The 54,751-nt window shown below is 63.3% G+C and carries 60 protein-coding genes (1 of these 60 only partly in view); 27 read left to right on the forward strand and 33 right to left on the reverse strand.

Annotated features, from left to right (window positions below; translation table 11 throughout):
- Positions 1–138: 138 nt before the first annotated feature.
- The 6 genes from PF66_RS01510 to PF66_RS01535 all read right to left on the reverse strand — a co-directional run bounded on the left by PF66_RS01510 (position 139) and on the right by PF66_RS01535 (position 8,802).
- On the reverse strand, positions 139–2,688 hold the full coding sequence (locus PF66_RS01510; protein ID WP_054061725.1) for a LuxR C-terminal-related transcriptional regulator: 2,550 nt from the start codon (positions 2,686–2,688) through the stop codon (positions 139–141).
- Positions 2,689–2,964: 276 nt separating this feature from the next.
- Positions 2,965–4,332 carry a DUF1329 domain-containing protein gene (locus PF66_RS01515; protein WP_054060572.1) on the reverse strand — a complete coding sequence of 456 codons (1,368 nt, stop codon included), beginning with the start codon at positions 4,330–4,332 and terminating at the stop codon, positions 2,965–2,967.
- 24 nt (positions 4,333–4,356) lie between these two features.
- Positions 4,357–6,141, reverse strand: coding sequence for a DUF1302 domain-containing protein (locus PF66_RS01520; RefSeq protein WP_081006078.1), 1,785 nt, complete (start codon positions 6,139–6,141; stop codon positions 4,357–4,359).
- A gap of 538 nt (positions 6,142–6,679) precedes the next feature.
- Positions 6,680–7,591: an SDR family oxidoreductase gene (locus PF66_RS01525; RefSeq protein ID WP_054061726.1), complete on the reverse strand. Its 912-nt coding sequence runs from the start codon at positions 7,589–7,591 to the stop codon at positions 6,680–6,682.
- Positions 7,592–7,739: 148 nt separating this feature from the next.
- Entirely contained in the window at positions 7,740–8,426 is a 687-nt protein-coding gene (locus PF66_RS01530) for an LrgB family protein (RefSeq protein ID WP_054061727.1), read from the reverse strand.
- On the reverse strand, positions 8,416–8,802 hold the full coding sequence (locus PF66_RS01535; protein ID WP_054060568.1) for a CidA/LrgA family protein: 387 nt from the start codon (positions 8,800–8,802) through the stop codon (positions 8,416–8,418). The genes PF66_RS01530 and PF66_RS01535 overlap by 11 nt, the downstream gene beginning before the upstream one ends.
- Positions 8,803–8,900: 98 nt before the next feature.
- Here PF66_RS01535 and PF66_RS01540 point away from each other — a divergent pair, with 98 nt between their 5' ends.
- The gene (locus PF66_RS01540) at positions 8,901–9,797 is read left to right on the forward strand and encodes a LysR family transcriptional regulator (RefSeq protein WP_054060567.1); all 897 of its coding nucleotides are present in this window, start codon (positions 8,901–8,903) and stop codon (positions 9,795–9,797) included.
- On the opposite strand, the gene PF66_RS01545 is transcribed toward PF66_RS01540, so the two are convergent.
- On the reverse strand, positions 9,778–10,233 hold the full coding sequence (locus PF66_RS01545) for a flavodoxin (protein ID WP_054061728.1): 456 nt from the start codon (positions 10,231–10,233) through the stop codon (positions 9,778–9,780). The two genes, PF66_RS01540 and PF66_RS01545, sit on opposite strands and share 20 nt — an antisense overlap.
- 154 nt (positions 10,234–10,387) lie before the next feature.
- On the opposite strand from PF66_RS01545, the gene PF66_RS01550 reads away from it, so the two are divergent.
- Positions 10,388–10,852: a PAS domain-containing protein gene (locus PF66_RS01550; RefSeq protein ID WP_054061729.1), complete on the forward strand. Its 465-nt coding sequence runs from the start codon at positions 10,388–10,390 to the stop codon at positions 10,850–10,852.
- A 67-nt stretch (positions 10,853–10,919) separates the two neighbouring features.
- The gene (locus PF66_RS01555; RefSeq protein ID WP_054061730.1) at positions 10,920–11,525 is read left to right on the forward strand and encodes a hypothetical protein; all 606 of its coding nucleotides are present in this window, start codon (positions 10,920–10,922) and stop codon (positions 11,523–11,525) included.
- Positions 11,526–11,544: 19 nt separating this feature from the next.
- Here PF66_RS01555 and PF66_RS01560 read toward each other — a convergent pair whose 3' ends face one another.
- The gene (locus PF66_RS01560; protein WP_054061731.1) at positions 11,545–12,504 is read right to left on the reverse strand and encodes a MerR family transcriptional regulator; all 960 of its coding nucleotides are present in this window, start codon (positions 12,502–12,504) and stop codon (positions 11,545–11,547) included.
- A gap of 211 nt (positions 12,505–12,715) precedes the next feature.
- Here PF66_RS01560 and PF66_RS01565 point away from each other — a divergent pair, with 211 nt between their 5' ends.
- From PF66_RS01565 to PF66_RS01590, 6 genes are all read left to right on the forward strand, one after another.
- Complete coding sequence (locus tag PF66_RS01565; RefSeq protein WP_054061732.1) at positions 12,716–13,285, forward strand: antibiotic biosynthesis monooxygenase; 570 nt, start codon at positions 12,716–12,718, stop codon at positions 13,283–13,285.
- Positions 13,286–13,377: 92 nt separating this feature from the next.
- Positions 13,378–14,088 (forward strand): dihydromonapterin reductase, encoded by a 711-nt coding sequence (folM, locus tag PF66_RS01570; RefSeq protein ID WP_054057309.1) that lies wholly within the window; start codon positions 13,378–13,380, stop codon positions 14,086–14,088.
- A gap of 23 nt (positions 14,089–14,111) precedes the next feature.
- Positions 14,112–14,672 carry a GTP cyclohydrolase I FolE gene (folE, locus tag PF66_RS01575; RefSeq protein WP_054057310.1) on the forward strand — a complete coding sequence of 187 codons (561 nt, stop codon included), beginning with the start codon at positions 14,112–14,114 and terminating at the stop codon, positions 14,670–14,672.
- Positions 14,673–15,044 (forward strand): dihydroneopterin triphosphate 2'-epimerase, encoded by a 372-nt coding sequence (folX, locus tag PF66_RS01580; RefSeq protein WP_054057311.1) that lies wholly within the window; start codon positions 14,673–14,675, stop codon positions 15,042–15,044.
- 77 nt (positions 15,045–15,121) lie between these two features.
- Positions 15,122–15,418 carry a DUF1244 domain-containing protein gene (locus PF66_RS01585; RefSeq protein WP_054057312.1) on the forward strand — a complete coding sequence of 99 codons (297 nt, stop codon included), beginning with the start codon at positions 15,122–15,124 and terminating at the stop codon, positions 15,416–15,418.
- On the forward strand, positions 15,411–15,749 hold the full coding sequence (locus PF66_RS01590; RefSeq protein WP_010445219.1) for a HopJ type III effector protein: 339 nt from the start codon (positions 15,411–15,413) through the stop codon (positions 15,747–15,749). The genes PF66_RS01585 and PF66_RS01590 overlap by 8 nt, the downstream gene beginning before the upstream one ends.
- A gap of 169 nt (positions 15,750–15,918) precedes the next feature.
- Here PF66_RS01590 and trxB read toward each other — a convergent pair whose 3' ends face one another.
- Positions 15,919–16,881, reverse strand: coding sequence for a thioredoxin-disulfide reductase (gene trxB, locus PF66_RS01595; protein WP_054057313.1), 963 nt, complete (start codon positions 16,879–16,881; stop codon positions 15,919–15,921).
- A 302-nt stretch (positions 16,882–17,183) separates the two neighbouring features.
- Between trxB and cysZ the strand changes: the two genes are divergently transcribed.
- Entirely contained in the window at positions 17,184–17,939 is a 756-nt protein-coding gene (gene cysZ / locus PF66_RS01600; protein ID WP_054057314.1) for a sulfate transporter CysZ, read from the forward strand.
- Between the two features lie 50 nt (positions 17,940–17,989).
- On the opposite strand, the gene PF66_RS01605 is transcribed toward cysZ, so the two are convergent.
- On the reverse strand, positions 17,990–18,568 hold the full coding sequence (locus tag PF66_RS01605) for a hypothetical protein (protein WP_054061733.1): 579 nt from the start codon (positions 18,566–18,568) through the stop codon (positions 17,990–17,992).
- 147 nt (positions 18,569–18,715) lie between these two features.
- Between PF66_RS01605 and PF66_RS01610 the strand changes: the two genes are divergently transcribed.
- Entirely contained in the window at positions 18,716–19,894 is a 1,179-nt protein-coding gene (locus PF66_RS01610; RefSeq protein ID WP_054061734.1) for a glycosyltransferase family 4 protein, read from the forward strand.
- A gap of 3 nt (positions 19,895–19,897) precedes the next feature.
- On the opposite strand, the gene PF66_RS01615 is transcribed toward PF66_RS01610, so the two are convergent.
- The 3 genes from PF66_RS01615 to PF66_RS01625 all read right to left on the reverse strand — a co-directional run bounded on the left by PF66_RS01615 (position 19,898) and on the right by PF66_RS01625 (position 22,360).
- Positions 19,898–21,001, reverse strand: coding sequence for an NADH:flavin oxidoreductase (locus PF66_RS01615; protein ID WP_054061735.1), 1,104 nt, complete (start codon positions 20,999–21,001; stop codon positions 19,898–19,900).
- Positions 21,002–21,255: 254 nt separating this feature from the next.
- Entirely contained in the window at positions 21,256–21,738 is a 483-nt protein-coding gene (locus PF66_RS01620; protein ID WP_054057318.1) for a glutathione peroxidase, read from the reverse strand.
- Between the two features lie 136 nt (positions 21,739–21,874).
- A complete protein-coding gene (locus PF66_RS01625) occupies positions 21,875–22,360 on the reverse strand; it encodes an FKBP-type peptidyl-prolyl cis-trans isomerase (RefSeq protein ID WP_054057319.1) in 486 nt (161 codons plus the stop codon).
- On the opposite strand from PF66_RS01625, the gene PF66_RS31750 reads away from it, so the two are divergent.
- The 4 genes from PF66_RS31750 (at position 22,329) to PF66_RS01640 (ending at position 26,522) form a co-directional block, all read left to right on the forward strand.
- Positions 22,329–22,667, forward strand: coding sequence for a DUF3565 domain-containing protein (locus PF66_RS31750; RefSeq protein WP_081005897.1), 339 nt, complete (start codon positions 22,329–22,331; stop codon positions 22,665–22,667). The two genes, PF66_RS01625 and PF66_RS31750, sit on opposite strands and share 32 nt — an antisense overlap.
- A 56-nt stretch (positions 22,668–22,723) precedes the next feature.
- Positions 22,724–24,823, forward strand: a complete 2,100-nt coding sequence (gene pta, locus PF66_RS01630; protein ID WP_054061736.1) for a phosphate acetyltransferase — start codon at positions 22,724–22,726, stop codon at positions 24,821–24,823.
- Positions 24,824–24,924: 101 nt separating this feature from the next.
- Positions 24,925–25,830, forward strand: coding sequence for an acyltransferase (locus PF66_RS01635; RefSeq protein WP_054061737.1), 906 nt, complete (start codon positions 24,925–24,927; stop codon positions 25,828–25,830).
- Positions 25,831–26,063: 233 nt separating this feature from the next.
- Entirely contained in the window at positions 26,064–26,522 is a 459-nt protein-coding gene (locus PF66_RS01640; protein WP_054061738.1) for an REP-associated tyrosine transposase, read from the forward strand.
- A 298-nt stretch (positions 26,523–26,820) separates the two neighbouring features.
- Here the strand turns inward: PF66_RS01640 and cysN are convergent, their stop codons facing one another.
- The 3 genes from cysN to PF66_RS01655 form a co-directional block, all read right to left on the reverse strand.
- The gene (cysN, locus tag PF66_RS01645) at positions 26,821–28,719 is read right to left on the reverse strand and encodes a sulfate adenylyltransferase subunit CysN (RefSeq protein ID WP_054058981.1); all 1,899 of its coding nucleotides are present in this window, start codon (positions 28,717–28,719) and stop codon (positions 26,821–26,823) included.
- A gap of 13 nt (positions 28,720–28,732) precedes the next feature.
- Positions 28,733–29,650, reverse strand: coding sequence for a sulfate adenylyltransferase subunit CysD (gene cysD / locus PF66_RS01650; RefSeq protein ID WP_017904285.1), 918 nt, complete (start codon positions 29,648–29,650; stop codon positions 28,733–28,735).
- A 167-nt stretch (positions 29,651–29,817) separates the two neighbouring features.
- The gene (locus PF66_RS01655; RefSeq protein WP_054061739.1) at positions 29,818–30,576 is read right to left on the reverse strand and encodes a Nif3-like dinuclear metal center hexameric protein; all 759 of its coding nucleotides are present in this window, start codon (positions 30,574–30,576) and stop codon (positions 29,818–29,820) included.
- A 101-nt stretch (positions 30,577–30,677) separates the two neighbouring features.
- Between PF66_RS01655 and algW the strand changes: the two genes are divergently transcribed.
- The gene (algW, locus tag PF66_RS01660; protein WP_054061740.1) at positions 30,678–31,835 is read left to right on the forward strand and encodes a Do family serine endopeptidase AlgW; all 1,158 of its coding nucleotides are present in this window, start codon (positions 30,678–30,680) and stop codon (positions 31,833–31,835) included.
- Between the two features lie 172 nt (positions 31,836–32,007).
- Here the strand turns inward: algW and hisC are convergent, their stop codons facing one another.
- From hisC to PF66_RS01710, 10 genes are all read right to left on the reverse strand, one after another.
- Positions 32,008–33,060, reverse strand: coding sequence for a histidinol-phosphate transaminase (hisC, locus tag PF66_RS01665; protein ID WP_054061741.1), 1,053 nt, complete (start codon positions 33,058–33,060; stop codon positions 32,008–32,010).
- A 12-nt stretch (positions 33,061–33,072) separates the two neighbouring features.
- Positions 33,073–34,395: a histidinol dehydrogenase gene (hisD, locus tag PF66_RS01670; protein ID WP_054058977.1), complete on the reverse strand. Its 1,323-nt coding sequence runs from the start codon at positions 34,393–34,395 to the stop codon at positions 33,073–33,075.
- A 175-nt stretch (positions 34,396–34,570) separates the two neighbouring features.
- Positions 34,571–35,206, reverse strand: coding sequence for an ATP phosphoribosyltransferase (hisG, locus tag PF66_RS01675; RefSeq protein ID WP_054058976.1), 636 nt, complete (start codon positions 35,204–35,206; stop codon positions 34,571–34,573).
- A 166-nt stretch (positions 35,207–35,372) separates the two neighbouring features.
- Positions 35,373–36,638, reverse strand: a complete 1,266-nt coding sequence (murA, locus tag PF66_RS01680) for a UDP-N-acetylglucosamine 1-carboxyvinyltransferase (RefSeq protein WP_054061742.1) — start codon at positions 36,636–36,638, stop codon at positions 35,373–35,375.
- 24 nt (positions 36,639–36,662) lie between these two features.
- Positions 36,663–36,902, reverse strand: a complete 240-nt coding sequence (locus PF66_RS01685) for a BolA family protein (protein ID WP_017904292.1) — start codon at positions 36,900–36,902, stop codon at positions 36,663–36,665.
- Positions 36,903–37,017: 115 nt separating this feature from the next.
- Entirely contained in the window at positions 37,018–37,323 is a 306-nt protein-coding gene (locus tag PF66_RS01690; protein ID WP_054061743.1) for an STAS domain-containing protein, read from the reverse strand.
- Entirely contained in the window at positions 37,316–37,975 is a 660-nt protein-coding gene (locus PF66_RS01695; protein ID WP_054058973.1) for an MlaC/ttg2D family ABC transporter substrate-binding protein, read from the reverse strand. The genes PF66_RS01690 and PF66_RS01695 overlap by 8 nt, the downstream gene beginning before the upstream one ends.
- 11 nt (positions 37,976–37,986) lie before the next feature.
- Complete coding sequence (gene mlaD, locus PF66_RS01700; protein WP_017904295.1) at positions 37,987–38,454, reverse strand: outer membrane lipid asymmetry maintenance protein MlaD; 468 nt, start codon at positions 38,452–38,454, stop codon at positions 37,987–37,989.
- Positions 38,454–39,251 (reverse strand): lipid asymmetry maintenance ABC transporter permease subunit MlaE, encoded by a 798-nt coding sequence (gene mlaE / locus PF66_RS01705; RefSeq protein ID WP_017904296.1) that lies wholly within the window; start codon positions 39,249–39,251, stop codon positions 38,454–38,456. Before mlaE ends, mlaD begins: the two co-directional genes overlap by 1 nt.
- A complete protein-coding gene (locus PF66_RS01710; RefSeq protein ID WP_017904297.1) occupies positions 39,251–40,060 on the reverse strand; it encodes an ATP-binding cassette domain-containing protein in 810 nt (269 codons plus the stop codon). The genes mlaE and PF66_RS01710 overlap by 1 nt, the downstream gene beginning before the upstream one ends.
- A 290-nt stretch (positions 40,061–40,350) precedes the next feature.
- Between PF66_RS01710 and PF66_RS01715 the strand changes: the two genes are divergently transcribed.
- The 10 genes from PF66_RS01715 (at position 40,351) to PF66_RS01760 (ending at position 47,387) form a co-directional block, all read left to right on the forward strand.
- Entirely contained in the window at positions 40,351–41,325 is a 975-nt protein-coding gene (locus PF66_RS01715) for a KpsF/GutQ family sugar-phosphate isomerase (RefSeq protein ID WP_054058972.1), read from the forward strand.
- Positions 41,326–41,850, forward strand: coding sequence for a KdsC family phosphatase (locus PF66_RS01720; RefSeq protein ID WP_054058971.1), 525 nt, complete (start codon positions 41,326–41,328; stop codon positions 41,848–41,850).
- An 8-nt stretch (positions 41,851–41,858) separates the two neighbouring features.
- On the forward strand, positions 41,859–42,431 hold the full coding sequence (lptC, locus tag PF66_RS01725) for an LPS export ABC transporter periplasmic protein LptC (RefSeq protein WP_054058970.1): 573 nt from the start codon (positions 41,859–41,861) through the stop codon (positions 42,429–42,431).
- Positions 42,418–42,963, forward strand: coding sequence for a lipopolysaccharide transport periplasmic protein LptA (gene lptA, locus PF66_RS01730; RefSeq protein WP_054058969.1), 546 nt, complete (start codon positions 42,418–42,420; stop codon positions 42,961–42,963). Before lptC ends, lptA begins: the two co-directional genes overlap by 14 nt.
- The gene (lptB, locus tag PF66_RS01735; RefSeq protein ID WP_054058968.1) at positions 42,963–43,688 is read left to right on the forward strand and encodes an LPS export ABC transporter ATP-binding protein; all 726 of its coding nucleotides are present in this window, start codon (positions 42,963–42,965) and stop codon (positions 43,686–43,688) included. Before lptA ends, lptB begins: the two co-directional genes overlap by 1 nt.
- A 194-nt stretch (positions 43,689–43,882) precedes the next feature.
- Positions 43,883–45,379, forward strand: a complete 1,497-nt coding sequence (locus tag PF66_RS01740) for an RNA polymerase factor sigma-54 (RefSeq protein ID WP_054058967.1) — start codon at positions 43,883–43,885, stop codon at positions 45,377–45,379.
- A 79-nt stretch (positions 45,380–45,458) separates the two neighbouring features.
- Positions 45,459–45,764 (forward strand): ribosome hibernation-promoting factor, HPF/YfiA family, encoded by a 306-nt coding sequence (gene hpf, locus PF66_RS01745; RefSeq protein ID WP_040064265.1) that lies wholly within the window; start codon positions 45,459–45,461, stop codon positions 45,762–45,764.
- Between the two features lie 9 nt (positions 45,765–45,773).
- The gene (ptsN, locus tag PF66_RS01750) at positions 45,774–46,238 is read left to right on the forward strand and encodes a PTS IIA-like nitrogen regulatory protein PtsN (protein WP_029532608.1); all 465 of its coding nucleotides are present in this window, start codon (positions 45,774–45,776) and stop codon (positions 46,236–46,238) included.
- Between the two features lie 2 nt (positions 46,239–46,240).
- On the forward strand, positions 46,241–47,098 hold the full coding sequence (rapZ, locus tag PF66_RS01755; RefSeq protein WP_017904305.1) for an RNase adapter RapZ: 858 nt from the start codon (positions 46,241–46,243) through the stop codon (positions 47,096–47,098).
- A gap of 16 nt (positions 47,099–47,114) precedes the next feature.
- Positions 47,115–47,387: an HPr family phosphocarrier protein gene (locus PF66_RS01760; RefSeq protein ID WP_054058966.1), complete on the forward strand. Its 273-nt coding sequence runs from the start codon at positions 47,115–47,117 to the stop codon at positions 47,385–47,387.
- A gap of 238 nt (positions 47,388–47,625) precedes the next feature.
- Here the strand turns inward: PF66_RS01760 and PF66_RS01765 are convergent, their stop codons facing one another.
- The 5 genes from PF66_RS01765 to pmbA form a co-directional block, all read right to left on the reverse strand.
- The gene (locus tag PF66_RS01765; protein WP_054058965.1) at positions 47,626–48,237 is read right to left on the reverse strand and encodes a superoxide dismutase; all 612 of its coding nucleotides are present in this window, start codon (positions 48,235–48,237) and stop codon (positions 47,626–47,628) included.
- Position 48,238: 1 nt separating this feature from the next.
- A complete protein-coding gene (locus PF66_RS01770) occupies positions 48,239–48,679 on the reverse strand; it encodes a hypothetical protein (protein ID WP_054061744.1) in 441 nt (146 codons plus the stop codon).
- 26 nt (positions 48,680–48,705) lie between these two features.
- A complete protein-coding gene (locus PF66_RS01775; protein WP_054058963.1) occupies positions 48,706–50,082 on the reverse strand; it encodes a class II fumarate hydratase in 1,377 nt (458 codons plus the stop codon).
- The gene (locus PF66_RS01780; protein ID WP_054058962.1) at positions 50,075–50,470 is read right to left on the reverse strand and encodes a hypothetical protein; all 396 of its coding nucleotides are present in this window, start codon (positions 50,468–50,470) and stop codon (positions 50,075–50,077) included. The genes PF66_RS01775 and PF66_RS01780 overlap by 8 nt, the downstream gene beginning before the upstream one ends.
- Positions 50,471–50,647: 177 nt before the next feature.
- Positions 50,648–51,994, reverse strand: a complete 1,347-nt coding sequence (pmbA, locus tag PF66_RS01785; RefSeq protein WP_054061745.1) for a metalloprotease PmbA — start codon at positions 51,992–51,994, stop codon at positions 50,648–50,650.
- A 122-nt stretch (positions 51,995–52,116) separates the two neighbouring features.
- On the opposite strand from pmbA, the gene yjgA reads away from it, so the two are divergent.
- Positions 52,117–52,638, forward strand: a complete 522-nt coding sequence (gene yjgA, locus PF66_RS01790) for a ribosome biogenesis factor YjgA (RefSeq protein WP_054058960.1) — start codon at positions 52,117–52,119, stop codon at positions 52,636–52,638.
- Positions 52,639–52,687: 49 nt separating this feature from the next.
- Here yjgA and tldD read toward each other — a convergent pair whose 3' ends face one another.
- Positions 52,688–54,130, reverse strand: coding sequence for a metalloprotease TldD (tldD, locus tag PF66_RS01795; protein WP_054061746.1), 1,443 nt, complete (start codon positions 54,128–54,130; stop codon positions 52,688–52,690).
- Positions 54,131–54,150: 20 nt separating this feature from the next.
- A protein-coding gene (locus PF66_RS01800; protein WP_054058958.1) for a carbon-nitrogen hydrolase family protein crosses the window boundary here: on the reverse strand, positions 54,151–54,751 show its 3' portion. Its footprint extends 245 nt past the window's final position; the window shows 601 of its 846 coding nt (coding positions 246–846); the start codon falls outside the window, past its right edge — the gene reads right to left on this strand; the stop codon is at positions 54,151–54,153.

Consider the following 54,751-nt stretch of genomic DNA (forward strand, 5'->3'; position numbering starts at 1 on the left):
TGGGAATGCAGTGACTGTGGGAGCCGGATTTATCCGCGAATAGGCCCTTGGGACTGCCAAAGGCTTCGCGGATAAATCCGGCTCCCACAGGCTAGCGCTTGCGCAGCTGAGCCCAACGCCCACGACATCAGCCTTGTCCTAGCCCATCAGGCCCAGCGCCTTGGCCTTGGCCACCGCCTGGGTGCGGCGCTCGACACCGAGCTTGCTGTGGATCCTGCGGGCATGGGTCTTCACCGTGTGCAGCGAGATGAACAACTGGTCGGCAATCTGCAGGTTGGAACTGCCCTGGGCGATCAGCCTGAGCACTTCCAGTTCGCGCTGGCTCAACGGGTTGTCGCCGCTGGCCACCAGTTCCTCCTCGCCCCCCAGCGCCGCCAGCAGGCCCGGTTGACGCAGGCGCAGTTCGCGCAGCGCCTGTTGCAGATTGCAGCGACCGACCAGTGCCAGGCCCTCGCCGAGATGAGTCCGGGCCAGGCTTACCTGCCCCTGAAGGAACGCCACCTCCGCAAGGGCCAGGCGAATCTCCGTCTCGATGCCCTGCATGCCCCGGTGCTGGGCCTGCTCCAGTTGCCGGGCCAGCGACTCCAGCGCCGCACAAGGCTTGTGCTGGTAGACCTGGGCCAGCACCAGCAGATACTCGAGCCGTGGAATCAGCTCCAGGGTGGCCGGCGGCGCCTGTACCGCGTTCGGCCCGCGATAGTGGCGCAGCACCCGGGTCAGCGCTTCATCCGCCAGTTCGGGACGTCCCTGCTGTAACCAGAAATGGCTGCTGATCATCAGCAGCACCGCCCGGTATACCGTGTCGGGAATATGCCGCTGCTGCATCAGCCGCTCGGCATCGCGCAAGCGTACGAAGGCCTGGGGATAATTACCCTGGTTGGCGTCCAGCAATGCCAGCCCGAGGAAGCCGTAGAGCCCCCGTTTATCGTGGCAACGCAGGCATTCATCGAGCCCGGTCCGGAAGTATTCGGCGGCCTGCTGGTCATGGCCCTGGCGCAGGGCCAGACGCCCCTGGCGCAGGGCCACACGCCCGCGCAACGGACCGGTCACGTAATGCTTGGCCAGCAGCAGCGCCTGGATGTTCTCCAACAGCGCCTCGCTGCGCTGCAAGGCCCCGCGCTGCTCCAGCAATTGCGCGTGATCGAGTTCCAGCAACGCCTCGAACAGCAGCGAGCCTTGCGCCCGGGCCAGGCACAGGGCCTCCCGGCTCAAGGCATGGGCCTGCTCCAGTTCACCATTGAGCAGGGCCTGCTGGGTCAAGCCCGACAGGCAGAACAGCCGCGCCGGCCAGGCCGCCGGCGGCAGGTCCTGGAGTGCTTCGAGAAAATGCTCGCGGGCCGCTGCCGCCCGTCCCTGCAGGTGCAACAGCCAACCCTGCTGCGCCTGCCAACGCGCAACCAACTGCCGTTGGGCCGCCGCCGACGGTTGTGGAGCGAAGCGGGCCATCTGCTCGATGCTCCGCGCCGCCTCGTCGAAACGTCCGGCGAACAGCAGCGCGGTGGTGATCAGGCCAAGCAGATGCGGGGTACCGAACAACAGCTCGTCCGGGCGCTGCTCGTGCAGGCGCAACAGCAACGGGACGTTCTGGCCCTCGAACAGGTAGTCGAAACTGAAGTTGTGCAGCAGGCTCGCCGCGACTTCCAGCTCTTCGGCCGCCAGGGCCTGCTCCACCGCCGCCTGCCAGTCACCCCGGGCGCTGAACCACTGGCAGGCCCGCCGATGCCAGGAGCGTGCGGCCGGCCACGGCTCGTCACGCAGCAGCAGGGTCAGCGGGGCGAATATCCGCAGCCATTCGCCGGATTCCTCCCAGGGTTCGACGAAGCACCCCAGCTCCTGCAGGGTGCGCATCCACTGGGCCCCCTCGCCCACACCGAACAGGTGCTCGCACAGGTCGGCGTTGAACCGCGGCAAATGGGCCAGTACCCGCCAGGCCTCGGCCAGTTCGGGCGCCAGCACGTCGAACAGTTCGTGTTGCAGGTAATCGAGCAGGGTCGCCGAGCGCCGCGAACCGGCATCCGGGTCGTTGGCGATCCAGGCCGGCGCCTCCAGCAACGCCACCCGCACGCCGGCACACCAGCCGCCGGTGTACTGGCTGATACGCTCGATGCACTGGGGGGACACCTGGCTCGTCGGGTTGACCACCAGGCGTTCGATCTCGCTGCGCTCGAAAGCCAGTTGCGCGGCCCCGACCTCATGGAGTTCGCCTTCCAGCAACAGTCGTGGCCAGTTGCAGTGGGGCCGGCGCCGTCCACCCAGCCACCAGCTCAACATCGGGCTGCTGACCGCCAGCAGGCGGTCGAGCAACTGATCCAATGCCGGGTCGGGCAGGCGGCAATAGTCGTCGAGGAAAATCCAGGTCGGTGTGCTCCAGCGGGCCAGCCGGGCCAATAGGCTCGACTCGTCACATGGGCCGTCCAGGCCCAGGGCTTCGGCCAGGGCGCTGCAGAAGGCCTCGGTCGCCAGGTTCGCCCCGGCCAGAGGCAGCCAGCACACCCCGCAATCGGCGGGCGCCTGCAGCAGGCATTCGGCAAGCAGCGCGCTCTTGCCGCTGCCGGCGGGGGCGCAAAGCAGACGGACCCGGGCCTGGGACTCGATCAGGGGAATACTCAGGCGTGGGCGCGACAGATGACGGGAGGACAGGCGAGGCAGGAACCCGGGACGATCCAGACGCGGGGTCATGGCGGTCATGGCGGCAGCCTTTCTTGGTTTTATCCGCTTACCCTATTCCTGTTCGGGCACCGGCATGAACAAGTATTCAGGAGGCTGATCGGACCTCATAAAAAAGGCTTCAGGAGAGAAAGGTTGTGGGAGCCGGCCTCAGTGGGAGCAGGATTTATCCGCGAACCCAACCACGCGTTTATCCAGGATAAGCGCGTGATCGTTCTTCGCGGGTACATCCAGCTCCCGCAGGCATGTGTGCTGCCATGGACTCCACAGCGGCCACGAGTTCCGTGGCGACTGTTATCAGCGCACGCCGCTGGCCCGCAGCGCCGCCGGGGTGTAGTCCGCAGCCTTGCCGACGAAGCCGAACTGGAAGCTGTGCTTCTCCTCGTTCTTCATGCCCAGGGCGATGTAGCGACCGGCAATCAGGTCATACAGGGTTTCGACGGTGTAGGCCGGCACCTGGTGATCGTAGTAGAACTGCGCATGCCCTTCGGCCACCCGCCACAGCTGGCCACGACCGTCGTAGTGGTCCACCAGCGCGACCTGCCAGCTGTCCTCGTCGATGTACATGTGACGCTTGGCGTAGATGTGCCGCTCGCTCGGCTTGACCGTGCCCTCGATTTCCCAGACCCGGTGCAGCTCGTAGCGGGTCAGGTCCTGGTTGATATGCCCGGCCTTGATCACATCGGTGTACTTGAGGCTGGGCGAGTCCAGCTTGTAACTGTTGTAGGGAATGTACATCTCCTTCTTGCCGATCAGTTTCCAGTCGTAACGATCCGGCGCGCCGGAGAACATGTCGAAGTTGTCCGAGGTACGCAGGCCATCGGCGGCGGTACCCGGCCCGTCATAGGCGACCTGCGGGGCCCGGCGCACACGGCGTTGGCCGGCGTTGTAGACCCAGGCCAGGCGCGGCTCCTTCACCTGGTCGAGGGTTTCGTGCACCAGCAGCACGTTACCCGCCAGACGCGCCGGCGCGGTGACTTCCTGCTTGAAGAAGGTCAGCACGTTGGCGCCCTTGTCCGGCGCCAGATCAGGAATCTCCGAGGGCACCGCAGCCTCTTCCTCGAAAGTGATCGGGGTGAAGGAACCGTCGGTCTGCGGCGTCGCCTGGGTGATGGTGCGGCGCAGGTTGCCACCGTGGTAGCGGGTGATGTGGTTCCACAGGACCTCCACGCCGTTCTTCGGAATCGGGAAGGCGTAGTAGCGATTGCCGGTGAAGTTGGCCAGGCCGTTGCCGTCGTTGATCGCGGTGACGTTGAGGGCACTGCGCTTGGCCGACTCGAGCACCGCCGGTGGCAGGGCCACGGTGCGATGGCTGGGGTAGACCGGAATCTTGTAGGTCTGTGGATAACGCTTGAACATCGCCAACTGGCCATCGGAGAGTTTGGCCTTGTACTGCTCGGCGTTGGCCGCCGTGATCACGAACAGCGGTTTTTCATTGGCGAACGGGTCGGCGAGGAAGCCCTTGCTGTCCACCGCGCCAGCGTTTTTCGGAATACCGCCGGTGTAGGCCGGAATCGAACCATCGGCGTTGCCGGCCTTTTCCGCGCCGATCGGAGTCAGAGTGGTGCCGAGCTTGGCCGCTTCCTCCGGGGAAACCGCCGCCATCACGTTGGCCGCCAGCAGGCTCAGGGCCAGGGCGCCGCATTGCAGAATCATCTTGCGCATGAAGTAGTCCTTATTCAGCCTTGATCAGAAGTTCGCGCCGACGCTGAGCGCCAGGAAATCGCGGTCAATCAGGGTGTTGTAGCGGCCACCGAAAAAGTCGGTGTAGCTCAGGCTCGCGGTGTAGGTGTTGCGGTAGTCGGCATCCACGCCGATGCTGACCGCCTTGGCGCCCTCGTTGAACAGGCCGTTGGGGCCGTAGCCCTTGACGTCGTGGGACCAGGACAGGTTGGGCTTGAGGTTGATCCCGGCAATCACGTTGCTGTAGTCGAGGATCGCCCGGGCACGGTAGCCCCAGGAAGTGGCGGTGACGTAACCGCCGGTATCACCCTGGAAGCCGTAGGCGCCATAGACCGAGTCACGCCCGTAGCGCAGCTTGTCCTTGGACTCCAGGCCGCCGACGTAGGTGATCCCGGCCTCGCCCACCAGGGTCAGGCGATCGGCACCCAGAACCTGGTCGAAGAACTGCGTGAGGGTAGTCTGCGCCTGAGAGATTTCCTTGCGGCGATAGCCGGTGTTGTCGGAGCCGGCCGTGGTGCGGATCGGCGAGGCGGCACCACCGGCAATCGGGTTGACCAGGGCCAGGGTCAGGTCGGTGGTGTTGAGTTGCACCGGCGCATTGGGCCGGTAGCTGATCTCGCCGCTCCAGGCGGTGCCGGTGGGCAAGGTGGTGGAGAAACTTGCGCCGTAGAGACGGATATCCTCCGGGTACTCCAGGTAGTACTGGCCGCGCCCCAGCATGATGCTCTGGGCCAGGCCAGTGCGGAAGGCGGCAGGCACCAGCGGCAGAATGCTGCCCAGGGAGTTGATGGTGGCCTGGCCCGCCGTGGTGGTACCGACGGTCGGGGTCCGGCTGTGGTAATTCATGAAATAGAGGCCGTACTCGGTGTCATTGCCCAGCCAGCGCAGGGCTACGCCGAACTGGCCGCCATCACGGGCTTCGCGATCCTTGCTGCGTTGCACCACCACGCCTTCGGAGGTGACCTCGAAGCCCTGGCCAAAGGCCGCGGCTACCGGCTGCAGCGGCGCGATGGCCGGGCTGCCGACGGTGTAGTTGTTGTTGCAGCCGTGGGCCACCACGTCGTTGCCGAAGAAGGTGCCGCAGTTATCGACAACCGTGTTCTGCCAGTTCAGTTGGTAGAAGCCCTCGACGGTCAGCGAATCGGTCAGGCTCTGGGAGGCGAAGAACATGTTGACCGGAATCAGCCCCTCCTTGATTTCGGCGCCGGGCCGGCGGAAGGCCGAAACGTCGATGGGGTTGATGCTGTTGATCGAGTTGCCGATGAAGGTGCTTTCGCCCCAACTGACCACCTGCTTGCCCAGGCGCACGGTGCCCGGCAGGTCGGCGATCGAATAGTTGTGGTAGACGAAGGCATCGAGCAGTTCGATGCCGGAAGAACGGGCGCCCTCGTCGCGATGATGGTCGCTGATGTCCTTGAACTCACGGTCGTCGTCGGCCAGTTCGAAGTCGTACCAGTACTTGCCACGGACGAATACACCGGTATCGCCGTACTTCAGTTCCAGATCGTGGATACCCTTGAAGATCTTCGAGAAGGTCTCGCCCTTCTTGAAATTCAGCCGTCCGTCATCACCGGTGGACGCCTGGCCGGTACCGCCGTTGGAGACCCCGACCAGCGACTTGTCGGCATCACGCATACCCCAGCTCGCACCGACCGACAGGGACGAGTCGAACTTGCCCTCGATCTCCCCGATATTGAACGAAACCGCATTGGCCTGGGCGCTCGCCCCCAGAGCCACGGCTACCGCCAGCGCCTGCGGCGTGAAGATGGCGCGCATTGTTGTTTTTGTCATGCGTCTTCCCCGGTGAGTGACAGAAGGCTTCACCCTACCCAGCGCCAGCGGGAGCGATAAGCGCACCAAGGAGGTATTTTCGTTGTACCTCCAAAGGATGAATGGCCGCACCGGCGCGGGCTTGCAGGGGACCATCGAAGGGCTGGATGGCACGCCATAGGGGGAATGGATGAGGCTCGCCGACACAAGGTGCGACCTCGGCGCAGTCATTCGCGACTGTTACGCCCGCTGCAACAGTGATTGTCATGAAGCGCACTGTTTCAGGGCGCGACAATTCCCTATCCTGGCCTGGTTTTCAGGGGAATCCCTCGGAGGGTCAAAGCTTCGGGAGAGGTTCGGGCATCGAGTCATCGACTCTGCGCTGAAGGCGGTTGCGGCCAGTGCGGCCGCCCCGGTTTCGACATCGGCTCGCCGGCGAACCGATGGTCACCTGCTTCACTGACGTTGATTTATCGCTCCTTGATCAAACGTCTTTCCTTGGCCGCTGTGATTACAGCGGCCTTTTTTATGGCCGGCGTTCGCTCACCGGCGACGCCTGTCAGCCGCTGTATTTTTGCAGGTTCGCCATCATCTGTTGCAGGGACTCGGGGGTATCCGCGGGGTGCACGGCATTGTCGAAGTCGCAGATCTTCTGCCAGTTGGCCGCGACCTCGTCCACGCCGAAACCGTTGTGCGGATCGAAACCGACGCCCAGGCTGCGCTCCCAGCGGGTCTTGCCGATCCAGCCGCCACCGACCTCGAACAGGCCGGCGGTTTCCTCGCACTGCTCGCTGCCGAGGAACACCACCAGCGGGCTGATCAGTTCCGGCTTGAGCAGTTCGAACACCTGCGGCGGAATCAGCCCCTCGGTCATGCGGGTACCGCCGGTGGGCGCGATGGCATTGACCAGGATGTTGTTCTTGCGCCCCTCGATCGCCAGGGTGCGGGTCAGGCCATACAGCCCGAGTTTGGCCATGCCATAGTTGGACTGGCCGAAGTTGCCGTAGATGCCGGAGGTGGAGGCCGTGAAGATCACCCGGCCGTAGTTCTGCTCGCGCAGATGCGGCCAGGCGGCGCGGGTGACCTTGTAGGCACCCTCGACATGCACCCGGTAGACCAGGTCCCAGTCGGCGTCCTCCATCTTGAGGAAGGTCTTGTCGCGCAGGATGCCGGCGTTGTTCACCACCACGTCGACCCGACCGAAGGCATCCAGGGCGTTCTGCACGATCTTGTCGCCGTCGGTTACCGAATCGTGATTGGCCACGGCGGTGCCGCCAGCCTCGCGGATTTCCGCTACTACCCGGTCCGCTGCCGAGGCGCTGGCGCCCTCGCCGTGAGTCGAGCCACCCAGATCGTTGACCACCACCCGCGCACCGTGGCGGGCGAACAGCAACGCGTGGGCCCGCCCCAGGCCACCGCCGGCACCGGTGACGATCACCACTTTATCTTCGAAGCGCACAGACTCACTCATGACAGCTCTCCAGCCAGGGGCAATGGGATATAGAGCCTGAGTGTCGGACACGTGGCATCCGGTCACAATAAATACGGCTGGGGGTGAATGGTGCGCGATAAGGCAGAGGGATAGTCCGCGCCTCCCCGCTGGCATCAGCCCGGCCGATTCAGATCAGCATAGCCAGCAGTGGCGCGCAAAACAGGTTGAGCAGGCCGGTCAGGACCATCACCAGGCCGGCGACCGTACCCTCCTCGCCTCCGGCTTCACGGGCCCGGCTGACCCCGGCACCGTGCGCGCCGACGCCGAACAGCGCACCACGCGCCAGGCTGCTGCGCAATGGCAGCCACTTGAGCAGGACGCCACCGACCATAGCGCCGAACACCCCGGTGACCAGCACGAACACCGCCGTCAGGTCGGGTACACCGCCCAGATCACGGGCCAGCGGCATGGCGAAGGGCGTGGTGATCGAGCGCGGCACCAGCGACAGGGCCAGGGCACTGTCCAGCGACAGGGCACGGGCCAGCCCGTAGGAACTGCCGATGGAGGCCACGCTGCCGGCCAGCATGCCCAGCAACAGCGCCGGCCAATGGCGAACGAGCAGGCCACGCTGCTGCCAGATCGGCACCGCGAAGGCGACGGTGGCAGGCCCCAGTACCAGGACCAGCCAATGGGTGTCGCGCGAGTATTCGGCATAGGCGGTGTGCAACGGAACGGCGACCGCCAGCAGGATGATCGGCACCAGGATCAGCGGCGACAACAGGTAACGCCCCGTGCGTCGGTAGCTCCAGCGGCTGAAGGCATAGGCGCCCAGGGTCAACGCCAGCCAGAACAGCGACATCCACTCAAGCTTCACGGCGGCTGCTCCAGCGGCAGACCCATTCGACAGTGAATGCGGTCGAAAGCATCACCAGCAGGGTGCTGCACATGATCACCAGCAGGATCCGCCAACCGTCCTGGCGCAGCATGGCGCCATAGTCCAGCAGGCTCATCAGCGCCGGGATGAAGAACAGCAGCATCTCCGCCATCAGCCAGCCGGCGCCCAGTTGCAGCGCGGCCGGCTTGACCCGCCCCGAGGCGAACAGCAGCAACAGCAGCGCCAGCCCGATCACCCCGCCGGGAATCGGCCAGCCGGTCCAGGCCGCCACCTGACCGCCGAGCAGATAGAGGCCGCACAACACCGACAGTTCGGCGAGCAGACGCGCGGTTTTTTTCAGCAGTGATCTGTTCATCGGATTCAGGCCCTCCCATGGCGAAAATTCTAGAGCCGGGCCTTTCATCCCAAAAGCGAATTGTTAGACTGACTTCCATTCCAAATTGGAATTGGCCCATGGAATTCAAGCAACTGCGCAGTTTTGTCGAAGTGGTTCACCAGGGCGGCTTCACCCAGGCCGCCAAGACCCTGCACATCAGCCAGTCGGCGGTGAGCAAGCAGGTCGCCCAGTTGGAACACAGCCTCGGGGTCATGCTGCTGGACCGCCAGGGCCCACAGGTGCTGCCGACCGCTGCCGGCCGGGTGGTATTGCAACGGGCCGAGGAAATGTTGCGCCTGCGCAACGGGCTGCTGCACGAACTCGATGACCTGAGCCAACTGGCCCGGGGCGAGTTGCGCCTGGGGCTGCCGCAACTGGGCGGCGATACCTTGTTCGCCGGATTGTTCGCCGAGTATCGGCGACGCTATCCGAATATCGCCATCCAACTGCTCGAGGGCGGCAGCCTGAACATCGAACCGGCGGTGCTGAGTGGCGAGCTGGAGCTGGGTGCCGGTCTCACGCCAAGCAACCCGGCGTTCGACTGCCAGGCGTTCTGCGACGAGCCCCTGGATGTGCTGCTGGCAATCGACCATCCACTGGCCGAGGAAGGCTCGATTCGCCTGGAGCAACTGGCCGACACGCCCTTTCTGCTGTATCAGCGCAGTTTCGTGCTCAACCACCGGCTGATCCAGGCCTGCGAGCGGCTGGGGTTCACCCCCAGGGAAAGCGGGCGCAGCGGCCAGGCGGACTTCCTCGCGGCACTGGTGGCCGCCGGGCAAGGCGTGGCGCTGATGCCCAGCGTGGTCGCACGCTCGCTGGTGCGGCCCGGCGTGGTCCGCCTGAGCCTCAGTTCGCCCACCGACCTGCGCTGGGATATCGCCTTCATCTGGCGCCGTGGCGCCTATCTGTCACAAGCCGCGCAGGCCTGGCTGGCGCTGCTGCGCGAGCGGCCGGTCAACCTTTCAGTGCGCTGATGAACTCGGCCAGCCAGGGCTCGGCGTCGGTTTCAGGGGTGACCGTTTCGCTGGAGTCCAGGCGCAGCATCGGCTGGACCTCACGCAGGCCGAGTTCGGCGAACAGTTCGCGAAATTGTTCGCCGCCACCGCAGAAGGTGTCGCCATAACTCGAATCGCCGAGGGCGATCACCGCACCCGGCAGGCCGCGCCAGGCCGCTGGCAACTGATCGCGAATGGCGTAGTAGAGCGGCTGGATATTGTCCGGCAGCTCGCCCATGCCGGTCGTGGCGGTCACCGCCAGAAAGGCCTCGGGGGCGAACGCCTGGACGTCGGCCAGGCTCGCACGCGGGTCATGCCAGGCCTCGAGGCCGGCCTTGTCGAGGATCCGCTGGGCGTGACGGGCTACTTCTTCGGCGGTGCCGTAGACCGAGCCGGAAAGAATGGCGACTTTCATCAATCTCATCCTGGAGCTGTGTAAAGCCGGGGATATTACCAGATGAGAAATATTCCCACTGAAATTCCCTCCACACGTCCCGGCCGGCATTGACCCGCCGGGACATTCTCTTAAACTTGAATGGCGTGCCAATGGACTGTGGATTTCTCCGACAATGATCAATTCGAAATTGCTGCAACTTGTCATCGATGCCTCCAACGAAGGTATCGTGGTTGCGGAGCAGGAAGGCGAAGACAACATCCTGATCTACGCCAACCCCGCCTTCGAACGCCTTACCGGATACAGCAAGGAGGAAATTCTCTACCAGGACTGCCGTTTCCTGCAGTCCGGCGATCGCGACCAGCCGGCCCTGGCGCTGATTCGCGAAGCGTTGCGCACACGCCAGCCGTGCCGCCATATCATTCGCAACTATCGCAAGGATGGAACGCATTTCTGGAACGAACTGTCGATTTCGCCGGTGTTCAACGAAAGCGACCAACTGACCTATTTCGTCGGTGTGCAGAAGGATGTCACGGCCCAGGTGAAGGCCCAGCAACGGGCTGCCCAACTGGAGGCGCAACTGGCCGAGGTAAAGGCCCAACTCGAAGCCCTCCGGGCGACCAGTGGCGTCAACCAATGATGCAATCCGTTGTCTTATGCAGCGTCAGCCGCCTCAACCAGACCGCCTTGTTTTCTCGAGCCCGATCATGCCCCGCACTGCCCTTCTGACTCAGGACGAGTTGGATTTCATCCGGAACATGCAGCACAACCCGCAGCTCAACAAGCGCGACAATTCGTCGAGCCTGCTGGTCAACGGCGTGTCGCAGATCCGCGACCTGCTGACGAGGCTGGCGGCCCATGAGCAGGTCACCCTCCAGGCCAATTTCGAAAACCAGAAGATGAGTTTTCCGCTGCACCTGGTCGAGGACGAGTTCCATGCCCAGCACCTGCGCCTGGGCGTGCCGAGCATCTTCGAGGACGGTCCGCGGGTCCGGCCGTGGCGCCTGGCCCTGGCAACCCCGGTGTACCTGGAGAACGTCCGCGGCGAGCCTGGAGCACTGGCGGTCCGCGAGATTTCGTTCAAGGGGGTATTGCTGGAATTGCGCAATGGTCTCAAGCCGCCCCGGCAGTTCAACCAGTGGTTCAGCCCGTCAGGCTATGAACGTATCGCCCTGCAGGGACGTTTCGAGCGCGAAACCGAACAGGGCCTGTACGCCTACCGACTCAACCAGAGCAACCCGGACGAAATCCAGCGATTGCGCCAGTACATCCTGCAACAGCACCGCCTGGCGCACCCGGAATTTCACGCCTGAAGGCCTGCACGGCCGATCATCAGGTATCGAGCTTGCCGGCCAGCAACTGCTGAAGGCGCTGGCGCATCGACTGGCCGTCGTGCCCCAGGCAACCGATGCTGGTGCCTTCCAGCGTATCCTGCAGCAGATCCGAGGCATCGCCGGCCAGCATCACCGGGCACTCCACCGCCAGCGCCAGGCGGTTCAACCGCCGGGGCATGTCCGAGGCCGGTGAGCGGTTGGAGTACAACACCAGCGCCCGAGGCCGGGCCTTTTCACAGATCAGCGGCAACTCGTCGAACGGCTGCCCGATGGCCAGTACGCTGATCGGCCATTCGCCATTGCCCAGCAGCAGGCCAGCGACCAGCAGTTCCAGTTCGCGGCAATCGCCCGGCAAGGCGGCGAGAACGATCCGTTCGCCGGCGCCTCCCCTGACCGATTGCAACCGCTGCAACACCCGGCCACGCAGGAAGCTGTCGAGAAACAGCCATTCGCTGGTCTGGCCGTAGGCGTCACACTGGGCACGCAACTCCTGCCAGAGCGGCATCAGGATATTCTGGAAGACCACCGTCAGCGGATAGCTGGAAAAAATCTGCCCGTACAGGCGCTCCAACGCCAGTTCGTCAAATCGGCTGATGGCGCCGCCCAGTTGCAGTTGGCAGTTTTGCCAGTCCTCGAGCGGCAACGGCAACAACCGTTCAGTCTCGGGCACCCGCACCGCCGCCTGCTTCGCCAGCAGCTTGCCCACCTTGCTGACAGCCACCCCACGCTCGATCCAGCCGAGAATGCTGCGCACCGTCTCGATATCGCTCATGGCATAGAGACGATGCCCACTTTCGGTGCGTGTCGGCTGGATCAGGCCATAGCGCCGCTCCCAGGCACGCAGGGTCACCGGGTTCACACCGGTCAGGCGCGAAACCTCGCGGATGGGAAACAGCTCTTCCTGCTTCAGAGCCGGCAACGGCAGCTCGATCGCGTCACGTTCGCTGATGACAGACATGTTTTTCACATCAATGTGTAAAATTTTCCAGATATTCTAGCCTATACCGCACCCGTTTCTTCAAACATGAAACACTACGTTTAATACAACTTGTGCTTTTCCCGCAACAGGGAATGATTCTTGCACTACCTCCAGATGCAGCCCAACACCCCGGCGCTGCATTTCGCAGTGGTCCTACCCGGACAGCCTGCCCGTCTTGTGGAGATACATGATGTCTACCTCACCCGTCACCATGATGGTGGCCCGTCGCGTCGCCGACGGCCGTTATCACGACATGCTCGCCTGGCTCCAGGAAGGCGAACAATTGGCTACCGACTTTCCCGGCTACCTGGGTTCCGGTGTACTCGCGCCACCTCCCGGCGACAACGAATTCCAGATGATTTTCCGCTTCAGCGACGCCGACACCCTGCACGCCTGGGAGCACTCCGCCTCGCGCAAGGCCTGGCTGGAACGCGGCGGCGACCTGTTCGCACGGCCTTCCGAACATCGTGTCAGCGGCCTGGAAGGCTGGTTCGGCAACACCAACCAGCGCCCGCCACGCTGGAAGCAGAGCGTGGCGATCTGGCTGGCGTTCTTTCCGGTGTCGCTGCTGTTCAACTTCGTGCTGGGGCCCCTGCTGGCCGAGCTGGAACTGGTGCCGCGGATTCTCGTCAGCACCCTGATGCTGACACCGATGATGGTGTACTGCTTCATTCCCCTGTCGACCCGACTGCTCGCCGGCTGGCTGCACGGCACCCCGCCGCGGACGCTGCCGGGCACGGCGCCCACCCGCAGCCGCTGAGGCTGGCGCGGGCTCGCGGCATGGTTGTGGAAGGCGTGTGGCTGGTATAGTTTGACTCCAGTCACCCCTTCACAGCCTGCCGCGAGCCTTCGATGCCATCGTCCTCCGCCCCGATCCTGATCACTGGCGCCAGCCAGCGCGTCGGCCTGCATTGCGCAGAGCGGCTGTTGGCCGACGGCTGCCCGGTGATCGTCAGCTACCGCAGCGAGCGCCCGGGCCTGCAGAGCCTGCGGGAACAGGGCGCGATCACGCTGTTCGCCGACTTCGCCAGCGAAGCCGGCATCCTGGCCTTCATCGACAGCCTCAAGCAGCACGCCGACAGCCTGCGGGCGATCGTCCACAATGCTTCGGCGTGGCTGGCCGAGACCCCGGGAGACGAAAGCGAAGCCTTCACCCGGATGTTCGGCATCCACATGCTCGCGCCGTACCTGATCAACCTGCATTGCGCCGAGCTGCTGCGCCGTTCGCCACAGGCCGACATCATTCATATCAGCGATGACGTGACCCGCAAGGGCAGCAGCAAGCACATCGCCTACTGCGCCAGCAAGGCCGGGCTCGACAGCCTGACGCTGTCCTTCGCGGCCAAATACGCCCCGCGGATCAAGGTCAACGGCATCGCACCGGCCCTGCTGATGTTCAACCCCGACGACGACGCGGCGTACCGCGCCAAGACCCTGGCCAAGTCGGCCATGGGCATCGAGCCCGGTGCCGAGGTGATCTACCAGAGCCTGCGCTATCTGCTGGACAATCCCTATGTCACCGGCACAACCTTGACCGTCAATGGCGGCCGGCACCTCAAGTAGGCCGCCCGCGAGGAAACCACGCAATGAGCGCATCACTGCCCGAGCATTACCGCGAGATCCTCCTCGGCCTGGGTGAAGACCCGGATCGCGAGGGTCTGCTGGATACCCCGAAACGGGCGGCCAAGGCCATGCAGTACCTGTGTCACGGCTATGCCGAAACCCTCGACGAGGTGGTCAACGGGGCGCTGTTCGCCTCGGACAACGACGAGATGGTGATCGTCAAGGACATCGAGCTGTACTCGTTGTGCGAACATCACCTGCTGCCGTTCATCGGCAAGGCCCACGTCGCCTACATACCGACCGGCAAGGTGCTGGGGTTGTCGAAGATCGCCCGGATCGTCGACATGTTCGCCCGGCGCCTGCAGATCCAGGAGAACCTGACCCGGGAAATCGCCGAGGCGATCCGGCAGGTAACCAGCGCTGCCGGGGTCGCGGTGGTGATCGAGGCGCAGCACATGTGCATGATGATGCGCGGCGTGGAAAAACAGAATTCGACCATGAACACCTCGGTGATGCTCGGCGCCTTCCGCGACTCGAACACCACCCGCATGGAGTTCCTGCAACTGATCGGACGGAGCAAGTAAATGCCACAACTTCAACCGGGAATGGCCCGGATCCGGGTCAAGGACCTGCGCCTGCGCACCTTCATCGGGATCAATGAGGAAGAGATCCTCAACAAGCAGGATGTGCTGATCAACCTGACCATCCTGTACGCCGCCCAGGAGGCGGTGCGTGACAACGATATCGATCATGCGCTGAATTACCGCACCATCACCAAGTCGATCATCCAGCACGTGGAGGGCAACCGCTTTGCCCTGCTCGAACGCATGACCCAGGAACTGCTGGACCTGGTGATGAGCAACCAGGCGGTGCTCTACGCCGAGGTCGAAGTCGACAAGCCGCACGCCCTGCGGTTCGCCGAGTCGGTATCGATCACCCTGGCGGCAAACCGCTGAAAACCTGAGCTGCCTGGCGCTAGCGGCGCCAGGCTCATATCATCGCGCCCTACGTTCCCCCAAGCACAGAGCCCATCATGACCGAGCAAGAACGCCTCGAACTCGAAGCCGCCGCCTTTCGCCGGCTGGTCGCCCACCTGGACAACCGCAAGGACGTGCAGAACATCGACCTGATGAACCTCGCCGGGTTCTGCCGCAACTGCCTGTCCAAGTGGTACAAGGCCGAAGCCGACGAGCGCCGGATCGAGCTGAGCCTCGACGAGGCCCGTGAAGTGGTCTACGGCATGCCTTACGCCGAGTGGAAAGCCCAATACCAGAAAGAAGCCAGTGCCGAACAACAGGCGGCATTCGCCAAAGGAAAACCCCATGACTGATCTGAACACCCTGCGCGCCAGCCTAGAGAGCGGCGAGCACGTCTTTGCCGACACCCTGGCCTTCATCGCCGCCGGCTACGACTACCAGCCACAGGCCTTCAACAATGGTGGCGTGGAAAATGCCGCCGGGCAGAACGAAGGCTCGTGCAAGACCCTCGGCCTGGCCCTGCTCGAAGGCCTGAGCGACCAGCAGGCGCTGCTGGCGTTTGGCGAGCATTACCGTTCGGTCCTGGCGACCCCTGAAGGCAGCGATCACGGCAACATCCGTGCGCTGATCAAGCACGGCCTGGCCGGCGTGAAGTTCACCGCGCAGCCGCTGACCCGGCGCTGAGGCTTTCGCGGATAAATCCCACAATGGTCCCGTCAGGCACCTATGTGGTGTGCGACAGATGGCCCCTGTGGGAGCCGGATTTATCCGCGAACAAGTGCCACAGAACAGCATCGCCTGGCACAGATACAAAAAAACCGGCCAAGGGCCGGTTTTTTCATTTCAGGTTCACTCAGAACGATGCGTTCTGCAGACCGTCCAGGTAACGCTCGGTGTCCAGTGCCGCCATGCAGCCGGCGCCGGCCGAGGTGATCGCCTGGCGGTAGACGTGGTCAGCCACGTCGCCCGCCGCGAAGATACCCTCGACGCTGGTCGCGGTCGCATTGCCTTCACGGCCGCCCTGCACCACCAGGTAGCCATCCTTCAGTTCCAGCTGGCCTTCGAACAGCGAAGTGTTCGGGGTGTGGCCGATCGCGATGAACACGCCGTCGACCTTGATCTCGTCGAAGCTGCCATCGTTGTTCTTCAGGCGGGCACCGGTCACGCCCATGTTGTCGCCAAGCACTTCGTCCAGGGTGGCGTTCAGCTTGAGGATGATCTTGCCTTCGGCGACACGGGCGTGCAGCTTGTCGATCAGGATCTTCTCGGCGCGGAAGGTGTCGCGACGGTGGATCAGGGTCACGGTGCTGGCGATGTTGGCCAGGTACAGCGCCTCTTCCACGGCGGTGTTGCCACCACCGACCACGGCGACCGGCTTGTTGCGGTAGAAGAAACCGTCGCAGGTCGCGCAGGCCGAAACGCCCTTGCCCATGAAGGCCTCTTCCGAAGGCAGGCCCAGGTAGCGGGCGCTGGCGCCGGTGGCGATGATCAGGGCGTCGCAGGTGAAGGTGCCGCTATCGCCGACCAGGGTGTAGGGCTTCTTGGCGAAGTCCACCGCGTTGATGTGGTCGAAGACGATTTCGGTTTCGAAACGCTCGGCGTGTTCGCGCATGCGCTCCATCAGCGCCGGGCCGGTCAGGCCGTGCACGTCACCGGGCCAGTTGTCGACTTCGGTGGTGGTGGTCAGTTGGCCGCCGGCCTGCATGCCGGTGATCAGTAGCGGCTTGAGGTTGGCCCGAGCCGCATAGACCGCAGCACTGTAACCGGCAGGGCCGGAACCGAGAATAATCACTCGCGAATGACGTACTTCAGACATGACTCACTCCTGTCGACCGCCCGTATGGCACCGGGACGGAACGCCGGCGAACCGGCTGGAATAAAAAAGGACTGCGAAAGCGCTTGGGGAAGGCTTGTAGCACACAGTCCTGAAAAATAATGTTGTGCAGCGTAACGAGGGGGCAAAGATTAAGGAAATACGCAATAACAATCCAGCTCATAGCAGGTCTCTATCCATAGGGACGTTCTGCCCGATCCCTTTGTTACCTTAAATGTCGACGCTTTCACCGCCTGTGCAAAGCCGGTAAGGTCGGCGCGTTTTCACCTGCTTCGGAGCCCGTTATGCCCGCACCCGTGATGTCCGGCCCACACTACCTGCGCGAGGGCCTCAAACTGGTCCTGAGCCCGGGGCTGCGCCTGTTTGTCCTGCTGCCGCTGCTGGTCAACCTGGTGCTGTTCGTCGGGCTGATCTATTTCGCCGGCCATGAGTTCAGCCTCTGGGTCGATCACCTGATGCCGACCCTGCCCGGCTGGCTGAGCTTTCTCAACTACATCCTCTGGCCGCTGTTCGTAGTGCTGGTGATCCTGATGGTGTTCTTCACCTTCACGATGCTGGCCAACATCATCGCCTCGCCGTTCAACGGTTTTCTTGCGGAAAAGGTCGAGGTGGTGGTGCGCGGCAATGACAACTTCCCAGCCTTCAGCTGGGGCGAACTGCTGGCGATGGTGCCACGGACCCTGGCCCGGGAAATGCGCAAGCTGGGCTATTTCCTGCCACGGGCCATCGGGCTGTTCATCCTGTCGTTCATCCCGGTGGTGAATATCGTCGCCGCCCCGCTGTGGTTGCTGTTCGGGGTCTGGATGATGGCGATCCAGTACATCGATTATCCGGCGGACAACCACAAGATGAGCTGGCAGGACATGCTCGCCTGGCTGCGCAGCAAGCGCTGGCAGAGCATGAGCTTCGGTGGCAGCGTCTACCTGGCGCTGCTGATTCCGGTGGTCAACCTGCTGATGATGCCGGCGGCGATTGCCGGGGCAACGCTGTTCTGGGTACGGGAACGCGGGGATGAGGCACTGGCGCCGGTTGCACGCTGACGCCAGGCCAGTCACATGGCACCGGGCCAGTCATCGGCCCGGTGCTCATTTCAGCTCGGGAGTGCAAAGATGCCGATCAGGGCGAGCACCCAGACGATACCGCCGAGCACGATCACCAGGTAATTGAGCGGGCTGAAGCTGGCGTTGCTGTCACCCTCGACATCACCGCTGGCAAAATTGATCGCCTGCTGGCCCTGCCAGGTGACGAAGACCTGGGCAAACACCCAGAAGGTGCTGAGCACCACCAGCAGCGAGCCGCCGATGTTCTTCCTGACCAGCATCTCCAGCACGTTGCCGAGTACCGCGAAGACCACGAACAGGGTCGCCCAGAGCGAGGCATCCCAGCGATAGCCGCGGCCGCTGGCCAGGATGCTCTTTTCGACATGGCGATACAGCGCGTGGACAAAAAAGATCGCGAACAGCCCGCGGGCAGCCGGCCAGATATCCAGTTGGGTCGATGCCTTGTACTGGCTCCAGTTCTTGTAGGACCAGTAGATCTGGTAAATCCCCAGGCTGAAGATGAACAGCAGGAAGAACTTGGTTTTCGAAACCACGTAGAAGCGGCCGATGGCCTCGCTGCGCGGTGCATTCAGGTCCGCCTGGGGCGGCGCATAGATATTGTCGGTCACGGGATCTCCTTGAACGTGGTGGACGCCTGATGATAACGAGCCAGTGACCCGGATATCGAGGACGCGAAGGGCAGTCTGGAGCCTCCGTCACAAATCCATCACCCAAATGCCACAACCCCGCAACGGGCCCGGGTGAATACTGCAACCATGACGACAGCTCTGCATATCACCCTGATCACCGAAACCTTCCCACCCGAAATCAACGGCGTGGCCAATACCCTTGGCCGCCTGTGCGAGGGTTTGCGCGCCCGGGGTCACCAGATCGAGCTGGTGCGCCCGCGCCAGAGCTGCGACCAGACCCGTCCCAGTGACACCGAACTGTTGCTGTGTCGCGGCTGGCCACTGCCGGGCTATCCGGGCCTGCAATGGGGTCAGTCGTCGATGCACAAGCTGTTGCGCCGCTGGAAACGCCAGCGCCCGGACGTGCTGTACATCGCCACCGAAGGGCCCCTGGGCCTCTCCGCGTTGCGCGCGGCACGCCGCCTGGGAATCTCCGTGGTCAGCGGTTTCCACACCAATTTCCAGCAATACTCCCACCAGTACGGCCTGGGGATGCTGACGCGCTTGCTGACCCATTACCTGCGCTGGTTCCACAACCGCTCCAAGCTGACCCTGGTGCCCAGTGTCAGCCAGCGCCTGGAACTGGAGCGGCGGCACTTCGAACGCCTGGAACTGCTGTCGCGGGGCGTCGACAGCCAACTGTTCCACCCGGCCAAGCGGCAGCATGCACTGCGGGAAAGTTGGGGGTTGGCACAGGACGATATCGCCGTGATGTATGTCGGACGGCTGGCGACCGAGAAGAACCTCGGCCTGCTGGGCCGTACCTTCCAGGCCCTGCAGACGACTTATCCACAACGGACGCTGAAGCTGATCGTGGTTGGCGACGGTCCACTGCGCGCCACGCTGGAGAAGGAACTGCCCGGGGCGATTTTCTGCGGCACCCAGCGTGGCGAGACCCTGGCGGCGCACTATGCCAGCGGCGACCTGTTCGTGTTTCCCAGCCTGACCGAAACCTTCGGCAATGTGGTGCTCGAAGCGCTGGCCTCGGGTTTGGCGGTGATCGCCTATGACCAGGCGGCGGCGGCCCAGCATATCCGCCATGGCTACAACGGCGTGCTGGCGATGCCCGGCGATGAGGAGGCCTTTCGTGACGCCGCCTGCTGGCTGCTCGAAGGCGGGGAAACCCTGCGTAACGTGCGCCTGAACGCGCGCCAGCATGCCAGCCGGCAGAGCTGGGGGGCGATCGTCGAACAGTTCGAGATGCAGTTGCGCGGCGCCTGCGAAGCGGAACAGGGGACGCCCCATGCGCCCCCGGTTCCGCGATAGCCCTCAGACCAGGCTGGCCAGGGCCTCGCGGCTGAACGGCAGGATGTCCTGCTCGCGCCCGTCGCGCACTTTCACCGCCCAGTCCGGATCGACCAGCAACGCACGGCCCACCGCCACCAGGTCGAACTCATCGTTGTTCAGGCGCTCCAGCAGCTTTTCCAGGCTGGCCGGCTGGGCCACCTTGTCGGTATTGACCATGAACTGCAGGAATTCGCCATCCAGGCCGACGCTGCCCACGGTGATGGTCGGCTTGCCGGTCAGCTTGCGGGTCCAGCCGGCCAGGTTGAGTGTCGAACCCTCGAACTCCGGCTCCCAGAAACGTCGGGTGGAGCAGTGGAAGATATCCACGCCGGCATCGGCCAACGGCTTGAGGAACTCACCCAGCGCCTGCGGGGTTTGCACCAGCCGCGCGGTGTAGTCCTGCTGCTTCCACTGGGAGAAGCGGAAGATGATCGGAAAGCCCGGGCCGACGGCGGCGCGTACGGCCTGGATCAGCTCGATGGCCAAGCGCGAACGGTTGGCCAGGCTGCCGCCGTATTCGTCGCTGCGCTGGTTGCTGCCTTCCCAGAAGAACTGGTCGATCAGGTAGCCGTGGGCGCCGTGGATCTCGACACCGTCCATGCCGATGGCCTTGGCATCCTTCGCCGCCTGGGCGAACGCGGCGATCACGTCCTGAATGTCCTGGTGGGTCATGCCGTGGACCACCACCTGGCCGTCCTTGAGTTTTTCGCTCGGGCCGTAGCCGGGAACGCTGGCATCCGGCTCGGTACCCAGGCGCCGCACGTTACCCACGTGCCAGAGCTGCGGAACGATCCTGCCGCCTTCGGCGTGTACCGCCTCCACCACTTTCTTCCAGCCGGCCAGGGCCGCCTCGCCATAGAAATGCGGCACGTTCGGGTACCCGTTGGCCGCCGGGTGGCCGACGGTGGTGCCCTCGGTGACGATCAGGCCGACACCCGCCGCCGCCCGCTTGCGGTAGTACTCGATGACTTTCGAATTGGGCACGCCGCCTGGGGAAAACGAACGGGTCATCGGTGCCATCACCACCCGGGTCGGCAGTTCCAGGGCACCAAGGTGGAAAGGTTTGAACAAGGCTTGGACCGACATGGGTGGCACTCCACGGCTGAAGGGGAATTTATGATCAGGATAATATTCCGCCGTCAGCGCCACGCCCAGCACTATTGATCTGAGTGATCAAGCTCGAAAAGTGTGAGGAAACCGGCCGCGCCCGAAAAACGCTGAACCCTGCAGGAGCGGGCTTGCCCGCGAAGGGGAGCGCAAGGCCGCCAAAAGCTTCACGGTCAAGCCAAAGCCCGCTCCCACTGGTCCGCCCCAGGCAGTCCGGCTGTCACGGACCGGTATCAGGCCAACGCCTTCTCGATGGCCTGGATCACCGCCGGATCATCCGGCGCCGTACGCGGCGAGAAACGCGCCAGCACGCGCCCGTCCTTGCCCATCAGGAACTTCTCGAAGTTCCAGGTGATGTCCCCGGGAAACTCGGCCCCCTCGCCCGCCAGCAGCCGATAGAGCTGATGACGATCATGGCCGTTGACTTCCAGCTTGCGGCTCAACGGAAAGGTCACCCCGTAGTTGAGGCTGCAGAACTCGCGAATCTCGTCTTCGGAACCCGGCTCCTGGCCGGCGAACTGGTTGCACGGCACGCCCAGCACCGTGAATCCCTGGCCCTTGTACTGCTGGTAGAGGTTTTCCAGTGCCGCGTACTGCGGCGTCAGGCCACATTTGGAGGCGACATTGACCACCAGCACGACATGCCCCTTGAAGGGAGCGAGAGGCAGGTCCTGGCCGTCCAGCGCCACCAGCGTAAGGTCGTGAAAAGCACTCATGGCGAACTCCCGATAATCCCCTGTTACGTCCCGACATTGTTGCCCGACACCACGACCGGTTTCCAGCGACGAAACCGCGGCGGACTAAAAAGGCGCCCGTGGGCGCCTTCCTACAACCAGAGCTTAGCAGCAGAACTCAGTGGTGATGGCCGCCTTCGCCATGGATGTGACCATGGGCGACTTCTTCCTGGCTCGCGTCACGGATGTTGACGACCTTGACCTTGAAGTTCAGGCGCTGGCCAGCCAGCGGGTGGTTGCCGTCGACGGTGACGTCGTCGCCGTCCAGGTCACGGATGGTGACGATCTGCATCTGGCCATCCGGAGCGGAAGCGTGGAACTGCATGCCCACTTCCAGCTCGTCGACGCCTTCGAACATGCTGCGGCTCAGGGTGCTGACCAGTTCAGCGGAGTATTCGCCGTAGGCATCTTCAGGCTCGACGGTGACGTTCAGTTCGTCACCCACGGCCTTGCCTTCCAGGGCCTTTTCCAGGCCTGGAATGATGTTGCCTGCACCTTGCAGGTACACCAGCGGCGCGCCGCCGGCAGAGCTGTCGATGACCTCACCAGCGTCGTTGGTCAGGGTATAGTCGATGGACACAGCCTTATTGGCGGCGATCAGCATGGGGCGAGACCTTTTGCAGAAGAATGAAGAACGGACAAGTCTAAACAAGGATTCGTCCGAAAGCGAACGGAACCCGGACGGACGGGTTGAACCAACCCCATCTTTCATCCTCGGTTTCCATCAGGACGAGGACGGCCACTGGGTCGCCGAACTGTCCTGCGGCCACACCCAGCACCTGCGCCACCAGCCGCCGTGGCAGTCGCGTGCCTGGGTGCAGGACCCGACGCAGCGTTCGGCGCGAATCGGCCAGCCCTTTGAATGTGGTTGGTGCGCACAGGGCTCGGTTAGCGCTAACCTTGGCGTCTGAACATCGCAGGGGATCAACCATCGGTCCCCGCAGTTGCGCTCCACAAGAGACTACGCATGCAAACTTTCTTTATCGCGCCCACCGATTTCGGCGTGGGCCTGACCTCGATCAGCCTCGGGCTGGTCCGCACGCTGGAACGCGCCGGCCTGAAGGTCGGCTTCTTCAAGCCCATCGCCCAGCCGCATCCGGGTGATACCGGGCCGGAACGCTCGACCGAACTGGTGGCCCGTACCCATGGGCTCAAGCCCCCCCAGCCACTGGGCCTGGCCCATGTCGAGCGGATGCTCGGTGACGGCCAGCTCGACGAACTGCTGGAAGAAATCATCACCCTCTACCAGCAGGCCGCAATCGGCAAGGACGTGCTGGTGGTCGAGGGCATGGTCCCGACCCGCAGCGCCAGCTATGCCGCGCGGGTCAACCTGCACCTGGCGAAAAGCCTGGACGCCGAGGTGATCCTGGTCTCGGCACCGGAAAACGAAGTGCTGACCGAACTGTCCGGCCGGGTCGAGTTGCAGGCGCAACTGTTTGGCGGCCCGAAGGACCCCAAGGTTCTCGGCGTGATCCTCAACAAGGTGCGCACCGACGAGAGCATGGAAGCCTTTGCCGCCCGTCTCAAGGAACACTCGCCGCTGTTGCGCAGCGGCGACTTCCGCCTGCTCGGCTGCATTCCGTACCAGCCGGAACTCAACGCACCGCGGACCCGCGACGTCGCCGAACTGCTGGGCGCCCAGGTGCTTAATGCCGGCGACTACGAAACCCGGCGCATGTCGAAGATCATCCTCTGTGCCCGTACCGTCCTCAACACCCTGCAACTGCTCAAGCCGGGCGTGCTGGTGGTGACCCCCGGCGACCGCGACGACATCATCCTCGCCGTCAGCCTGGCGGCACTCAACGGCGTGCCGCTGGCCGGCCTGCTGCTGACCAGCGACACCAAGCCCGACCCGCGGCTGATGGAACTCTGCCGCGGCGCCCTGCAGGCCGGCCTGCCGGTGCTGTCGGTGAGCACTGGCTCCTACGACACCGCCAACCAGCTCAACAGCCTGAACAAGGAAATCCCGGTCGACGACCGCGAGCGGGCGGAAATCATCACCGATTTCGTCGCCAGCCACCTTGATGCCCAGTGGCTGCACCAGCGCTGCGGCACCCCGCGGGAAATGCGCCTGACGCCGGCGGTGTTCCGCTATCAACTGATCCAGCGCGCCCAGCAGGCCAACAAGCGCATCGTCCTGCCCGAAGGCAGCGAGCCGCTGACCGTCCAGGCCGCGGCAATATGCCAGGCGCGGGGCATCGCCCGTTGCGTGCTGCTGGCCAGGCCGGCGGATGTCGAGGCGGTGGCCAAGGCCCACGGTTTCGAGCTGCCGCCGGGGCTGGAGATTCTCGACCCGGACGAGATTCGCGGACGTTATGCCGAGCCGATGGTGGCCCTGCGCAAGAACAAGAGCCTCAACACGCCGATGGCCGAGCAGCAACTGGAAGACCCGGTGGTGATCGGCACCATGATGCTGGCGCTGGACGAGGTCGATGGCCTGGTCTCCGGGGTGATCCACTCCACCGCCAACACCATCCGCCCGGCCCTGCAATTGATCAAGACCGCGCCGGGCTGCACCCTGGTGTCGTCGGTGTTCTTCATGCTGTTCCCCGAGCAGGTGCTGGTCTACGGCGACTGCGTGATGAACCCGCATCCCTCCGCCACGGAGCTTGCGGAAATCGCCCTGCAGAGCGCCGACTCGGCCCAGGCGTTCGGCATCGCCCCGCGGGTGGCGATGATCAGCTATTCCAGTGGCGAATCGGCCAGCGGCGAGGAAGTGGAGAAGGTCCGCGAGGCCACGCTGCTGGCCCACGAAGCCCAGCGCGACCTGCTGATCGACGGCCCGCTGCAGTATGACGCCGCCGCCAACGAAAACGTCGCCCGGCAACTGGCGCCCAACAGCCAGGTCGCCGGCCGCGCCACGGTGTTCGTGTTTCCCGACCTGAACACCGGCAACACCACCCACAAGGCCGTGCAACGCAGTGCCGACTGCGTCAGCCTGGGGCCGATGCTGCAAGGCCTGCGCAAGCCGGTCAACGACCTGCCGCGCGGCGCCCAGGTGGATGACATCGTCTACACCATCGCCCTGACGGCCATTCAGGCCGCCAACCGACCTGTGGATATCTGAACCGGCTGCACGATCGCATCGACGTCCGCTACCCTCATGCCATAAGGCGTGAGGGCTGCGGCCGCTCGCTCAAACAAGAACGTATCCCTGAGAAAGACACCATGCTCGACTTCCTCCCGGCGCCCCTGCGCGGCCTGCTCGCCTCGCTGCTGCTGGCCCTCAACACCCTGCTGCTGTGCTCGTTCCTGTTCGGCGTGGCACTGTTCAAGGCCCTGCCCTTTGCCCTGACCCAGCGCTTGAGCCACTGGCTGATGAACCACACCCATGAGGCCTGGATCAGCAACAACAAGGCCTGGATGCAACTGGTCAGCAAGACCCGCTGGCACCTCAGCGGTCTGGAGGGGCTGGACTACCAGCACTCCTACCTGGTCACCAGCAATCACCAGAGCTGGGTCGACATCCTGGTGTTGCAGTACGTGCTCAACCGGCGGATCCGCCCGCTGAAGTTCTTCCTCAAGCAGGAGCTGATCTGGGTCCCGGTGATCGGCCTGGCCTGGTGGGCCCTAGGCTTTCCCTTCATGAAGCGCTACTCGAAGGCCTACCTGGAAAAGCATCCGGAAAAGAAGGGCAAGGACCTGGAAACCACCCGCAAGACCTGCGCGAAATTTCGCAACAACCCTGTGGGTATCTTCAACTTCGCCGAAGGCACGCGCTTCACTGCAGGCAAGCATGCGCAACAGCAATCGCCATTCCGCTACCTGCTCAGGCCCAAGGCCGGCGGTATTGCCTTCGTGCTGGACGCGATGGGTGAGCAGCTGGAGTCCGTCGTCAATGTGACCATTCACTATCCGGCGGGACGGCCGGGGTTCTGGGACCTGCTGTGCGGCAAGGTGCGTGAGGTGGTGGTGCATTTCGAGGAACTACAGATCCCGGCGGCATTCATCGGCCGCAACTACGAACAGGATGCCGAGTACCGCCAGGCGTTCCAGGCCTGGATCAACCAGCTGTGGGCGGACAAGGATGCCTTGCTCGCGCGCCTGCACAGTGAGTACCCCGCCAAGGCCTGAGGTATCTGGGAGATCGTCTTCGCGGGCAAGCCACGCTCCTACACGGGCGCGCCGTTTATCGAACAGATGTACGGCACAACCCTGTAGGAGCCGGGCTTGCCCGCGAATGGGCCCGCAAGATCCCCCAAAACGCCTCAGAACTCTCCGACACCTCCCGTTCCCTTGCGCATCTCCAATCCCCAGTCCCCGCTGCTGTAGCTTGAGATCTTCTCAATATCTCGGAAGCCGCGAGGATGACGCACCGCTACAAAGCCAAGAACCTGCGCACCGGCCGCTATTCCGAACCCGGTCGGATCTACCTGCTGACTGCCGTACTGTCCGACCGCGAACCGCTGTTCAGCAAGTTCCACCTGGGCCGCCTGCTGGTACGGAGCTTCAGGACCGCGCAGGAAGAACACGCGGCCCTTTCCCTGGCCTGGGTGGTGATGCCGGACCATTTTCACTGGCTGGTCGAACTGCAGAAGGCCAGTCTCGGTGAGCTGATGGGCAAGACCAAATCCCGCACGGCGTTGGCGGTAAACCGGCGAATGCAGAGAACCGGAGCGCTCTGGCAGAAAGGTTTTCATGACCGGGCGTTGCGTCGGGAGGAAGATTTGCGAGCGGCGGCACGCTATATCGTGGCTAATCCGTTGCGGGCGGGGTTGGTGGAGCGGATTGGGGATTATCCGCTTTGGGATGCCGTCTGGCGTTAATCTTGTAGTGGATTTGAGGACGCATTCGCGGGCAAGCCCGGCTCCTACAGGATTGTGTCGTGCCCCGTCCTGTGAACGACCATACAGGGTTGTGCCGTGCACCCGCCCTGTAAACGACCATACAGGGTTGTGCCGTGCACCCGCCCTGTGAACGACCATACAGGGTTGTGCCATGCACCCGTCCTGTGAACGACGAAGCACTGTAGGAGCGTGGCTTGCCCGCGAAAGCGATCTGAAGGCCCATGAAAAAGCCCGCGACCAATCGCTCGGTCGCGGGCTTTTCAGTTGCCGGCGAGGCTTAGATCGCGCCGCGCTGACGCAGCAGATCCAGCACCTGCTTGACGCTGTCTTCCAGCGACAGGGCCTGGGTGTCGATCACCAGGTCGGCATTGAGCGGCACATCGTACGGGAAGGACTCGCCGGGGATGTTGTCGCCACCGGCCGCGTACAGGCCTTGTGGATCACGCTCGCGGCAGACCAGCGGCGAAGCCTGGACGTAGACGGTGACCAGGCGCTCGCCGCCGATCAGAGCCTTGGCCTGTTCACGGCCTTCGGCATCCGGCGCGACGAAGGCGGCCAGGGTCAGCAGGCCGGCTTCGTTGAACTGGCGCGCCACGTGGGCGGCACGGCGCCAATTTTCGGTACGGCCGGCACGGTCCTGCGGCAGCCCCTTGTTCAGGTCGTGGCGCAGGTTCTGGCCATCCAGGACGAACACCGCACGGCCCATGTCGAACAGCTTGCGCTCCACGGCATAAGCCAGGGTGCTCTTGCCCGCGCCGGAAAGGCCGGTGAACAGCACGGTCGCCGGTTGCTGGCCGAAACGCTGGGCACGCTCTTCGGTCGCGACATGGGCCAGCTTGCCATGGTGGGTGGCGCTGCCATGGGCCAGCGGCTGGGCGACGATCATGCCGGCGCCGACGGTGCCGTTGGTCAGGCGGTCGATGACGATGAACGCCCCGGTGGTGCGGTTGCTGTCGTAACCATCCAGAGCGATCGGTGCATCCAGGGCGATCTTGACCTTGCCGATCTCGTTCAGTTGCAGGGCACTGGCCGAGCCTTCTTCCAGGGTGTTCACATCGACCCGGTGGACGATGCTGGCAATCGAGCCCGGCACGTAGCTGGTGGCGCGCTTGATGTCGTATTTCTTGCCCGGCAGCATCGGCTCCTCGGCCATCCAGACCAGCATGGCCTCGAAGCTGTCGGTCACTGGCGGCACGTTGTCGGCATGCACCAGCAGGTCGCCACGGGAGATGTCGATCTCGTCTTCCATGGTCAGGGTGATGGCCTGGCCGGGACCCGCATGCTCCAGTTCGCCCTCGTAGGTGACGATGGACTTCACGCGGCTGCTCTTGCCCGACGGCAGGACCACGACCTCGTCGCCCTTCTTCACGATACCGCTGGCCAGGGTGCCGGCGAAACCACGGAAGTTCAGATTCGGCCGGTTGACGTACTGCACCGGGAAACGCAGGTCGGTGAGGTTGCGGTCGCCCGCCACTTCCACGGTCTCGAGGATTTCCATCAGCGACTGGCCGGTGTACCACGGCGAACGCTCGCTGCGGTTCACCACGTTGTCGCCCTTGAGCGCCGACATCGGCACGAAGTGCATGCTCGACGGCTTCATCTTCAGGCCTTCGGCGAACTTCAGGTAGTCGGCCTTGATCGACTCGAACACGCCCTGGTCGAAGTCCTTGAGGTCCATCTTGTTGATGGCGACGACGATGTGCTTGATGCCCAGCAGGGAGGCGATGAAGCTGTGGCGACGGGTCTGGGTCTGCACGCCGTAACGGGCATCGACCAGGATGATCGCCAGGTCACAGGTGGAGGCACCGGTGGCCATGTTGCGGGTGTACTGCTCATGGCCGGGGGTGTCGGCGATGATGAACTTGCGCTTGGCGGTGGAGAAATAGCGGTAGGCCACATCGATGGTGATGCCCTGTTCGCGCTCGGCCTGCAGGCCGTCGACCAGCAGCGCCAGGTCGACGTCCTCACCGGTGGTGCCGACTTTCTTCGAATCGCGGGTGATGGCTTCCAGATGGTCTTCGTAGATCATCTTGGAGTCGTGCAGCAGGCGCCCGATCAGGGTGCTCTTGCCGTCATCGACGTTGCCGCAGGTCAGGAAGCGCAGCAGTTCTTTACGTTCGTGCTGGCCCAGGTAGGCGAGGATGTCCTCGCTGATCAGATCGGATTGGTGCGACATGCTTAGACCCTAATTAGAAATAGCCCTGACGTTTCTTGTCTTCCATGGAACCGGCGCCATCGTGGTCGATGACCCGGCCCTGGCGCTCGGAAGTACGCGTCAGGAGCATTTCCTGAATGATGTCCGTGAGGGTTTCGGCCTCGGACTCCACCGCGCCCGTCAACGGGTAGCAGCCAAGGGTACGGAAACGCACCTTCTTCTTGACGATACGGGCCTTTTCCTCGTCGCTGAGGTGCTCGAGGATGCGCTCGTCGTCGATCATGATCAGGGTGCCGTTCTTCTCGATGACTTCACGCTCGGCGGCGAAGTACAGCGGCACGATCGGGATGCCTTCGAGGTAGATGTATTGCCAGATGTCCAGCTCGGTCCAGTTCGACAACGGGAAGACACGGATCGACTCGCCCTTGTTGACCTTGCCGTTGTAGACGTTCCACAGCTCCGGACGCTGGTTCTTCGGATCCCAGCGGTGCTTGCTGTCGCGGAAGGAATACACGCGCTCCTTGGCGCGGGACTTCTCTTCGTCACGACGGGCGCCGCCGAAGGCCGCGTCGAAGCCATGCTTGTCCAGCGCCTGCTTGAGGCCCTGGGTCTTCATGATGTCGGTGTGCTTGGAGCTGCCGTGGGTAAACGGGTTGATGCCCTGCGCCACCCCTTCCGGGTTGACGTGGGTGATCAGGTCCAGGCCCATTTCCGCGACCATGCGATCACGGAACTTGTACATCTCCTGGAATTTCCACTGGGTGTCGACATGCATCACCGGAAACGGCAACTTGCCGGGGAAAAACGCCTTGCGGGCCAGGTGCAGCATTACGGCGGAATCTTTGCCGATGGAGTACAGCATCACCGGGTTGTCGAACTCGGCGGCCACCTCGCGGATGATGTGGATGCTTTCCGCCTCCAGCTGTTTCAGATGCGTCAGTTTGTCGACCATGGCTACTCACGAAAAGCGTTCTTGTGGACGGCCTGCGGGCCGTGTTCGAGCCAGGCATGCTAGCACAGCGACCTATTCTATTGATTAGGCCGGATAGATCGAAACGATATAAGAATATATCGCCTCGTTTGGCTGCCGCCCCTTTTCCGGAGGCCGGCCCGGCGGGCTCATATCGGGTTCGGGCAGTCGATGAACAGGTGTTCCAGGGCGAAGCGCCGCGCCAGGTAATCGCCCAGGGCCTGGACGCCATAACGCTCGGTCGCATGATGGCCGGCGGCGATGAAGCTGATGCCATTCTCCCGGGCGCTGTGGAAGGTCTGCTCGGACGCCTCGCCGCTCAGGTACAGGTCGACCCCGGCCAGCACCGCCTGGTCGATATAGCCCTGGCCACCACCGGTGCACCAGCCGACCCGGCGGATCATCTCGTTGCCCTCGATCAGCAGCGGCTCACGCCCCAGCACGCCCTGGACCTTGTGGGCGAAGTCGCGCGGGGTCATCGGCTCGCCGAGGGAGCCGACCAGGCCGACCACTTTGGGATTCTCTGGGTCCAGCGGCCCCTCGACGGTGATATCCAGCTGGCGGGCAAGCTGCACGTTGTTGCCGACTTCCGGGTGCAGATCCAGCGGCAGGTGGTAGGCCAGCAGACTGATGTCGTGCTTGAGCAGGGTTTTCAGCCGGCGTTGCTTCATGCCTACGACACAAGGGTCCTCGCCCTTCCAGAAGTAGCCATGATGCACCAGCACCAGATCGGCCTCGGCCTCCACCGCCGCATCGAGCAGCGCCTGGCTGGCGGTGACGCCGCTGACGATCCGACAGACCTGCGGCCGACCCTCCACCTGCAGGCCGTTGGGGCAGTAATCGGCGATTCGCGAAATACCGAGAAAGCGGTTCGCCTCCTCGACCAGGGTACTCAGGGCAACGGCCATAAAAACTCCTCAATATCCCATCCAGAGGCGCTCGCAGCCTCGTATAATGCGCGACATTATGGGCCGTCCCGGATGGCCTGCAACCTCCCAGGACGTGTTCAATGCTCAAGGCTCTGCGTTTTTTCGGCTGGCCGCTGGTGGTCGGCGTGCTGGCCGCTTTGCTGATTATCCAGCGTTACCCCCAGTGGGTCGGCCTGCCTGACCTGGATGTGAACCTGCAACAGGCCCCGCAGACCGCGACCATCCAGCAGGGTCCGGTGTCCTATGCCGATGCGGTGAACCTTGCCGCGCCGGCGGTGGCCAACCTGTACACCACCAAGATGGTCAACAAGAACAGCCATCCGCTGTTCGAAGACCCGCAGTTCAGGCGTTTCTTCGGCGACAACCTGCCCAAGCAGAAGCGCATGGAGTCCAGCTTGGGTTCGGCGGTGATCATGAGCAAGAGCGGTTACCTGCTGACCAATAACCACGTGACCGCCGGCGCCGACCAGATCGTCGTGGCGCTCAAGGACGGTCGCGAGACCCTGGCACGGGTGATCGGCAGCGATCCGGAAACCGACCTGGCGGTGCTCAAGATCGACCTGCCGGACCTGCCATCGATCACCATCGGCCGCTCGGACAAGATCCGCATCGGCGATATCGCCCTGGCCATCGGCAACCCCTTCGGTGTCGGCCAGACCACCACCATGGGCATCATCAGCGCCACCGGGCGCAACCAGCTGGGCCTGAACAACTACGAAGACTTCATCCAGACCGACGCGGCGATCAACCCCGGCAACTCCGGCGGCGCGCTGATCGATGCCAACGGCAACCTGACCGGGATCAACACGGCGATCTTCTCCAAGTCCGGCGGCTCCCAGGGCATCGGCTTCGCAATCCCGATCAATCTGGCGGTCGAGGTGATGAAGGCGATCATCGAGCACGGCCAGGTGATCCGTGGCTGGCTGGGTATCGAAGTGCAGCCGCTGACCCAGGAACTGGCGGAGTCGTTCGGCCTCAGTGGACGTCCGGGCATCGTCGTGGCGGGTATTTTCCGTGACGGGCCGGCGCAACGGGCCGGCCTGCAGCTGGGTGACGTGATCCTCAGTATCGACGGCGAACCGGCCAATGACGGGCGCAAGTCGATGAACCAGGTAGCGCGGATCAAACCGACCGACAAGGTGGCGATCCAGGTGCTGCGCAATGGCAAGGAGCTCAAGCTGACGGCAGAGATCGGCTTGCGTCCGCCACAGCAGACGGCGCCACAGGAAGAAGAATAGGCAAAGACGCCTGCCCCCTGAGGGAGCGGCGTTCCATGGCAGTCCATTCTGTGGGAGCCGGATTTATCCGCGAAGCCTTTTAGCGTTCCTCAAGGACCCTTTCGCGGATAAATCCGACGCCCCCATAAATCCTGCCGCCGCTCCCTCTATACGGCTACAAAGGATCAGGCGATCAAAGCTCGCCCAGAGCCTCGATCAGCGCCTGGTTCTGCTCCGGTGTACCGATGGTGATCCGCAGGAACTGAGCGATACGCTCCTGCTTGAAGTGACGCACGATCACCCCCTGTTCCCGTACCTTCGCTGCCAGTGCCGCGGCGTCGTGCTGCGGGTGCCGGGCGAAGATGAAGTTCGCCGCCGACGGCAGCACCTCGAACCCCTTGGCCTGCAGTTGCGCCACAAGCCGCTCACGGCTTTCGATGACCTGGCGACAGGTCTGCTCGAAATACGCCCGGTCCTCGAACGCCGCCGCCGCGCCGGCAATCGCCATGCGATCGAGCGGATAGGAGTTGAAGCTGTTCTTGACCCGCTCCAGCGCCTCGATCAGGTCCGGATGCCCGACCGCCAGGCCGACCCGCAGCCCCGCCAGGGAGCGCGACTTGGACAGGGTCTGGGTCACCAGCAGGTTCGGATAACGATCGATCAGGCGGATGGCCGTCTCGCCACCGAAGTCGATGTAGGCCTCATCGACCACCACCACCGAATCCGGGCTGCTCTGGAGAATCTGCTCCACCGCGTCCAGCGCCAGCAGGCAGCCGGTTGGCGCGTTCGGGTTGGGGAAGATGATCCCGCCGTTGGGCCGGGCATAGTCGGCCACGCGGATCTGGAACTGCTCGTCCAGCGCCAGCGCCTCGAAGTCGATCCCGTACAGGCCGCAGTAGACCGGATAGAAGCTGTAGCTGATATCCGGGAACAGCAGCGGCCGATCCTGCTGGAACAGGCCGTGGAAGATATGGGCCAGGACTTCGTCGGAACCGTTGCCGAGGAACACCTGGCTGGTCTGCACGCCGTAGTACTCGGCCACGGCCTGCTTGAGTCGGTCGCCGTTGGGGTCGGGATACAGGCGCAGGTTGTCGTTGACCTCGGCCTGCATCGCCGCCAGGGCCTTGGGCGACGGGCCGTAGGGGTTTTCGTTGGTATTGAGCTTGACCAGCTTGGTCAGCTTGGGCTGCTCACCCGGCACGTAGGGCACCAGGTCCTTGACGAATTTGCTCCAGAACTTGCTCATGCTTGTTTCCCCTTATTCCTGGTCTTCGGCGACGATCCGGTATTCCGCGCTGCGGGCATGGGCGCTCAACGACTCGCCGCGGGCTAGTACTGAAGCGGTCTTGCCCAATTCGGACGCACCCTGTTCGGAACAGAAGATGATCGACGAACGTTTCTGGAAGTCGTAGACCCCCAGCGGCGACGAGAAGCGCGCGGTGCCGGAGGTCGGCAGCACGTGGTTGGGACCGGCGCAGTAGTCCCCCAGGGCCTCTGAGGTATGACGGCCCATGAAGATCGCGCCGGCGTGGCGGATCTGCGGCAGCCAGGCCTGCGGGTCGGCAACCGACAGCTCCAGGTGTTCCGGCGCGATACGGTTGGCGACCTCGATCGCCTGTTGCATGTCGCGTACCTGGATCAACGCGCCGCGACCATTGATCGAGGTCTCGATGATCGGTGCACGGTCCATGGTCGGCAGCAGCTTGTCGATGCTCGCCGCAACGCGGTCGAGGAACGCCGCATCGGGGCTGACCAGAATGGCCTGGGCATCTTCATCGTGCTCGGCCTGGGAGAACAGGTCCATGGCGATCCAGTCCGGATCGGTCTGGCCGTCGCAGACCACCAGGATCTCCGAAGGACCGGCGATCATGTCGATGCCGACCTGGCCGAAGACATGGCGCTTGGCGGTGGCCACATAGATGTTGCCGGGGCCGACCACCTTGTCGACCTGCGGCACGCTCTCGGTACCGTAGGCCAGCGCCGCGACCGCCTGGGCGCCACCGATGGTGAACACCCGGTCGACACCGGCGACGCAGGCCGCCGCCAGGACCAGTTCGTTGACCTCGCCACGCGGGGTCGGCACCACCATCACCACCTCACCGACGCCGGCGACCTTGGCCGGAATCGCGTTCATCAACACCGAGGATGGGTAGGATGCCTTGCCGCCGGGCACGTACAGGCCGGCGCGATCCAGCGGCGTGACCTTCTGGCCCAGCACCGTGCCATCGGCCTCGGTGTAGCTCCAGGAGTCCTGTTTCTGCCGTTCGTGATAGCTGCGCACACGGGCGGCGGCCTTTTCCAGGGCTTCGCGCTGGGCCTGGGTGATGCGGGTCAGGGCCAGTTCCAGGCGCTCGCGCGGCAGGATCAGGTCGGCCATCGAGGCCGCCTCCAGGCCATCGAAGCGCTGGGTGAACTCGACCACGGCGGCATCGCCGCGCTCGCGCACCGCCTTGATGATATCCAGCACCCGCTGGTTGACCGAGTCATCGGACACGCTTTCCCAGCTCAGCAGATGATCCAGATGATGGGCGAAATCGGGATCGGCAGCGTTGAGTCGGCGAATGGCGGTGGACGTAGTCATAGCGAGGGCCTCAATAATTGGCGAATGCTTGGGAACAGCAAGTCTCAGGCGCCCGGTGGGCGCTGACGCTCAATAGCGATCACGCGCCCCAGACTACCAAGCCATCCGCGTGGGCACCTGAGAATTCCGGCTATGACACGGATAGATGGGCGCGACTCAGGGCCGCGCATGTGTGTCAGCTACGGTGTCGCGACTCCACTGCCTTGCGCAGGGTGTCGATCAGGGACTGGATACGGGCGTGCTGCATCTTCATCGAGGCCTTGTTCACCACCAGGCGGGAGCTGATGGTCGCAATCAGTTCCTGGGGTTCCAGGCCGTTGGCCCGCAGGGTGTTGCCGGTGTCGACGACGTCGATGATCTTGTCGGCCAGGCCGATCAGCGGCGCCAGCTCCATCGAGCCATACAGCTTGATGATATCGACCTGACGGCCCTGCTCGGCGTAGTAGCGCTTGGCGACATTGACGAACTTGGTCGCCACCCGCAGCCGGCCCTTGGGCTCGACCGCACCGACGGCGCCAGCGGTCATCAGCTTGCAGCGGGCGATCTGCAGGTCCAGCGGCTCGTACAGCCCCTGGCCGCCGTACTCCATCAGCACATCCTTGCCGGCGACGCCGAGGTCGGCTGCACCATGCTCGACATAGGTCGGCACGTCGGTGGCACGAACGATCAGCAGGCGGACATCCTCCTGGGTCGTCGGAATGATCAGCTTGCGGCTCTTGTCCGGATTCTCGGTGGGCACGATACCCGCCTCGGCGAGCAACGGCAGGGTATCGTCGAGGATACGGCCCTTGGACAGTGCAATGGTCAGCATGGGGAAACCTAGGTCCTTCAATTCAGGATATTGCAACACTCTAACAGACCGAAGCGCATTCCCTGTAGGAGCCTGCTCGCTGGCGATCGCGATGGGTCAGTGACACACCGCGATCGCCAGCAAGCCGGCTCCAGCCAGGGCGGAGCCGGACCGTCACCCGCAATGGCTAGCCCGGAACGCGACGGATCTTGGCACCCAGCATCTGCAGCTTCTCTTCGATGCACTCGTAGCCACGGTCGATGTGGTAGATCCGGTCGATCAGGGTGTCGCCTTCGGCGGCCAGCGCCGAAATCACCAGGCTGGCCGACGCCCGCAGGTCGGTGGCCATGACCGGAGCCCCCTTGAGGACTTCGGTACCGGTGACGATCGCGGTGTTACCCTCGACCTGGATCCTGGCACCCATGCGGTGCAGTTCGTACACGTGCATGAAGCGGTTTTCGAAGATGGTCTCGATCACCGCGCCAGTGCCTTCGGCAATCGCGTTGAGGGAGATGAACTGGGCCTGCATGTCGGTCGGGAACGCCGGATACGGCGCGGTGCGCACGTTGACCGCCTTCGGCCGCTTGCCATGCATGTTCAGCTCGATCCAGTCCTCGCCGGTAGTGATGACCGCGCCGGATTCCTTGAGCTTTTCCAGGACCGCTTCGAGGATGGTCGGATCGGTGTCCTTGACCTTGACCCGGCCACCGGTGACAGCGGCCGCCACCAGGTAGGTGCCGGTCTCGATGCGGTCAGGCATGACCTTGTAGTTCGCCGAATGCAGGCGCTCGACACCGTCGATGGTGATGGTGTCGGAGCCGGCGCCGGAAATCTTCGCGCCCATGGCATTGAGGAAGTTCGCCAGGTCGACCACTTCCGGTTCGCGCGCGGCGTTCTGCAGCACGCTGCGACCGCGGGCCAGGGCCGCGGCCATCATGATGTTCTCGGTACCGGTCACGGAGACGGTATCGAAGAAGAAGTTCGCGCCACGCAGGCCGCCTTCCGGCGCCTTGGCCTTGATGTAGCCGCCCTCGACGTCGATCACCGCGCCCATGGCTTCCAGGCCGCGGATGTGCAGGTCGACCGGACGCGAGCCGATGGCGCAGCCGCCCGGCAGGGCCACTTCGGCCTGGCCGAAACGGGCAACCATCGGGCCCAGTACCAGGATCGACGCACGCATGGTCTTCACCAGCTCGTACGGCGCCACCAGGGTCTTGATGGTGCGCGGATCGATTTCCACGGCAAGCTTTTCGTCGATCACAGGCTCGATGCCCATGCGCCCGAACAGCTCGATCATGGTGGTGATGTCGTGCAGGTGCGGCAGGTTGGCCACGGTGACCGGGCCATCGCACAGCAAGGTGGCAGCCAGAATCGGCAGGGCGGAGTTCTTTGCCCCGGAGATGCGGATTTCGCCATCAAGACGAACGCCGCCGGTAATAATCAGTTTATCCATAGGAATCTCGACGCCAATTCAGGCTCAGGTGCGCTCGGCCCAGGCCGCGCTGCTGAAAAATTTCATGGTGACCGCATGGATGCTGCCATCGGCGATCCATGGGTTCAAATGCGCATAGATGCTCTGCTGACGCTTTACCGGGCTCAAGGCCGCCAGTTCGTCACTGATCACATTCAACTGGAAGTTGCAGCCCTGGCCCTCAACTTCAACCTGGGTTCCTGGCAGCTTTTCTTCAAGGAAGCTTTTTACTTCGGTGGCCTGCATGCTCAACCTCGATCGGCGCCCAACGCGCGCGGGTCGGTCATGATACAAAAAAGCCCCGCGCCTGCGAACCCCGCATGAGCAGGACTCTGACGGGGGGCTTCAAGCCTTGCGCCAATTATTGAACGCCCAGCAGCTCCGTCAGTTCGGAAACCTCGGCGATTTCGCGCATTTCCCGGGACATGCCCCGGATGCTGAAGGACTTGCCAAGCCTGGCCGCATCGCGCATGAAGGCCAGCAGCAGGGCCAGGCCGACGCTGCTGGACTTCTCCACCGCCGAACAATCGACCACCAGCGCCGCGGCGTCGCTCGACTCGATCAGCGTCTGCCCCTGCTTGCGCAAGGCCGCACCGGTACTGTAGTCGAGCACGCCGGCCAGGTGCAGTTCACCCGCCTCACCCAGGCGAATGCTGGCCTCACTCACCGCCGCTATCCTTCTGCGGGTTCTTCTCGGATTCGGCCTTGGCCTTCTCCACCTCACCCGCCCAGCCGTCGATGGTCTTGTCCAGGTTGTTGCCGTTGCGCTGCATCGCGTCGGCGAACTGGTCACGGAACAGCTTGCCGATGTTGATGCCGTTGATGATCACGTTGCGCAGTTTCCATTCGCCGTTGATCTTCTCAAGGGTGTAGGAAACCGGATAGATCGCGCCGTTGTTGCCCTTGACAGTCATGCCGACGCTGGTGCGGTCACCCGACTCGTCCTTGGGCGCATCGACGGTGATGCCCTGGTTGTTGTACTCGAGCAGCGCGTTTCCATAGAACTGGAACAGGCCACGCTTGAAGTTTTCCTGGAAGCGGGCCATCTGCTCGGGCGTTGCCTTGCGCGAGTACTTGACGGTCATGATGCTCTTGGAAATGCCTTCGGCGTCCACCACCGGGCCGACGATGGCGTTCAGCGAGTTGTAGAAGTCACCCGGGTTCTGCTTGTACTTCTCCCGGTTCGCCGCGAGATCGGCGAGCATCTTGTTGGTGGTGTCCTGCACCAGGTCGTGGGCAGAAGGAGCCGCCACGGCATTGCCCATCAGCGGCAACGCCGCAAGCAATACCAGCAGGCTACGGCGCAAGATAGAGATCATGGAAAAACTCCTCATTTGGCGTCTTTATTAACGGTATTGAGCAGGAATTTACCGATCAGATCTTCCAGTACCAGCGCCGACTGGGTGTCATGGATGGTTCCGCCATCCTTGAGCAGGGTGTCTTCCCCGCCCACGCTGATACCGATGTACTTCTCACCGAGCAAACCCGCGGTGAGGATGGACGCGGTCGAGTCAGTCGGCAGGTTGTTCACGCTCTTGTCGACTTGCATGGTCACCCGCCCCGTGAAGTTGTCGCGGTCCAGATCGATCGCCGTGACCTTGCCGATGGTCACACCGGCCATGGTCACCTTGGCTCTGACAGTCAAACCGGCGATATTGTCGAAGTACGCGTAAAGTTTATATGTTTCAGTATTTGCCGTAGGGGATAGCCCACTGACCCGCAATGCCAGCAACAGCAAAGCCAGGATGCCGGCCAGCAGGAAAAGGCCGACACCGATTTCCAGGGTGCGGTTTTGCATCAGAAATCTCCAAACATCAAGGCGGTCAGAATAAAGTCCAGGCCGAGTACTGCCAGGGAGGCATAGACCACGGTCTTGGTAGTGGCACGGCTGATCCCTTCCGAAGTGGGCTCGCAGTCGTAGCCTTGAAACACGGCAATCCAGGTCACCACGAAGGCGAACACGATGCTCTTGACAATCCCCTTCAGCACGTCGCCGTTGAAGGTCACGCTGTTCTGCATGTTGGCCCAGTAGGAGCCGTCGTAGACGCCCAGCCAGTCCACCGCCACCCACGAACCGCCCCAGATGCCGACCACGCTGAAGATCATCGCCAGCAGCGGCAGGGAAATGAAGCCGGCCCACAACCGGGGCGCGACGATGTACTTGAGCGGATCGACACCGATCATTTCCAGGCTGGAAAGCTGCTCGGTGGATTTCATGTTGCCGATTTCTGCGGTCAGGGCCGAGCCGGCACGGCCGGCGAACAGCAAGGCGGTGACCACCGGCCCCAGCTCGCGCAGCAGCGTCAGGGCGACCATCTGCCCCACCGCCTGCTCGGAACCGTAGCTGGACAGGATATTGAAGCCCTGCAGCGCCAGAACCATGCCAATGAAGATCCCGGATACGACGATGATCACCAGCGACATGACACCCACGGCGTGCAACTGCCTGACCAGCAGGCCGAAACCGCCGCCGATGCCGCCACGGCCGAACAGCACGTGAAACAGAAACAGCGTCGAACGCCCGAGCACCGCGAGCACGTCGATGCCCGAACGCCCGAACAGACGAATTCTCTCGATCAATGAATGCTTGCGCATCAGCGCTTCCCCAACAGATCTGCGCGGTAATCCGGCGCCGGGTAATGGAACGGCACGGGACCATCCGGATTGCCGGTCATGAACTGGCGAATGCGCGGGTTATCGGCATTCATCAGTTCTTCGGGCGTGCCCTGGCCCAGCACCTGCCCGTCCCCCACCACATACAGGTAGTCGGCGATGCTCGCGGTTTCCGCCAGGTCATGGGAGACGACGATGCTGGTGATGCCCAGGGCATCGTTGAGCAGGCGGATCAGCCGCACCAGCACGCCCATGGCGATCGGGTCCTGGCCGACGAACGGCTCGTCGTACATGAGGATCTGCGGATCCAGCGCGATCGCCCGCGCCAGGGCCACGCGCCGCTTCATGCCGCCGGAAAGCTCGTCGGGCATCAGGTCGACCGCGCCGCGCAGGCCAACGGCCTGCAGTTTCAGCAGGACGATGTCGCGAATCATCTCCTCCGGCAGCTCGGTGTGCACCCGCAGCGGAAAGGCGACGTTCTCGAAGACATCCAGATCGGTGAACAGCGCCCCGCTCTGGAACAGCACGCCCATGTGCTTGCGCGAGTCGAACAGGTCGCTGCGCGACAGCGCCGGCAGGTTCCGGCCGTTGACCCAGACCTCGCCGCTGTTGGGGCGCAACTGCGCGCCCATCAACCGCAACAGGGTGGTCTTGCCACATCCGGAGGGCCCCATGATGCCGGTGACCTTGCCCCGCGGAATGCGAATATCGACATTATTGAAGATGCTGCGCGCGCCGCGCTTGAAGGTAACCCCCTTCAGCTCGACCGCGTAGGCGTTATCGACGCTCATCTAGACTCCTTGCGATGCAGCCTCTGTCTCGGACACCAGGCCCCTGTAAAAAGAGGTGCGCACATCCTGAGCGGGCCGAACTGGTCGCGAACTATATCACTGCTGATACGAGCCGCCCAAGGCCGAAGCCGCGCTTGTTCAGGCGAGGGACAGTCGGTTTTGACACACACCCGAGCGAAAACTGACAGCCGCCTCCTACACCCACGGCGTAAAGAGCAACGATCAAGCGTGAGGGAATTGCTCATTACCGCTATAATCGCGCCTTTTCATCGGGCTATACGATTTCTGACATGAGCCAATCCAGCGACCTGATTCAATCGGCACAACGCACCATCCGCCTCGAAGTAGAAGCCGTGGAAGGCTTGTTGGCCCACATCGACGCAGATTTCGTACGCGCTTGCGAGATGATTCTGGCCAGCAAGGGCCGCGTGGTCGTGCTCGGCATGGGCAAGTCCGGGCACATCGGCAACAAGATCGCCGCGACCCTGGCGAGCACCGGCACCCCGGCCTTCTTCGTCCACCCGGCCGAGGCCAGCCACGGCGACATGGGCATGATCACCCGGGATGACGTCATCCTGGCCCTGTCGAACTCCGGCTCGACCTCGGAAATAGTCACCCTGCTGCCGCTGATCAAGCGCCTGGGCATCCAGCTGATCAGCCTGACCGGCAACCCGGACTCGCCGCTGGCCAAGGCCGCCGAAGTCAACCTCAACGCCCGCATCGAACACGAGGCCTGCCCGCTGAACCTGGCACCCACCTCGTCGACCACCGCAGCCCTGGTGATGGGCGATGCCCTGGCCGTCGCCCTGCTCGAAGCCCGTGGTTTCACCGCCGAAGACTTCGCGTTCTCCCATCCGGGCGGTGCCCTGGGGCGGCGCCTGCTGCTGAAAGTGGAAAACGTCATGCACGCCGGCGACGAGTTGCCACAGGTGCTGCGCGGTACCCTGCTGAAAAACGCGCTGATGGAAATGACTCGCAAGGGCCTGGGCATGACCGTGATCGTCGAAGCCGACGGTCGCCTCGCCGGGATCTTCACCGATGGCGACCTGCGTCGCACCCTGGATCGCACCATCGACATCCACAGCGCCCTGATCGAAGAGGTCATGACCCCTCACGGCAAGACCGCCCGGGCCGAGATGCTCGCCGCCGAGGCCCTGAAGATCATGGAAGACCATAAAATCAGCGCCCTGGTGGTGGTCGATGACGAGGATCGCCCGGTCGGCGCCTTGAACATGCACGACCTGCTGCGCGCCGGAGTAATGTAAATGAGCACTGATCTGCTGCAACGCGGCAAGAACATCAAGCTGGCGGTATTCGACGTCGACGGCGTCCTTACCGACGGTCGCCTGTACTTCCTCGAGGATGGCAGCGAGTTCAAGTCGTTCAGCACCCTGGACGGCCAGGGTATCAAGATGCTGATGGCGGCTGGCGTGCAAACCGCTATCATCAGCGGCCGCAAGACCGTGCTGGTCGAGCGACGCGCCAGGAACCTGGGCATCCCCCATGTGTTCCAGGGCCGCGAAGACAAGCTGGTGGTGCTTGACGCCCTGCTCGCCCAACTCGGCCTAGACTATGAACAGGTCGCCTATCTGGGCGACGACCTGCCTGACCTGCCGGTGATCCGCCGCGTCGGCCTGGGCATGGCCGTGGCCAATGCCGCGAGCTTCGTGCGCGAACACGCCCACGGCGTGACCCAGGCACGTGGCGGCGAGGGCGCCGCGCGCGAATTCTGCGAGCTGATCCTGCGCGCCCAGGACAGCCTTGAAGCGGCCCACGCCGCCTACCTGTAGAGCCTTTTATGCTGAACAAGAAGATTCGCAACATTCTGCTGTTCGGAGTCATTGCCGCCCTGTTCGCGGCCGTTGGCTACTGGAACATCAGCCCGGAACGCTTCCTGGAACAGACGGCCGCACCGGTGGACAACAATGCCATCGACTACTATGCGATCAATGCCCATAGCGTCCAGTACATGCCCGACGGCAAGGTGCAGTACGACATGACCGGTGACAAGGTCGAGCATCTCAAGGTTTCCGACGTCACCCTGGTGACCAAGCCGGACCTGCAGGTCTACCGCGGCACCGCGTTCCCCTGGCACGTCCAGAGCGAACGCGCCGAGGTCAACCCGGACGGCACCGAGGTCGAGCTGATCGACTCGGTACGGGTCGCGCGCACCGACGAAAAGCAGCGCCATGTCATCATTACCACGACCCGGATGACAGTATTCCCACAGAAGCAATATGCGCAGACCGAGCAAGCCGTTAGAATCGACGGCCCCAACGGCGTGACCACGGGCAAGGGCATGAAAGCCTATCTGGAAGAAAGCAGGATGCACCTGCTATCGAACGTAAGAGGACAGTATGAGTCTCGTTAAAACCCTCCCTATTTTGCTCAGCCTGGGCGCAGCACTGGGAAGCGTGAGCGCCTGGGCTCTGCCGAACGACAGCGAGCAGCCCATCCGCATTCAAGCTGACGACGCTCAACTGGATGACAAGCAGGGCATCGCCACCTACAAGGGCGACGTCATCATCACTCAGGGTTCGATGATCGTTAAGGGCAACACCGTGACGCTCACCCGGACCAAGGACGGCGCCATCGACGTGGTGACCTCCGTGGGCAACCTGGCCTACTTCGAGCAGAAGCAGAAAGCCACCGACCCGCAGCCGGTCCGCGGCTACGGCAAGACCATCCAGTACCATGCCCAGCAGAACCGCATCGTCCTGATCGACCAGGCCAAGGTGGTCAACGAAGGCAACACCACCGAAGGCGAGAAGATCGTCTACGACACGGTGAAACAGGTGGCAACCGCCGGTCGCGCCAACGGCAGCCCGATCACCACGCCGCGCCAGCGCATCGACATGGTTATCCAGCCGAAAAAGAAAACTGACGAGCACAAGGCCCAGTAATGGCAATTCTGAAAGCCCAGCATCTGGCCAAGGCCTATAAAAGTCGCCAGGTCGTGCGTGACGTCAGCCTGTCGATCGAAAGCGGACAGATCGTCGGCCTGCTCGGCCCCAACGGTGCTGGCAAGACCACCTGTTTCTACATGATCGTCGGCCTGGTCCAGGCCGACCAGGGTCGCGTGCTGATCGACGACCAGGACGTCAGCCACCAGCCGATGCACGGCCGCGCCCGCGCCGGGATCGGCTACCTGCCCCAGGAAGCCTCGATTTTCCGCAAGCTGTCGGTGGCCGACAACATCATGGCGATCCTCGAGACCCGCAAGGACCTCGACAAGGCCGCCCGTCGCAAGGAACTGGAAAGCCTGCTGCAGGAATTCCATATCAGCCACATCCGTGACAACCTCGGCATGAGCCTGTCCGGTGGTGAACGACGCCGCGTGGAAATCGCCCGTGCCCTGGCCACCGCGCCGAAGTTCATCCTGCTGGACGAACCGTTCGCCGGCGTCGACCCGATTTCCGTGGGCGACATCAAGCAGATCATCCATCACCTCAAGGCCAAGGGCATCGGTGTACTGATCACCGACCACAACGTCCGCGAGACCCTGGATATCTGTGAAACCGCCTATATCGTCAACGATGGACAACTGATCGCCGAAGGCGATTCGCAAACCATCCTGGCCAACGAACTGGTCAAGGAAGTCTATCTGGGCCACGAGTTCCGCCTGTAAGCATCGGGGAACCCAATACCCGCCTGAGCGCATGAGTTTTCGATAAAAACCACCGCTTTTTCCGGCTTTTTATTGTTACAGCGCTCTAGGCAAACACTCCGGTTTCGGGCATATAATTTGCTTATGTTTGGCGCTCCGGCGCCCTGTAGTGGATGGCGCATGCGCGCCGGCAAATAAGGTGTTAAGCCCCTGCCATGAAACCATCGCTAGTCCTTAAAATGGGCCAGCAGCTGACGATGACGCCGCAGCTGCAACAGGCCATCCGCCTGCTCCAATTGTCGACCCTGGATCTTCAGCAGGAAATCCAGGAAGCCCTGGAATCCAATCCGATGCTCGAACGCCAGGAAGAAGGCGACGACTTCGATAACAGCGATCCAATGGCCGACAAGGCCGAGCAGAACACCACGCCCGAAATCCCGGAAACCTCCTACCAGCAGGAAACCGCCCCCACCGTCGACAACATCGACGAAGGCGAGTGGAGCGAACGCATTCCGAACGAACTCCCGGTCGACACCGCCTGGGAAGACGTCTACCAGACCAGCGCCAGCAGCCTGCCCGGCAACGATGACGACGAGTGGGACTTCACCACCCGCACTTCGGCCGGCGAAAGCCTGCAAAGCCACCTGCTGTGGCAACTGAACCTGGCTCCGATGTCCGACACCGATCGCCTGATCGCCGTGACCCTGATCGACTGCATCAACAACCAGGGCTACCTGGACGAGACCCTCGAAGAGATTCTCGAAGCGTTCGACCCGGAGCTGGACATCGAACTCGACGAGATCGAGGCCGTCCTGCATCGCATCCAGCAGTTCGAGCCCGCCGGCATCGGCGCGCGCAACCTCGGCGAATGCCTGCTGCTGCAACTGCGCCAGCTGCCGGCCAAGACCCCCTGGCTGAACGAGGCCAAGCGCCTGGTCACCGATTTCATCGACCTGCTGGGCAGCCGCGACTACAGTCAGTTGATGCGGCGCATGAAACTCAAGGAAGACGAACTGCGCCAGGTCATCGAACTGGTACAGAGCCTCAACCCGCGCCCCGGCTCGCAGATCGAGTCGACCGAAGCCGAGTACGTGGTCCCCGACGTGATCGTGCGCAAGGACAACGAACGCTGGCTGGTGGAACTGAACCAGGAATCGGTGCCACGCCTGCGGGTCAACCCGCAGTACGCCGGCTTCGTCCGCCGTGCCGACACCAGTGCCGACAACACCTTCATGCGCAACCAGTTGCAGGAGGCGCGCTGGTTCATCAAGAGCCTGCAGAGCCGCAACGAGACGCTGATGAAGGTCGCCACCCAGATCGTCGAGCATCAGCGCGGTTTCCTGGAGTACGGCGACGAGGCGATGAAGCCGCTGGTGCTGCACGACATCGCCGAAGCGGTGGGCATGCACGAGTCGACCATTTCCCGGGTCACCACCCAGAAATTCATGCATACCCCCCGCGGTATCTACGAACTGAAATACTTTTTCTCCAGCCACGTCAGCACTTCCGAAGGCGGCGAATGCTCGTCCACGGCGATCCGCGCGATCATCAAGAAACTGGTGGCGGCGGAAAATCAGAAAAAGCCGTTGAGTGACAGCAAGATCGCTGGTTTACTGGAGGCACAAGGCATTCAGGTCGCCCGTCGTACCGTCGCCAAGTACCGCGAGTCCCTCGGAATCGCGCCTTCCAGCGAACGGAAGCGGTTGATGTAACCGCCGGGCGTGCCGCAGCGTTCCAGTGGCAAGCCATCAGGCTTGCCGCTTTATGCACTGGCAACGAAGGAGAAGCTGTATGCAAGTCAACATCAGTGGACACCAACTGGAAGTGACCGAACCACTGCGTGTCTATATCGGTGAAAAACTCGACCGATTGGAACGCCACTTCGACAAGATCACCAACGTACAGGTGACAATGGCCGTCGAGAAACTGAAGCAGAAAATCGAGGCCACTTTGCATATCCACGGCGGCGAGGTGGTTGCCAATGCAGAACATGACGACATGTATGCAGCAATCGACCTGCTGACCGACAAGCTCGACCGCCAACTGAAAAAGCACAAGGAAAAGAACCTGCACCTGCTCCAAGGTACGGGTCGTTAACACCCTCCCATGATTCGACTTGAAAATATCCTGACCCCCGGCCGTTCCCTGGTGAACGTGCCGGGCGGCAGTAAAAAGCGTGCACTCGAACAAATTGCCAACCTGATCAGCCGCGAAGTGCCCGATCTGGAGATGCAGGATGTCTACGAGAGCCTGATCGCCCGGGAAAAACTCGGCTCCACCGGCTTTGGCAATGGCATCGCCATCCCCCACTGCCGGCTCAAGGGCTGCGAAGCGCCCATCAGTGCCCTGATGCACCTGGACGCCCCTATCGATTTCGACGCCATCGACGGCGCCCCGGTCGACCTGCTGTTCGTGCTGCTGGTCCCGCAGGCTGCCACCGATGCGCACCTGGAACTGCTGCGGCAGATTGCCAGCATGCTGGACCGCAAGGAGGTGCGCGACCGCCTGCGTAGCGCACCAAGCAATGAAGCCCTGTATCAGGTTGTCCTGGACGTGCAGAACGGTCAGTAACCATGCGCTTGATCATCGTCAGCGGCCGCTCCGGCTCAGGTAAAAGCACCGCCCTCGACGTACTCGAGGACAGCGGCTATTACTGCATCGACAACTTGCCGGCCGGGTTGCTGCCGGAACTGGCCGAACGGGCGTTGATCCATACCGAGCTGGCGCAACCGCTGGTCGCCGTGTCCATCGACGCGCGCAACCTGCCCAGCCACCTGTCACGTTTCCCCGAACTGCTGGACGAAGTCCGCGGCCGACATATCCAGTGCGACGTGCTGTACCTGGATGCCGATGAGGAAACCCTGCTCAAGCGTTTCTCCGAGACCCGTCGACGCCACCCCCTGAGCAGCGCCAACCGCTCGTTGGCCGAAGCCATCCGCGACGAGAGCAACCTGCTGGGGCCGATTGCCGACCTGGCGGACCTCAAGGTCAACACCACCAATCTCAACCTCTACCAGTTGCGCGATACCATCAAGCTGCGGCTGCTGAACCAGCCGGAACCGGGCACCGCATTTCTGGTAGAATCGTTCGGCTTCAAGCGCGGCATGCCGGTGGACGCCGACCTGGTGTTCGACGTGCGCTGCCTGCCCAACCCGTATTGGAAACCGGAACTGCGCGAGCAGTCCGGGCTCGACCAGCCGGTAGCCGAATACCTCGCCGCACAGCCGGACGTCGAGGAGATGTTCCAGGACATTTCCAGCTACCTGCTCAAATGGTTGCCACGCTTCGCCGCCAGCAACCGTGCTTACGTCACCATTGCCATTGGCTGCACCGGCGGGCACCACCGCTCCGTCTACCTGACCGAGCGCCTGGGTCAGTTGTTGCAGCAGTCCCTGAAGAACGTCCAGGTCCGCCACCGCGACCTTAGCTGAAAGGATCACCATCGCGATGCCCGCTCTGGAAATCGAAATCATCAACAAGCTGGGCCTGCATGCCCGCGCTTCAGCGAAGTTCGTCGGCGTTGCCGGCCAGTATCCCTGCCAGATCCGGGTCGGGCGCACGCCCGAAAGCATGGTCGACGGCAAGAGCATCATGGCCATGATGATGCTGGCTGCGGGCAAGGGCACCCGGATCCACATAAAGACTGAAGGCGAACAGGAAGACGAGGCCATGGCGGCGTTGGTGGCGTTGATCAACAACTACTTCGACGAAGGCGAATAACCCCCCCTGCGGAGCGGGCAAGCCCGCTCCCCCATCAGCGCTGGGTAGCAGGCCTGCCTGCAGCGGATAACCTGCCGCTGATCAGGCACCCGCCAGCCAGCCGAACAACCGGGCAACGAGCAGCACCACTCCAGCCAGCAACAACAGCCAGCCAACTCCCTGGCGAAATCGTCGCCCTCTGCTCATTGCCACGGCATCTGTCTCCATCATCGGCTCTGGATCTTGTGGGTAGTGTGTTTTACGCCAGGGCCGCGAGATAACGCCGTTCGACTTCCGGCCAGTTGATCACGTTGTAGAAAGCATTGATGTATTCCGGGCGACGGTTCTGGTACAGCAGGTAATAGGCATGCTCCCAGACGTCCAGGCCGAGGATCGGCGTATTGCCGTTCATCAGCGGGCTGTCCTGGTTGCCACTGCTCTCGACCACCAGTTTTTTCTCCGGCGTCACGCTCAGCCACGCCCAGCCGCTGCCGAAACGCGTCAGCGCGGCCTTGGTGAAGGCTTCCTTGAACGCCTCGAAGCCGCCCAGTTGCTCGTCGATGGCCCGTCCCAGCGCCGCCTCCGGCTCACCGCCCCCCAGCGGGCTCATCACCGCCCAGAACAGCGAGTGGTTGGCATGGCCGCCACCATGGTTGATCACGGCCGGACGCATGTTTTCCGGCAACTGGCCAACCGCGGCCACCAGCGCCTCGACAGGCCAGTCGGCCCACTGCGATCCCTCGACAGCCGCATTGAGGTTGGTGACGTAGGTCTGGTGGTGCCTGGTGTAGTGGATCTCCATGGTCTTGGCATCGATATGCGGTTCCAGGGCGTCGTAGCTGTAGGGCAGCGCAGGCAAGGCGTAGGGCATTTCAATGAACTCCATGTTGATGACTCGACGGGACAGCGCCCGAGGAGGCCGTCCGGCTGTGCAGCAGGCGGCTGGTGCGGGGGTACTCCCCGTACTCGCTGATGAAGGCCAGCAGTTCGACGTAGGTTTTGCTGCTCTGGTGCAGCGCGGCCTCACGCAGCGCGACGGGAAGCCGAGTGTCCTGCATCGCCTGCAACAGGCGCTGGTGAATGGCGCACAGGTACTCGACGCTCTCTTCCGGCTGATTGAGGCGTAGGTGCAGGTCCGCCAGGTTGTGGTGGGAAATCACGCAGGCGGCCACCGCCTCCTCCGCATCCGGCCAGCGCTCGAACAACACCTGCGCCAGGGCCAGGGCCTGCAGGTAGTGCTCGCGGGCATCGACCAGCTCGCCAAGGTTGAAATGGCGATTGGCCCTTTCGATCGTGCGTCTCCAGTGTTCCATGACGAACCTCCAGACAATGCAGTGGATTACACGCCACCGGCCGTGAGCTTTTCCGGATCCAGCAGGGTTTCCAGTTGGCTACGGGGCAGATCGGTATGTTCGAGCGCCACCTCGATGATCGGCCGACCTTGCTGATAGGCCTTCTTGGCAATCTCGGCGGCTTTCTGGTAACCGATGATCGGGTTCAGCGCGGTGACCAGGATCGGGTTGCGCGACAGCGCCTCCTTGAGCTTGGCCTCGTTGACCTTGAAGCTGGCGATGGCCTTGTCGGCCAGCAGACGACTGGCATTGGCCAGCAGCTCGATGCTGCCCAGCAGATTGTGGGCAATGATCGGCAGCATCACGTTCAGTTCGAAGTTGCCCGACTGGCCGGCCACGGCAATCGTCGCGTCGTTGCCGATCACCTGGGCGGCGACCATCGCGGTCGCTTCCGGAATCACCGGATTGACCTTGCCCGGCATGATCGACGAACCGGGCTGCAGGGCCTCCAGCTCGATCTCGGCCAGGCCGGCCAGCGGGCCGGAGTTCATCCAGCGCAGGTCGTTGGCGATCTTCATCAGCGACACCGCGGTGGTCTTCAACTGGCCGGAAACGGCGACCGCGGTATCCTGGGAGCCGATCAGGGCGAACAGGTTGCCACCTGGCGTGAACGGTACACGGGTCAAGGCGCTCAGTTGGCGACTGAACAGTTCGGCGAACTGTGGGTGCGCGTTGATCCCGGTACCCACCGCGGTACCGCCCTGGGCCAGGGATTGCAGGCTGGGCAGCAGGTTCTGCAGATGCAGGACGTTGGCCTTGAGCTGTGCCGCCCAGCCATCGAGCACCTGGCTCAGACGCACCGGCATGGCGTCCATCAGGTGGGTGCGACCGGTCTTGATGAACGGATGAACCTGCTCCGCCTTGGCCTCGGTGACCCGCACCAGGTGCGCCAGGGCCGGCAACAGTTGCTCGTGCAGGGCCAGTGCGGCGCTGACATGGATGGTGGTGGGGATGATGTCGTTGCTGCTTTGGCCGCAGTTGACATGGTCATTGGGGTTGACCGGCTCACCCAGCAGACGGCTGGCGAGGGTCGCGATCACCTCGTTGGCGTTCATGTTGGAGCTGGTGCCGGAGCCGGTCTGATAGATATCCACCGGGAAGTGCAGCATGAAATCGCCTTCGAGCAGGCCCTGGCAGGCATCGACGATGGCCTTGCCCTGGGCAGCGCTCAGTTGCCTGAGCTCGACGTTGGCCTGTGCCGCAGCCGCCTTGGCCAGGATCAGGGCACGAATGAACTGCGTCGGCATGCGCTGGTGGCTGATGGGGAAGTTGTCCACGGCACGCTGGGTCTGGGCGCCATACAGGGCCTCGGCCGGCACCTGCAGTTCGCCCATGCTGTCGCGTTCGATACGGGTATTACTCATCGGGAAATCCTTGCACCAGTTCAGTCAGGGGAATGGAAGGCAGCAGCGAGCAGTTCGCCAACTGCCAGGCAAAGCTTTGCCAGCGGCGCAGCCGGCAATTGCATAGCGCCTGGCGCTCCAGATCGCGCAACGGCCGCCAGGCCTGGTCCAGGCATAACGACCGCCAGTGCCAGGGCAACGCGGTATCGGTGGCCGTGTCGAGCAGCAGGCGAAAGGACGTTGCAGCGATGGTCCAGGGTGAAGTGGGTGTGCAACAGGCCAGGTAGCGGCCCTCGGCGAGGTAATGGTCGATCAGCCGGGGCTCGTCCGGCAGCAGTGCGCAGCGGATCTGGCGGCTCATCCAGCGCCAGCTGTCCAAATAGGGTTGCTCATGCAAGGCAGAACTCATGACCCAGGCTCATTCGATAATGAGATTTATTATTATACGATATTGATAATCAAAACAACGCTGACGAAGCGAGCCTGTCCCCCTCCTTGAGGGACAGGCTCGCTCAGGGTGGCGTCGGCACAAAAAAAGGCGCGTCGCTTGAGCGACGCGCCTTTTCGTTCGGGTTGCGGCGGTGGATCAGCTACCGGCGACAGTCATCCGCTCGATCAGCACCGAGCCGGTACGGATGTTGCTGCGCAGCTCGAGATCGCTGCCCACGGCGACGATCTGCTTGAACATGTCGCGCAGGTTGCCGGCAATGGTCACTTCCTGAACCGGGAACTGGATCTCGCCATTCTCGACCCAGAAACCGGCCGCTCCACGGGAATAGTCCCCGGTGACCATGTTCAGCCCATGCCCCATCAGCTCGGTCACCAACAGGCCGCGCCCCATTCGGCGAATCAGGGCATCCTGGTCCTCGACCCCATGGGTGACGAACAGGTTGTGCACGCCGCCGGCGTTGGCGGTGCTCGGCAGGCCGAGCTTGCGTCCCGAGTAGGTGCCCAGCACATAGGACACCAACGTGCCATTCTCGACGAACGGCTTGGCATAGGTCGCCAGGCCATCGCTGTCGAAGGCCGAACTGCTCATGGCCCGCATCAGGTGTGGACGCTCATCGATGGTCAGCCACTGCGGGAACAGCCGTTGCCCCAGCGCGCCCTCGAGGAACGACGACTTGCGATACAGGTTGCCGCCGGAAATCGCCGACAGGAAACTGCCGAACAACCCACCGGCCAGTTCCGCCGAAAACAGCACCGGCACTTCGCAGGTCGGCACCGGACGCGCGCCCAGGCGGCTGGCCGCCCGCTGCGCGGCCTTGCGGCCAATGCTGACGGCGTCGGCCAGCAGCTCGCCCTGGCGATTGACGTCGTACCAGTAGTCACGCTGCATCTGCCCATCGCCTTCGGCGATCATCACACAGCTGAGGCTATGGCGCGTCGACGCCGAGCCGGCGATGAAACCGTGGCTGTTACCGTACACCCGGCACCCCTGGGACGTGCTCAGGGTGGTGCCGTCGGCGTTACGGATCCGACTGTCGGCGTCGAAGGCCGCCGCTTCACAGATCAGCGCCCGCTCGATCGCCTGCTCCGGGGTGATGTTCCATTCGTGGAACAGGTCGAAATCCTTGATTTGCTTGGCCATCAGGGCCGCATCGGCCAGCCCGGAGCACTCGTCCTCGGAGGTGTGCCTGGCGATGGCCAACGCCGCCGCGACGGTTTCGCGAATGGCCTCGGCGCCACTGGCCGAAGTGCTGGCCGAGCCCTTGCGCTGCCCCACGTACAAGGTGATACCGAAGCCCTGGTCACGGTTGAACTCGACCGTTTCCACTTCCCGCTGGCGCACCGACGTCGACAGCCCCTGCTCCACGGACACCGCCACTTCACAGGCACTGGCCCCCTGGCGCCTGGCCTCGGCAAGAATCTGCTCGACCTGCTCCTGCAGGGCCGGCAAGGCCTGCGGGCCAACGCTTTGTGCTGCGCTCATGGTCTTCTCCACTCAGCTTTCTCCACTCAAATGCAGCTTTCAGTCACGCTCATCGAACGAGCGGGCCGGACAAGCGGCCCCCGACTGGTTATCATGGCGGCGTTTCTTTGCGGACTGCCACCATGGTTGATTCTTACGACGACTCCCTCGATGGGGAGAAAAGCAAATCCCAGGTCAAACGCGAGCTGCATGCTCTGGTTGATCTCGGTGAGCGACTGACCACACTCAAGCCTGACCTGCTGGCAAAACTGCCACTGACCGACGGCTTGCGCCGTGCCCTGGCCGATGCGCCGAAGCACACCGCGCATATCGCGCGCAAACGGCACATCCTGTTCATCGGCAAGCTGATGCGCGACCAGGACATCGACGCCATCCGGGTGGTGCTCGACCAGGTCGATGCCTCCACCAAGCAGTACAATGAACGCTTCCATAACCTCGAACGCTGGCGCGATCGCCTGATCACGGGCAACGACGACGTCCTGGAAAAGTTCGTCAGCGAGTACCCCGAGGCGGACCGCCAGCAACTGCGCTCGCTGATCCGCCAGGCCCAGCACGAACTGGCACACAACAAGCCACCGGCTTCCAGCCGTAAAGTCTTCAAGTACATCCGGGAGCTGGACGACACCCAACGCGGCCTGCGCTGAGTGTCGACCTGGGTGGGCCGGCAAGCGGCTCACCCAAGCGCTCCGGCCCCTACGCGCCCGTGCCGCCCACGGTGATCGCGTCGATCTTCAGGGTCGGCTGGCCAACACCCACCGGCACCGACTGCCCATCCTTGCCACACGTGCCCACACCACTGTCCAGTGCCAGGTCGTTGCCAACCATCGACACCCGGCTCATGGCTTCCGGCCCATTGCCGATCAGCGTCGCCCCCTTGACCGGCGCAGTGATCCTGCCGTCCTCGATCAGGTAGGCCTCGCTGGTGGAGAACACGAACTTGCCGCTGGTGATATCGACCTGGCCGCCGCCGAGGTTGGCGCAGTAGATCCCCTTCTTCACCGAGGCGATGATTTCCGCCGGGTCGCTTTCGCCGCCGAGCATGTAGGTGTTGGTCATGCGTGGCATCGGCAGGTGCGCATAGGATTCGCGGCGGCCGTTGCCGGTACGGGCGACGCCCATCAGGCGGGCATTGAGCTTGTCCTGCATGTAGCCCTTGAGCACGCCGTTCTCGATCAGCGTGGTGCATTCGGTCGCAGTGCCCTCGTCGTCGACGCTCAGCGAGCCGCGACGGCCGGCCAGGGTGCCGTCATCGACGATGGTGCACAGGCTCGAAGCGACCCTTTCGCCCATCCGTCCGCTGTAGGCCGAACTGCCCTTGCGATTGAAATCGCCTTCCAGGCCGTGGCCGACCGCCTCGTGCAGCAGGACGCCAGACCAGCCGGAACCGAGCACCACCGGCAGTGTACCGGCCGGAGCGGGGACCGCTTCCAGGTTGACCAGCGCCTGGCGCAAGGCCTCGCGGGCATACCCCATGGCACGGTCTTCACTGAGGAAATAACGGTAGTCGGTACGCCCGCCACCACCGTGGCCACCCCGCTCGCGCCGGCCATTGTGCTCGACGATCACGCTGACGTTGAAACGCACCAGCGGTCGTACGTCCGCCGCCAGGCCACCGTCGGTAGAGGCCACCAGAATGCGCTCCCAGACACCGGCCATGCTCACCGAAACCTGCTGGATACGCGGGTCGAGGGCGCGAGTGGCGACGTCGATGCGCTTGAGCAGCTCGACTTTCTCGGCGCGGGTCAGGACGTCCAGCGGATTGTCCGGTGCATAGAGTTGTGCCACGTCCTGGGCGGAGAACGCTTGCACCCGGCCGTTCTGCCCGGCACGGGAGATCGAACGGGCCGCACGCGCGGCTGCGCCCAGGGCGTCGAGGGTGATGGCATTGCTATAGGCGAAGCCGGTCTTTTCCCCGGATTGCGCGCGTACGCCGACACCCTGGTCCAGGTTGAAGCTGCCTTCCTTGACGATACCGTCTTCGAGCGCCCAGGACTCGGAAATCTGCCCCTGGAAATACAGGTCAGCGGCGTCGATGCCGGGCCCGGCCAGGTCACCCAGGACCGATTGAAGGTTTTCGATGGTCACGCCACCCGGCGCCAACAGGTGTTCGCTGACTGAGGACAACAACTCGCTCATAGGTTTTGCGCCTTATTTCGTCATTGCGATGCAGGTCGCTGCGCGCCCTGCGAGAAAAAGCGCCGGTGACTCGCCACCGGCATCCGCGCCCGGATGGACGCCTGTTCATTACTGTCACGCTCGGCCAGCAACACCGCTTCGCCCTGATCCTGCCGGGCGAGGACACGCCCCCACGGATCGACGATCGCCGCATGCCCGAAGGTCTCGCGCGGCCCCGGATGCACGCCGCCCTGGGCAGCCGCCAGCAGATAGCACTGGGTCTCGATGGCACGGGCACGAATCAGCACGTCCCAATGCGCCGCACCGGTCACTGCGGTGAAGGCCGAGGGCGCGGTGATCAGTTCCGCACCGGCCAGCCGCAGTTCGCTGTACAGCTCGGGGAAGCGCAGGTCATAGCACACGCTCAGGCCCAGACGCCCCACCGGCGTATCGGCCACCACTACCCGGCTACCATGAGCATAGTCATCGGATTCACGATAACGACCCCGATTGTCCGCCACGTCCACATCGAACAGGTGCAGCTTGTCGTAGCGGGCCACCGTTTCGCCCTGGTCGTCGACCAGCAACGAGCAGGCATTGGACTTGGCATCCGGCTGGCCGACCGGCGGCAACGGCAGGGTA

Source organism: Pseudomonas asplenii (genome assembly GCF_001293465.1).
Classification (GTDB): domain Bacteria; phylum Pseudomonadota; class Gammaproteobacteria; order Pseudomonadales; family Pseudomonadaceae; genus Aquipseudomonas; species Aquipseudomonas fuscovaginae_B.

Excerpts from the sequence above, each read along its gene's own strand:
- mlaD (WP_017904295.1), bottom strand. The coding sequence starts at position 38,454 with ATGCAAAACCGCACCCTGGAAATCGGTGTCGGCCTTTTCCTGCTGGCC.
- PF66_RS01565 (WP_054061732.1), top strand. The coding sequence starts at position 12,716 with ATGTCTACCTCACCCGTCACCATGATGGTGGCCCGTCGCGTCGCCGAC.
- mlaE (WP_017904296.1), bottom strand. The coding sequence starts at position 39,251 with ATGCGCAAGCATTCATTGATCGAGAGAATTCGTCTGTTCGGGCGTTCG.
- PF66_RS01540 (WP_054060567.1), top strand. The coding sequence starts at position 8,901 with ATGGAATTCAAGCAACTGCGCAGTTTTGTCGAAGTGGTTCACCAGGGC.
- PF66_RS01615 (WP_054061735.1), bottom strand. The coding sequence starts at position 21,001 with ATGTCGGTCCAAGCCTTGTTCAAACCTTTCCACCTTGGTGCCCTGGAA.
- PF66_RS01760 (WP_054058966.1), top strand. The coding sequence starts at position 47,115 with ATGCCCGCTCTGGAAATCGAAATCATCAACAAGCTGGGCCTGCATGCC.
- PF66_RS01520 (WP_081006078.1), bottom strand. The coding sequence starts at position 6,141 with ATGACAAAAACAACAATGCGCGCCATCTTCACGCCGCAGGCGCTGGCG.
- PF66_RS01545 (WP_054061728.1), bottom strand. The coding sequence starts at position 10,233 with ATGAAAGTCGCCATTCTTTCCGGCTCGGTCTACGGCACCGCCGAAGAA.
- PF66_RS01525 (WP_054061726.1), bottom strand. The coding sequence starts at position 7,591 with ATGAGTGAGTCTGTGCGCTTCGAAGATAAAGTGGTGATCGTCACCGGT.
- PF66_RS01560 (WP_054061731.1), bottom strand. The coding sequence starts at position 12,504 with ATGTCTGTCATCAGCGAACGTGACGCGATCGAGCTGCCGTTGCCGGCT.
- PF66_RS01715 (WP_054058972.1), top strand. The coding sequence starts at position 40,351 with ATGAGCCAATCCAGCGACCTGATTCAATCGGCACAACGCACCATCCGC.
- pta (WP_054061736.1), top strand. The coding sequence starts at position 22,724 with ATGCAAACTTTCTTTATCGCGCCCACCGATTTCGGCGTGGGCCTGACC.
- folX (WP_054057311.1), top strand. The coding sequence starts at position 14,673 with ATGCCACAACTTCAACCGGGAATGGCCCGGATCCGGGTCAAGGACCTG.
- trxB (WP_054057313.1), bottom strand. The coding sequence starts at position 16,881 with ATGTCTGAAGTACGTCATTCGCGAGTGATTATTCTCGGTTCCGGCCCT.
- rapZ (WP_017904305.1), top strand. The coding sequence starts at position 46,241 with ATGCGCTTGATCATCGTCAGCGGCCGCTCCGGCTCAGGTAAAAGCACC.
- yjgA (WP_054058960.1), top strand. The coding sequence starts at position 52,117 with ATGGTTGATTCTTACGACGACTCCCTCGATGGGGAGAAAAGCAAATCC.
- PF66_RS01620 (WP_054057318.1), bottom strand. The coding sequence starts at position 21,738 with ATGAGTGCTTTTCACGACCTTACGCTGGTGGCGCTGGACGGCCAGGAC.
- PF66_RS01635 (WP_054061737.1), top strand. The coding sequence starts at position 24,925 with ATGCTCGACTTCCTCCCGGCGCCCCTGCGCGGCCTGCTCGCCTCGCTG.
- PF66_RS01610 (WP_054061734.1), top strand. The coding sequence starts at position 18,716 with ATGACGACAGCTCTGCATATCACCCTGATCACCGAAACCTTCCCACCC.
- PF66_RS01655 (WP_054061739.1), bottom strand. The coding sequence starts at position 30,576 with ATGGCCGTTGCCCTGAGTACCCTGGTCGAGGAGGCGAACCGCTTTCTC.
- PF66_RS31750 (WP_081005897.1), top strand. The coding sequence starts at position 22,329 with ATGGACACAGCCTTATTGGCGGCGATCAGCATGGGGCGAGACCTTTTG.
- lptA (WP_054058969.1), top strand. The coding sequence starts at position 42,418 with ATGAGTCTCGTTAAAACCCTCCCTATTTTGCTCAGCCTGGGCGCAGCA.
- PF66_RS01780 (WP_054058962.1), bottom strand. The coding sequence starts at position 50,470 with ATGAGTTCTGCCTTGCATGAGCAACCCTATTTGGACAGCTGGCGCTGG.
- ptsN (WP_029532608.1), top strand. The coding sequence starts at position 45,774 with ATGATTCGACTTGAAAATATCCTGACCCCCGGCCGTTCCCTGGTGAAC.
- PF66_RS01695 (WP_054058973.1), bottom strand. The coding sequence starts at position 37,975 with ATGATCTCTATCTTGCGCCGTAGCCTGCTGGTATTGCTTGCGGCGTTG.
- PF66_RS01625 (WP_054057319.1), bottom strand. The coding sequence starts at position 22,360 with ATGCTGATCGCCGCCAATAAGGCTGTGTCCATCGACTATACCCTGACC.
- PF66_RS01535 (WP_054060568.1), bottom strand. The coding sequence starts at position 8,802 with ATGAACAGATCACTGCTGAAAAAAACCGCGCGTCTGCTCGCCGAACTG.
- PF66_RS01770 (WP_054061744.1), bottom strand. The coding sequence starts at position 48,679 with ATGGAACACTGGAGACGCACGATCGAAAGGGCCAATCGCCATTTCAAC.
- cysD (WP_017904285.1), bottom strand. The coding sequence starts at position 29,650 with ATGGTCGACAAACTGACGCATCTGAAACAGCTGGAGGCGGAAAGCATC.
- cysN (WP_054058981.1), bottom strand. The coding sequence starts at position 28,719 with ATGTCGCACCAATCCGATCTGATCAGCGAGGACATCCTCGCCTACCTG.
- pmbA (WP_054061745.1), bottom strand. The coding sequence starts at position 51,994 with ATGAGCGCAGCACAAAGCGTTGGCCCGCAGGCCTTGCCGGCCCTGCAG.
- folE (WP_054057310.1), top strand. The coding sequence starts at position 14,112 with ATGAGCGCATCACTGCCCGAGCATTACCGCGAGATCCTCCTCGGCCTG.
- PF66_RS01515 (WP_054060572.1), bottom strand. The coding sequence starts at position 4,332 with ATGCGCAAGATGATTCTGCAATGCGGCGCCCTGGCCCTGAGCCTGCTG.
- PF66_RS01640 (WP_054061738.1), top strand. The coding sequence starts at position 26,064 with ATGACGCACCGCTACAAAGCCAAGAACCTGCGCACCGGCCGCTATTCC.
- folM (WP_054057309.1), top strand. The coding sequence starts at position 13,378 with ATGCCATCGTCCTCCGCCCCGATCCTGATCACTGGCGCCAGCCAGCGC.
- lptB (WP_054058968.1), top strand. The coding sequence starts at position 42,963 with ATGGCAATTCTGAAAGCCCAGCATCTGGCCAAGGCCTATAAAAGTCGC.
- PF66_RS01510 (WP_054061725.1), bottom strand. The coding sequence starts at position 2,688 with ATGACCGCCATGACCCCGCGTCTGGATCGTCCCGGGTTCCTGCCTCGC.
- tldD (WP_054061746.1), bottom strand. The coding sequence starts at position 54,130 with ATGAGCGAGTTGTTGTCCTCAGTCAGCGAACACCTGTTGGCGCCGGGT.
- hpf (WP_040064265.1), top strand. The coding sequence starts at position 45,459 with ATGCAAGTCAACATCAGTGGACACCAACTGGAAGTGACCGAACCACTG.
- algW (WP_054061740.1), top strand. The coding sequence starts at position 30,678 with ATGCTCAAGGCTCTGCGTTTTTTCGGCTGGCCGCTGGTGGTCGGCGTG.
- PF66_RS01720 (WP_054058971.1), top strand. The coding sequence starts at position 41,326 with ATGAGCACTGATCTGCTGCAACGCGGCAAGAACATCAAGCTGGCGGTA.
- hisC (WP_054061741.1), bottom strand. The coding sequence starts at position 33,060 with ATGAGCAAGTTCTGGAGCAAATTCGTCAAGGACCTGGTGCCCTACGTG.
- PF66_RS01555 (WP_054061730.1), top strand. The coding sequence starts at position 10,920 with ATGCCCCGCACTGCCCTTCTGACTCAGGACGAGTTGGATTTCATCCGG.
- hisD (WP_054058977.1), bottom strand. The coding sequence starts at position 34,395 with ATGACTACGTCCACCGCCATTCGCCGACTCAACGCTGCCGATCCCGAT.
- PF66_RS01590 (WP_010445219.1), top strand. The coding sequence starts at position 15,411 with ATGACTGATCTGAACACCCTGCGCGCCAGCCTAGAGAGCGGCGAGCAC.
- murA (WP_054061742.1), bottom strand. The coding sequence starts at position 36,638 with ATGGATAAACTGATTATTACCGGCGGCGTTCGTCTTGATGGCGAAATC.
- lptC (WP_054058970.1), top strand. The coding sequence starts at position 41,859 with ATGCTGAACAAGAAGATTCGCAACATTCTGCTGTTCGGAGTCATTGCC.
- cysZ (WP_054057314.1), top strand. The coding sequence starts at position 17,184 with ATGCCCGCACCCGTGATGTCCGGCCCACACTACCTGCGCGAGGGCCTC.
- PF66_RS01710 (WP_017904297.1), bottom strand. The coding sequence starts at position 40,060 with ATGAGCGTCGATAACGCCTACGCGGTCGAGCTGAAGGGGGTTACCTTC.
- PF66_RS01765 (WP_054058965.1), bottom strand. The coding sequence starts at position 48,237 with ATGCCCTACGCCTTGCCTGCGCTGCCCTACAGCTACGACGCCCTGGAA.
- PF66_RS01550 (WP_054061729.1), top strand. The coding sequence starts at position 10,388 with ATGATCAATTCGAAATTGCTGCAACTTGTCATCGATGCCTCCAACGAA.
- PF66_RS01585 (WP_054057312.1), top strand. The coding sequence starts at position 15,122 with ATGACCGAGCAAGAACGCCTCGAACTCGAAGCCGCCGCCTTTCGCCGG.
- hisG (WP_054058976.1), bottom strand. The coding sequence starts at position 35,206 with ATGCTGACCATTGCACTGTCCAAGGGCCGTATCCTCGACGATACCCTG.
- PF66_RS01740 (WP_054058967.1), top strand. The coding sequence starts at position 43,883 with ATGAAACCATCGCTAGTCCTTAAAATGGGCCAGCAGCTGACGATGACG.
- PF66_RS01685 (WP_017904292.1), bottom strand. The coding sequence starts at position 36,902 with ATGCAGGCCACCGAAGTAAAAAGCTTCCTTGAAGAAAAGCTGCCAGGA.
- PF66_RS01775 (WP_054058963.1), bottom strand. The coding sequence starts at position 50,082 with ATGAGTAATACCCGTATCGAACGCGACAGCATGGGCGAACTGCAGGTG.